General features: G+C 73.1%; 42 protein-coding genes, 1 rRNA gene, 1 other RNA gene and 1 pseudogene (1 of these 45 running past the window's edge). 32 read left to right on the forward strand and 13 right to left on the reverse strand.

What is annotated here, in order from left to right; translation table 11 throughout:
* Positions 1–81: ribosomal RNA gene (gene rrf, locus ACFU9E_RS20215) — 5S ribosomal RNA — on the forward strand; the annotation flags it as partial.
* A 63-nt stretch (positions 82–144) separates the two neighbouring features.
* Here rrf and ACFU9E_RS20220 read toward each other — a convergent pair.
* A complete protein-coding gene (locus ACFU9E_RS20220; RefSeq protein ID WP_380683077.1) occupies positions 145–279 on the reverse strand; it encodes a hypothetical protein in 135 nt (44 codons plus the stop codon).
* Here ACFU9E_RS20220 and ACFU9E_RS20225 point away from each other — a divergent pair.
* Positions 241–471: pseudogene (locus ACFU9E_RS20225) on the forward strand (TetR family transcriptional regulator); the annotation flags it as partial. The gene ACFU9E_RS20220 and the pseudogene ACFU9E_RS20225 sit on opposite strands and share 39 nt — an antisense overlap.
* 45 nt (positions 472–516) lie before the next feature.
* Here the strand turns inward: ACFU9E_RS20225 and ACFU9E_RS20230 are convergent.
* From ACFU9E_RS20230 to ACFU9E_RS20250, 5 genes are all read right to left on the reverse strand, one after another.
* Positions 517–1827 carry a DUF58 domain-containing protein gene (locus ACFU9E_RS20230; protein WP_380683076.1) on the reverse strand — a complete coding sequence of 437 codons (1311 nt, stop codon included), beginning with the start codon at positions 1825–1827 and terminating at the stop codon, positions 517–519.
* 79 nt (positions 1828–1906) lie between these two features.
* Positions 1907–2827 carry an AAA family ATPase gene (locus ACFU9E_RS20235; protein WP_380683078.1) on the reverse strand — a complete coding sequence of 307 codons (921 nt, stop codon included), beginning with the start codon at positions 2825–2827 and terminating at the stop codon, positions 1907–1909.
* 143 nt (positions 2828–2970) lie between these two features.
* Positions 2971–4236 carry a DUF4350 domain-containing protein gene (locus tag ACFU9E_RS20240; protein ID WP_380683075.1) on the reverse strand — a complete coding sequence of 422 codons (1266 nt, stop codon included), beginning with the start codon at positions 4234–4236 and terminating at the stop codon, positions 2971–2973.
* A complete protein-coding gene (locus ACFU9E_RS20245; RefSeq protein WP_380683074.1) occupies positions 4233–4904 on the reverse strand; it encodes a DUF4129 domain-containing protein in 672 nt (223 codons plus the stop codon). Before ACFU9E_RS20245 ends, ACFU9E_RS20240 begins: the two co-directional genes overlap by 4 nt.
* 5 nt (positions 4905–4909) lie before the next feature.
* A complete protein-coding gene (locus ACFU9E_RS20250) occupies positions 4910–6127 on the reverse strand; it encodes a hypothetical protein (RefSeq protein WP_380683073.1) in 1218 nt (405 codons plus the stop codon).
* Positions 6128–6413: 286 nt separating this feature from the next.
* Between ACFU9E_RS20250 and mtrA the strand changes: the two genes are divergently transcribed.
* The 3 genes from mtrA to ACFU9E_RS20265 are packed head-to-tail and all read left to right on the forward strand — an operon-like array spanning position 6414 to position 11128.
* Positions 6414–7091: an MtrAB system response regulator MtrA gene (gene mtrA / locus ACFU9E_RS20255; RefSeq protein WP_380683072.1), complete on the forward strand. Its 678-nt coding sequence runs from the start codon at positions 6414–6416 to the stop codon at positions 7089–7091.
* Position 7092: 1 nt separating this feature from the next.
* Positions 7093–9246 (forward strand): MtrAB system histidine kinase MtrB, encoded by a 2154-nt coding sequence (mtrB, locus tag ACFU9E_RS20260; protein ID WP_380683071.1) that lies wholly within the window; start codon positions 7093–7095, stop codon positions 9244–9246.
* Positions 9247–9262: 16 nt separating this feature from the next.
* Positions 9263–11128, forward strand: a complete 1866-nt coding sequence (locus ACFU9E_RS20265; RefSeq protein ID WP_380683070.1) for an LpqB family beta-propeller domain-containing protein — start codon at positions 9263–9265, stop codon at positions 11126–11128.
* 37 nt (positions 11129–11165) lie between these two features.
* On the opposite strand, the gene ACFU9E_RS20270 is transcribed toward ACFU9E_RS20265, so the two are convergent.
* A complete protein-coding gene (locus tag ACFU9E_RS20270; protein WP_380683069.1) occupies positions 11166–11933 on the reverse strand; it encodes a ComF family protein in 768 nt (255 codons plus the stop codon).
* A 366-nt stretch (positions 11934–12299) separates the two neighbouring features.
* Here ACFU9E_RS20270 and hpf point away from each other — a divergent pair, with 366 nt between their 5' ends.
* Both hpf and ACFU9E_RS20280 read left to right on the forward strand, forming a co-directional pair.
* A complete protein-coding gene (gene hpf / locus ACFU9E_RS20275) occupies positions 12300–12992 on the forward strand; it encodes a ribosome hibernation-promoting factor, HPF/YfiA family (protein WP_380683068.1) in 693 nt (230 codons plus the stop codon).
* A gap of 195 nt (positions 12993–13187) precedes the next feature.
* A complete protein-coding gene (locus ACFU9E_RS20280) occupies positions 13188–13946 on the forward strand; it encodes a response regulator (RefSeq protein WP_380683067.1) in 759 nt (252 codons plus the stop codon).
* Positions 13947–13969: 23 nt separating this feature from the next.
* Here ACFU9E_RS20280 and ACFU9E_RS20285 read toward each other — a convergent pair whose 3' ends face one another.
* Entirely contained in the window at positions 13970–15187 is a 1218-nt protein-coding gene (locus ACFU9E_RS20285; RefSeq protein WP_380683066.1) for a winged helix-turn-helix domain-containing protein, read from the reverse strand.
* A gap of 55 nt (positions 15188–15242) precedes the next feature.
* Positions 15243–15836 carry a GNAT family N-acetyltransferase gene (locus ACFU9E_RS20290; RefSeq protein WP_380683065.1) on the reverse strand — a complete coding sequence of 198 codons (594 nt, stop codon included), beginning with the start codon at positions 15834–15836 and terminating at the stop codon, positions 15243–15245.
* 251 nt (positions 15837–16087) lie between these two features.
* On the opposite strand from ACFU9E_RS20290, the gene secA reads away from it, so the two are divergent.
* Entirely contained in the window at positions 16088–18850 is a 2763-nt protein-coding gene (gene secA / locus ACFU9E_RS20295) for a preprotein translocase subunit SecA (protein ID WP_380683064.1), read from the forward strand.
* A 161-nt stretch (positions 18851–19011) separates the two neighbouring features.
* On the opposite strand, the gene ACFU9E_RS20300 is transcribed toward secA, so the two are convergent.
* On the reverse strand, positions 19012–19497 hold the full coding sequence (locus tag ACFU9E_RS20300; protein WP_380685107.1) for an Rv3235 family protein: 486 nt from the start codon (positions 19495–19497) through the stop codon (positions 19012–19014).
* A gap of 438 nt (positions 19498–19935) precedes the next feature.
* On the opposite strand from ACFU9E_RS20300, the gene ACFU9E_RS20305 reads away from it, so the two are divergent.
* The 12 genes from ACFU9E_RS20305 to ACFU9E_RS20360 all read left to right on the forward strand — a co-directional run bounded on the left by ACFU9E_RS20305 (position 19936) and on the right by ACFU9E_RS20360 (position 37422).
* Positions 19936–21060 (forward strand): patatin-like phospholipase family protein, encoded by a 1125-nt coding sequence (locus tag ACFU9E_RS20305; protein ID WP_380685108.1) that lies wholly within the window; start codon positions 19936–19938, stop codon positions 21058–21060.
* A 120-nt stretch (positions 21061–21180) separates the two neighbouring features.
* Positions 21181–21690: a DUF6912 family protein gene (locus ACFU9E_RS20310; RefSeq protein WP_380685109.1), complete on the forward strand. Its 510-nt coding sequence runs from the start codon at positions 21181–21183 to the stop codon at positions 21688–21690.
* 129 nt (positions 21691–21819) lie between these two features.
* Positions 21820–22476, forward strand: a complete 657-nt coding sequence (locus tag ACFU9E_RS20315) for an HAD family hydrolase (protein WP_380685110.1) — start codon at positions 21820–21822, stop codon at positions 22474–22476.
* 167 nt (positions 22477–22643) lie between these two features.
* Positions 22644–24269: an L-glutamate gamma-semialdehyde dehydrogenase gene (pruA, locus tag ACFU9E_RS20320; RefSeq protein WP_380685112.1), complete on the forward strand. Its 1626-nt coding sequence runs from the start codon at positions 22644–22646 to the stop codon at positions 24267–24269.
* A gap of 346 nt (positions 24270–24615) precedes the next feature.
* On the forward strand, positions 24616–29562 hold the full coding sequence (locus ACFU9E_RS20325; RefSeq protein WP_380685111.1) for an NAD-glutamate dehydrogenase: 4947 nt from the start codon (positions 24616–24618) through the stop codon (positions 29560–29562).
* A 109-nt stretch (positions 29563–29671) separates the two neighbouring features.
* Positions 29672–30301, forward strand: coding sequence for an RNA polymerase sigma factor (locus tag ACFU9E_RS20330; protein ID WP_380686744.1), 630 nt, complete (start codon positions 29672–29674; stop codon positions 30299–30301).
* Entirely contained in the window at positions 30298–31374 is a 1077-nt protein-coding gene (locus ACFU9E_RS20335; protein WP_380686746.1) for a CU044_5270 family protein, read from the forward strand. The genes ACFU9E_RS20330 and ACFU9E_RS20335 overlap by 4 nt, the downstream gene beginning before the upstream one ends.
* 187 nt (positions 31375–31561) lie before the next feature.
* Positions 31562–31735 carry a hypothetical protein gene (locus tag ACFU9E_RS20340; protein WP_380686749.1) on the forward strand — a complete coding sequence of 58 codons (174 nt, stop codon included), beginning with the start codon at positions 31562–31564 and terminating at the stop codon, positions 31733–31735.
* A 93-nt stretch (positions 31736–31828) separates the two neighbouring features.
* Positions 31829–33868 carry a B12-binding domain-containing radical SAM protein gene (locus ACFU9E_RS20345; protein WP_380686751.1) on the forward strand — a complete coding sequence of 680 codons (2040 nt, stop codon included), beginning with the start codon at positions 31829–31831 and terminating at the stop codon, positions 33866–33868.
* A 362-nt stretch (positions 33869–34230) separates the two neighbouring features.
* Complete coding sequence (locus tag ACFU9E_RS20350; RefSeq protein WP_380686753.1) at positions 34231–34701, forward strand: hypothetical protein; 471 nt, start codon at positions 34231–34233, stop codon at positions 34699–34701.
* A gap of 319 nt (positions 34702–35020) precedes the next feature.
* The gene (locus ACFU9E_RS20355) at positions 35021–36109 is read left to right on the forward strand and encodes a radical SAM protein (RefSeq protein ID WP_380686756.1); all 1089 of its coding nucleotides are present in this window, start codon (positions 35021–35023) and stop codon (positions 36107–36109) included.
* Entirely contained in the window at positions 36109–37422 is a 1314-nt protein-coding gene (locus ACFU9E_RS20360; protein WP_380686758.1) for a peptide ligase PGM1-related protein, read from the forward strand. Before ACFU9E_RS20355 ends, ACFU9E_RS20360 begins: the two co-directional genes overlap by 1 nt.
* 167 nt (positions 37423–37589) lie before the next feature.
* On the opposite strand, the gene ACFU9E_RS20365 is transcribed toward ACFU9E_RS20360, so the two are convergent.
* Entirely contained in the window at positions 37590–40415 is a 2826-nt protein-coding gene (locus ACFU9E_RS20365) for an FtsK/SpoIIIE domain-containing protein (protein WP_380688585.1), read from the reverse strand.
* 427 nt (positions 40416–40842) lie between these two features.
* Here ACFU9E_RS20365 and ACFU9E_RS20370 point away from each other — a divergent pair, with 427 nt between their 5' ends.
* The 3 genes from ACFU9E_RS20370 to prfB all read left to right on the forward strand — a co-directional run bounded on the left by ACFU9E_RS20370 (position 40843) and on the right by prfB (position 45515).
* Complete coding sequence (locus ACFU9E_RS20370) at positions 40843–42789, forward strand: protein kinase (RefSeq protein ID WP_380715227.1); 1947 nt, start codon at positions 40843–40845, stop codon at positions 42787–42789.
* 211 nt (positions 42790–43000) lie between these two features.
* Positions 43001–44260: a serine/threonine-protein kinase gene (locus ACFU9E_RS20375; RefSeq protein WP_380688298.1), complete on the forward strand. Its 1260-nt coding sequence runs from the start codon at positions 43001–43003 to the stop codon at positions 44258–44260.
* A 139-nt stretch (positions 44261–44399) separates the two neighbouring features.
* Entirely contained in the window at positions 44400–45515 is a 1116-nt protein-coding gene (gene prfB, locus ACFU9E_RS20380; RefSeq protein ID WP_380688300.1) for a peptide chain release factor 2, read from the forward strand.
* 176 nt (positions 45516–45691) lie between these two features.
* On the opposite strand, the gene ACFU9E_RS20385 is transcribed toward prfB, so the two are convergent.
* Complete coding sequence (locus tag ACFU9E_RS20385; protein WP_355372902.1) at positions 45692–45886, reverse strand: hypothetical protein; 195 nt, start codon at positions 45884–45886, stop codon at positions 45692–45694.
* 350 nt (positions 45887–46236) lie between these two features.
* On the opposite strand from ACFU9E_RS20385, the gene ftsE reads away from it, so the two are divergent.
* The 8 genes from ftsE (at position 46237) to ACFU9E_RS20425 (ending at position 55372) form a co-directional block, all read left to right on the forward strand.
* Positions 46237–46926: a cell division ATP-binding protein FtsE gene (gene ftsE, locus ACFU9E_RS20390; protein WP_350544679.1), complete on the forward strand. Its 690-nt coding sequence runs from the start codon at positions 46237–46239 to the stop codon at positions 46924–46926.
* 76 nt (positions 46927–47002) lie between these two features.
* Positions 47003–47914 (forward strand): permease-like cell division protein FtsX, encoded by a 912-nt coding sequence (ftsX, locus tag ACFU9E_RS20395; protein ID WP_355372904.1) that lies wholly within the window; start codon positions 47003–47005, stop codon positions 47912–47914.
* 143 nt (positions 47915–48057) lie between these two features.
* Entirely contained in the window at positions 48058–49206 is a 1149-nt protein-coding gene (locus ACFU9E_RS20400) for a S41 family peptidase (RefSeq protein WP_380715229.1), read from the forward strand.
* 44 nt (positions 49207–49250) lie between these two features.
* Positions 49251–49727: an SsrA-binding protein SmpB gene (gene smpB, locus ACFU9E_RS20405; protein ID WP_350544683.1), complete on the forward strand. Its 477-nt coding sequence runs from the start codon at positions 49251–49253 to the stop codon at positions 49725–49727.
* A gap of 88 nt (positions 49728–49815) precedes the next feature.
* Positions 49816–50197: a transfer-messenger RNA gene (gene ssrA / locus ACFU9E_RS20410) on the forward strand.
* Between the two features lie 128 nt (positions 50198–50325).
* Positions 50326–52641 carry a HelD family protein gene (locus tag ACFU9E_RS20415; protein ID WP_380683568.1) on the forward strand — a complete coding sequence of 772 codons (2316 nt, stop codon included), beginning with the start codon at positions 50326–50328 and terminating at the stop codon, positions 52639–52641.
* A 418-nt stretch (positions 52642–53059) separates the two neighbouring features.
* The gene (locus ACFU9E_RS20420) at positions 53060–54532 is read left to right on the forward strand and encodes an NAD-dependent malic enzyme (protein ID WP_380683569.1); all 1473 of its coding nucleotides are present in this window, start codon (positions 53060–53062) and stop codon (positions 54530–54532) included.
* A gap of 558 nt (positions 54533–55090) precedes the next feature.
* Positions 55091–55372 carry an HU family DNA-binding protein gene (locus tag ACFU9E_RS20425; protein WP_030308200.1) on the forward strand — a complete coding sequence of 94 codons (282 nt, stop codon included), beginning with the start codon at positions 55091–55093 and terminating at the stop codon, positions 55370–55372.
* 75 nt (positions 55373–55447) lie between these two features.
* Here the strand turns inward: ACFU9E_RS20425 and murA are convergent, their stop codons facing one another.
* Positions 55448–56800 (reverse strand): UDP-N-acetylglucosamine 1-carboxyvinyltransferase, encoded by a 1353-nt coding sequence (gene murA, locus ACFU9E_RS20430; protein WP_380683570.1) that lies wholly within the window; start codon positions 56798–56800, stop codon positions 55448–55450.
* A 299-nt stretch (positions 56801–57099) separates the two neighbouring features.
* Between murA and ACFU9E_RS20435 the strand changes: the two genes are divergently transcribed.
* A protein-coding gene (locus tag ACFU9E_RS20435; RefSeq protein WP_380683571.1) for a YqgE/AlgH family protein crosses the window boundary here: on the forward strand, positions 57100–57671 show its 5' portion. 13 nt of this gene lie beyond the right edge of the window; the window shows 572 of its 585 coding nt (coding positions 1–572); its start codon is at positions 57100–57102; the stop codon falls past the right edge of the window.

The following is a 57671-nucleotide window of genomic DNA, read 5'->3' on the forward strand; positions in this document are numbered from 1 at the left end:
ATTCCGAACCCGGAAGCTAAGCCTCACAGCGCCGATGGTACTGCAGGGGGGACCCTGTGGGAGAGTAGGACGCCGCCGAACAAATTTTGAGAAGAACCCCCGCCGGATTACCGGCGGGGGTTCTTTGCGTTCAGGACAGGCCGGTCACCTCCGATACCGCTCGGCCACCGCCGTGAAGGCCTCCTTGGGCTCCCAGTCCATGTCGGGGTAGGTCTCTCCCCGGCGTCCTTCGAGGAGGCGGCGGTTCTCGCCGAACGCCTGGGCGATGCCGGAGTGCACACGGCCCGCGTTCTCGCGGCGAGCGTGGCCGCGGTGGTCCGCATCGCCTTGGAGGGCTGGCTCCGGCCGATCGGGAACGCCGGCGCGGCAGGGGTGGTCGTACCGTCCGGTTCCCCGCCGGAGCAGCTCCGCGCGGCGTTGGCGCCGCTCGCGCCGGCCTTCGATGCCGCCGAGCGGCGTACCGGGCCGTGAACCGGGCTGTGAAACGGCCTCGGGGGCAGGAGCGCTGAGTCGCGGTCAGAGCCGGCCGGCGGCCTTGAGGGCGAGGTAGGTGTCGGCCAGGGCGGGGGCGACGGAGGAGGGCGGGGCGTCGATGACCGTGACGCCGGCGCGGGTGAGGCGGTCGGCGGTGAGGCGGCGGTCGGCGCGGGTCTGTTCGGCGGCCGCGGCTCCGTAGACGGCCTCGACGGTGCCGCGGCCGGCGGCGAGCTCGTCGAGGTGGGGGTCGGAGACGGAGGCGAGCACGACCTCGTGCCGCTTGGTGAGCAGGGGCAGCAGCGGGAGCAGGCCGTCCTCGACCGGGGCCGCGTCCAGGCCGGTGAGCAGGACGATCAGCGAGCGGTGCGGCGCCATCTTGAGCGCGGTGGCGACCAGCGAGCGCATGTCGGTCTCGTAGAGGGCGGGCTCCAGGACGGCCATCGCGTTGGTGAAGGCCGGGAGGATCTCGTTCGGGGAGCGGCCGGCCACCGAGACCCGGGCGCGCCGGTCGTGGGCGAGCAGGTCGACCCGGTCGCCGGCCTTGGTGGCGAGGGCGGTGAGCAGTAGTGCGGCGTCCAGGGAGGCGTCCAGGCGGGGAGCGTCGCCGACCCGGCCGGCCGAGGTGCGGCCGGTGTCGAGGACGACGAGGATGTGCCGGTCGCGCTCCGGGCGCCAGGTGCGCACGGCGACGGTGTGGCGGCGGGCGCTGGCCCGCCAGTCGATGGAGCGGACGTCGTCGCCCGGCAGGTACTCGCGCAGCGAGTCGAACTCGGTGCCCTGGCCGCGGGTCAGGACGGAGGTGCGGCCGTCGAGTTCGCGCAGCCGGGCGAGCCGGGAGGGCAGGTGCTTGCGGCTGGCGAACGGGGGCAGTGCGCGGACCGTCCAGGGGACGAGGTGCGAGCCCTGACGGCCGGCCAGGCCGAGCGGGCCCAGCGAACGGATCGTCACCTTGTGGGCGTGGTGGTCCCCGCGCCGGGTCGGGGTGAGGACGGTGGTGACGCGGCGCCGTTCGTGGCCGGGCACGGGCAGGGTGTGCCGGGAGGCGGCGGTCTCGGTGCCGGGCCGCCAGGCGGACGGGGCCCAGGCGTCGCGGATCCGGGCGCGCAGGTGGCGTCCGGACGGGTTGGTGACGGTCAGTTCGACGCCGGCGGGCTCGCCGAGCCGCACCTTGGTGTCGCCGCCCCGGACGATCCGCAGACTGCGGACGGGGGCGGCGAGCACCAGGTCGACGACGACGGCGAGCAGGACCGCACCGGTGACGGCGCCGATCCCGGCCCAGGAGGGCAGCAGCAGGCCCGTGACGAGAGCGCCGAGCGCGGCGAGCAGGGCGGTTCGCCCGGTGAGGGCCATGCGGTGCGTTCCTTCGTCGGGGCCGGGGGTGAGCCGGCCAGAGGTGCGGGCGGGCGGGGCGGGCCAGCGTGGGGTGGGCTCAGCGTGGGGCGGGCGTCTGGGCGAGCACCGCCTGGATGACGGAGTCGGCGGTGACGCCCTCCATCTCGGCCTCGGCGCGCAGGGCGACGCGGTGCCGAAGGGTGGGCAGGGCGAGGGCCTTGACGTCGTCGGGGGTGACGTAGTCGCGGCCGGCCAGCCAGGCCCAGGCGCGGGAGGCGCCGAGCAGTGCGGTGGCGCCGCGCGGGGAGACGCCGATGGAGAGCGAGGGCGACTGCCGGGTGGCCCGGCAGAGGTCGACGATGTAGGCGAGGACCTCGGGGGAGACGGTCAGCTTGGCGATCTGCGCCCGGGCGGCCGCGATGTGCTCGGGGCCGGCGACGGGGCGCACGCCCGCTGCGGAGAGGTCGCGCGGGTCGAAGCCGGCGGCGTGCCGGGCGAGGACCTGGAACTCCTGGTCGCGGTCGGGCAGCGGAAGGATCAGCTTGAGCAGGAAGCGGTCGAGCTGGGCCTCGGGCAGCGGGTAGGTGCCCTCGTACTCGACCGGGTTCTGGGTCGCGGCGACCAGGAACGGGACCGGCAGGGGGCGCGGTTCGCCGTCGACGGTGACCTGCCGCTCCTCCATGGCCTCCAGAAGGGCGGCCTGGGTCTTCGGCGGGGTGCGGTTGATCTCGTCGGCCAGCAGCAGGTTGGTGAAGACCGGGCCGGGCTGGAAGGAGAACTCGGCGGTGCGGGCGTCGTAGACCAGCGAGCCGGTGACGTCGCCCGGCATGAGGTCGGGGGTGAACTGGATGCGCTTGGTCTCCAGGCTGAGCGCGGTGGAGAGGGTGCGGATCAGCAGGGTCTTGGCGACGCCGGGGACGCCTTCGAGCAGCACGTGGCCGCCGCAGAGCAGGGCGACGACCAGGCCGGTGACGGCGGCGTCCTGGCCGACGACGGCTTTGGCGATCTCGGCGCGCAGGGCGGTGAGGGCCTCGCGCGCGTCGACGGTCGGAGCGTCGACGGGCCGGGCGTCGCCGAGGCGCGGGTCGCCGGGCGCGCCGGCGCCGGGGGTGGCGGGTGCCGTGCCGGGGGTGATGCGGAGCTGGGTGGTGGCCTTCTCGGTCACGGCTTCCGTACCTGCCTTTCGAGGGTGTCGAGGTCGTCGGCGAGCCGCAGCAGCGCGGCGTCGTCGGTCGGGGGCGGGCCGTACAGGAGGGCCCGTACGTCCCCGGCGGGCCGCTCGGGGAGGCGGTCGGCGACGGCCGCGCAGAGAGCGGTGGGGTCGGGCGCGCCGGCCACGGGCGGGACGCCCAGGGCCGGGGCGATGCGGTGCGCGGCGGCGCGGCGCAGGGCGTCGGCGGCGCGGCCGCGGGCCCTGGCACGGCGGTAGAGCCGGGCGCGGCCCTCGGTGGTCTCGGAGGCGCGGACCACCACGGGAAGGTTCTCGCTGACGACCGGGCCGAGGCGGCGGGCGCGCCAGAGCGCGGCGAGCACGACGGCGACGGCGAGCTGGTAGCCGGCCCAGGTCCAGCCCTCCGGGATGAAGTCCTGGAAGCTCTTGCGCCCGCCCTCGGCGACCGGGGCGGTGTAGTCGGGCAGGTGCCAGCCGATGTGCGGCTGGGCGCCGAGCAGGCCGAGTCCGAGGGCGGCGTTGCCGTCCTTCTTGAGCAGCTCGTTGGTGAGGAACTCGCCGCTGCCGAGGACCACGACGTCGGTGCCGCGGCCGGTGGGGACGGCGACCACGGGGTAGCCGTGGCCGCGCGGGTAGCAGCCCTCGCCACGGCTGCCGGAGGTGTAGAGCAGGCCGCCGACGTGGGCGCTGCCGGCCCGGACCGCCTCCGGCAGCGAGCAGCCCGGGTCGGTGCCGCGGACGCGGGCGTAGGGGACGCCGCCGTTCTCGTCGGACATCCGGACGCCGGGGGCGAGCGCGCTGAGCGCGGCGGGGCCGGGGGCGATCAGGACCAGTCGGCTGTGCCGGGCGGCGGCGACGGCGGCCAGCTGCTCGGGGGTGAGCAGGTCGGGTTCGGGCAGTACCAGGGTGTCGGCGCCGGTGGGGCGGCCGGTGGGGTCGGTGATGACGTCGACGGTGAGGCCCTGGCGCTCCAGCAGGGCGACCAGGGCGTGGCCGCCGGTGGCGTCGTAGGAGCGCGGGTCCAGCGGCGGGTACTGGCGTTCGTCGTTGGCGGCGGCCAGGACGACGGCGGCGAGCAGGGCGAGGACGACGGTGAGCAGGTACCAGCGGGCGCGCCGCCACAGGCCGCGGCCGGTGGGGGCGAGGCTGGTGCCGGTCGCGACGGGGTCGGTCGCGACGGGGTCGGCCGCGACGGGTCCGGGCGCGGGCCCGGTCGGGTGCGGCGGTGCCGTCGGGACGGGGGTGGCGCTGGTCATGCGGCTCCTCCGGCGGCCGGGGCGAGGACCGGGCGGGCGCGTTCGAGGGTCCGGTCGAGGTCGCGCAGCAGCTGGTAGGCGGCCTGGTCGGCGGTGCGCTCGCCGTAGGCGATGTCGTCGAAGGCCCGGGCGGCCGCGAGCAGCGCGCCGGCATGCTCGGGCAGTGCGCGGCCGGCTTCGACGGCGGCCTCGTCGGCGGTGCGGCCGGGCCGGGGGTCGAGCAGGGTGCGTTCCTCCAGTGCCCGGACCAGGGCGCGCATCTGCTCGCGGACGGCGTCCGCCCACTGGCCGGCCGCGGCGTGCCGCTCGGCGTCGGTCCGGTGCTCGGCGGCGCTGCGCGGGCCGGTGCCGCCGAAGACGCCGAGGTCGGTGCGGGCGGCCCGCTTGGGCGCGCCGAGGCGCCACCAGAGGGCGGCGCCGATCACCAGGGCGACCACCAGGAAGAGGATCAGCCCGGTGGTGCCGGTGGTACCGCCGCCGGCGAGCGCGCCGAGCGCGTCGTCGATCCGGTCCATGACCCAGTTGACGATCCGCTCCTGGATGCTCGGGTCGTGGCGGTGGTAGTCGGCCTTGACCAGCTCGTCGCGGGCCGCTTCGCGCGCCGCGTCACGCGGCGTCGTGACCGGGGCCCCGCCCGCGAGCACGACGATCTCCCCCCAGGTCGGCATCGGGCTCAGAGCCTTGCCGGGGCGGGGCCGCCCTGACCGCCCCAGCCGGTGCCGCCGTACTCGGGCAGGCCGGCGGCGCGGGCGAGCTCGATGTCGAGGGCCTCGCGCCGGATCCGCTGGTCCACGTAGAGCAGCACGCCGATGGTGGCGGTGAAGGGGAGCGTGATGGTGGACGAGAGGATGCCGCCGATGGCGAGGGTGACCAGCATCGCGGTGGGCATGGAGGTGGAGTCACCGGCGTCGAGCTGGCTGGTGAGGTCGCTCCAGCCGAGCATCATGCCGGCGACGGTGAACGGGGTGCTGATCACGCTGGAGACGACCCAGGCGATGACCGTGCTGAGCAGGGTGATGCCGAAGATCCGCCACCAGGAGCCGCGGACCAGGCGCCGGGAGCGGGAGAGGGCGGCGATGACGCCCTGCTTCTCCAGCATGAGCGCGGGCGCGGCCAGGCTGAGCTGGATGCCGAGCCAGCCGGCCACGGGGAGGCTGAGCGTGCCCACGATGATCAGCAGGGCGGTGATCGCCGGTTCGGCGGCGCCGGACAGCGCGTAGCCGATCAGCGGGGTGAAGCCCAGCAGGATGATGCCGCCGAGGATCAGGGCGTTCAGCAGGGTGAGGCCGATGAGCTGGAGCGTCCGGGGCCGGGCGTCGCGCCAGGCCTCCCCGAGCGTGACGGACTGCCCGAGGATGGCCCGGCTGACGACCATGGTCAGCAGGGCCGAGGCGATCACGCTGAGCAGCCCGGCGAGCGGCAGGCTGACCAGGGAGGTCAGCACCGGGGTGAGCTCGCCGGTGTCGCCCTGGACGGCGAGCTGGGCGCCGAGCGCGACGCCCTGCTGGACCACGGCGACGCCGAAGGACAGGCCGAGCGCGACCCGCCAGTGCTTGCGGACGGTGGAGACCGCGCCGTCGAGGATCTCGCCGAGGCCGAGCGGGCGCAGCGGGATGACACCGGGCTTGGGGCTGGGCGGGGCACTCCACCCGAACTGCCCGCCGGGCGGCCCGTACGGCGGCTGCTGGCCGTAGGGGGGCTGCTGGCCGTACGGCGGCTGCTGCCCGTACGGGGGCTGCGGTGCGCCGGGGGCGGTGCCCCAGGCGGGCGGGGCGTCGTGGGGCGGTGCCGACTGGCCGGGCACGGCGGCGGGCGCGTCGGCCGGGGGCCGGGCACCGTCGCGGGGCGGCTCGGACGAGCCGGGCGAGGCCCAGCCCGGAGTGTCGGTCATCACTGCTCCTCGGAGGGCGTCAGAGTTCGCGGCGCCGGGTGGATCTTCACATGGGCGCAGCGCCCATCGTGCCATGGTGGTCGGACGCGCCCCAGGGGGATCCGGTTGCTGAACGGCAACGGCCGCTCCGTGGACGGCCGGTGGTCCTTCCCGGGGCCTCCGGGGCCGGGTCGGGCCGGGGCTTTCGCCCGGTATGGCCGGAATTCGCCGGGCCGCCAGTTGGCCGTTCTGGAGCAATGGGACTGCTGTGCGGCAGGTCACAATCCGGTAATGAGAAGATGGACCCATGAAGGGACGCGTCCTCGTCGTTGATGACGACTCCGCACTGGCCGAGATGCTCGGCATCGTGCTGCGTGGTGAGGGTTTTGAGCCGTTTTTCGTCGCGGATGGGGACAGGGCGCTAGCCGCGTTCCGGGAGACCAAGCCCGACCTGGTCCTGCTCGACCTGATGCTGCCCGGTCGGGACGGCATCGACGTCTGCCGGCAGATCCGGGCGGAGTCCGGGATCCCGATCGTCATGCTGACCGCCAAGACCGACACGGTGGACGTCGTGGTGGGTCTGGAGTCGGGTGCCGACGACTACGTGACCAAGCCGTTCAAGCCCAAGGAACTGGTGGCCCGGGTGCGCGCCCGGCTGCGCCGTGCCGAGGAGCCGACCCCGGAGCAGCTGACCATCGGCGATCTGGTGATCGACGTGGCCGGCCACTCGGTGAAGCGGGAGGGGCGGGGCATCCCGCTGACCCCGCTGGAGTTCGACCTGCTGGTCGCGCTGGCCCGCAAGCCCTGGCAGGTGTTCACCCGCGAGGTGCTGCTGGAGCAGGTGTGGGGCTACCGGCACGCGGCGGACACCCGGCTGGTGAACGTCCATGTGCAGCGTCTGCGCTCCAAGATCGAGAAGGACCCGGAGCGCCCCGAGATCGTGGTGACCGTCCGCGGCGTCGGCTACAAGGCCGGGCCCAGCTGACGTGAGCGACCAGTCCGACGAGACCCCGGCGGCCGGCGCGACCGACGGGGGCGGCTCCGCCGTGCGCGGGGACGTGCTGAGTTCGACCGTCCGCAACCGCCGGCGGCGCGGCCTCGCGGCCCCGTTCGCGCCGGTGGTCCGTCAGCTGCGCCGCCCCGTGCACCGGGTGGCGGCGCTGTACCGGCGGTCGATCCAGCTGCGGGTGGTGGCGGCGACCTTGCTGCTGTCGGTCCTGGTGGTGCTGGTGCTGGGCGTCGTCGTGGTGGCCCAGGTGCGGACCGGGCTGCTGGACACCAAGCGGGCCGCGGCGCGCGACCAGGCGATCGCGGGCTTCCAGACCGAGCTCAAGAAGATCGACGAGGCGAAGGACCTGCGGGTGCGCACCGGCGCGGCCGCCGACCCGGCGCCCGAGGAGCCCGGGACCTGGCTGCTGCGGCAGGTCGGCGAGCTGGCGGCCAGCGGGCAGAACGTCTACTCGGTGATCGCGATGCTGCCGGCCACCGGCCAGACCGTGCCGCCGGCGAAGGACCGGCCCAGCTACGGCCCGCGCTACTCGGGCGACATCTCGCCGGACAGCGTCCCGGCCGCCCTGCGGGCCCGGGTCGCGCAGGAGGCCGGTCAGACCTTCAGCCAGCCCACCCGGATCCAGCGCTCCGCGGAGAGCGGCGGGAAGACCGAGCCGGGCCTGGTCTTCGGCCAGCAGTTCACCGGCCCGGACGGCACCAGCGACTACCAGCTGTACTACGTCTTCTCCTTCGGCCAGGAGACCAAGACCCTCAACCTGATCACCGGCACCCTGGCGACCGCCGGCGTGTTCGTGGTGATCATGATGGGCGGCATCGCCTGGCTGGTGGTGCGCCAGGTGGTGACGCCGGTCCGGATGGCCGCCGGGATCTCCGAGCGGCTGGCCGCCGGGCACCTGGAAGAACGGATGAAGGTCACCGGCACGGACGACATCGCCAGGCTCGGCGAATCGTTCAACCGGATGGCCAACGCGCTGCAGGCGCAGATCCGCCAGCTGGAGGAGCTGTCCCGGGTGCAGCGGCGCTTCGTCTCGGACGTCTCGCACGAGCTGCGCACCCCGCTGACCACCGTCCGGATGGCCGCCGACCTGATCTACGACAGCCGCGAGGACCTGGACCCGATGGCGGCCCGGTCCGCCGAGCTGCTCCAGGGGCAGCTGGACCGCTTCGAGTCGCTGCTCGCCGACCTGCTGGAGATCAGCCGGTTCGACGCGGGCGCGGCCGTGCTGGACGCCGAGCCGGTGGACCTGCGCGACATCGTCGGTCGGGTGGTCGAGGCCGCGGACCCGCTGGCGCAGGCCAAGGGCAGCGCGGTGGTGATCCGCGGCGACGGCGAGCCGGTGGTGGCCGAGGTCGACTCCCGGCGGATCGAGCGCATCCTGCGCAACCTGGTGGTCAACGCGCTGGAGCACGGCGAGGGCCGGGACGTCGTGGTCCGGCTGGGCTCGCAGGACGGCGCGGTGGCGGTCGGCGTGCGCGACTACGGCATCGGTCTCAAGCCGGGCGAGGCGTCCCGGGTGTTCCACCGGTTCTGGCGGGCCGACCCGTCCCGGGTGCGGACCACCGGCGGCACCGGCTTGGGCCTGTCCATCGCGGTCGAGGACGCGCACCTGCACGGCGGCTGGCTCCAGGCCTGGGGCGAGCCGGGTGGCGGCTCGCACTTCCGGCTCACCCTGCCGCGCACCCGCGGCGGCGAGATCAACCGGGCGCCGTTCCGGCTGGAGCCGGAGGACTCCCGCAACAACCGGGGGCTGGGCACGTACGGGACGCCGTACCGGCGGGCGATCCGCCCGGGCGGATCGACGGCGCTGAGCGCGGCGGAGGAGACGGCCGTCCCGGAGACCCCGGAGGCCTCCGGCAGCGGTTTCGGCAGCGGGCTCGGCGGCGTGCTGAGCATCGGCCCGGGTCTCGGCCGGCGCGCGCCGGACGCCCCGCGGGCCGACCCGTCGGACGTGCTGCCGGCCGGTGCCGGGTACGGTGCGACCGGCGCGCAGGTCATGGTGGACACGGCGCCGGGCCGGCCGTCGGTGGCGCAGCGCACCGCGGGGCCGGACGAGGCCGCCGGGGTGGACGGCACGGGTGGAACCGACACGGAGGGGTCGCGGGGTGCGAAGGACCAGCGGCAGGACTGAGCCTCGGCTGGCCGGGGTGGCCGGCGCCCTGCTGGGCAGCCTGCTGGCCGGCGGCTGCGCGGCGATGCCGGATTCCGGGGGCGTCACCAGGATCGAGCAGTCCAAGAGCTCGGCGGAGAAGAACCTGCAGGTGAGGGTCTTCCCGGTGGAGCCCGCCAAGGGCGCCAAGCCGCAGGAGCTGCTGACCGGGTTCCTGGACGCGCTCACCGCCGACGACAGCTACGGCACGGCCCGCAAGTACCTGACGTCGGCGGCCGCCGCGCGGTGGAACGCCGAGGCGGGCGTCAAGGTGCTCGGCGGCAAGCCGAGCCAGGCCGACGTGAGCGTGACCGACGCCGACACCGACGTCTCCATCCCGGTCAGCGGGCAGCTGGTGGCCGAGGTGGACGAGCGGCACTCGTACCGGATCAAGCCGACGACCCAGCAGCTCCAGTTCAACTTCTCCTTCGTGCGGGAGAAGGGCGAGGAGTGGCGGATCAACGAGCTCCCCGACGGTCTGATCCTCAACGAGGTCAACTTCCGCAACAGCTACCGCCAGGTCGACCGGTTCTTCTACGCCGCACCCGACCCGTCCGCGCCGACCGCCACGGCGGCGACCAACCAGGACGTGCTGATCGCCGACCCGGTCTACCTGCGGCGCCGAATAAACCCGCTGGGCTCGGCCGCCGACGCGCTGGTCAGCGGGCCGTCGAGCTGGCTGGAGCCGGTGGTGCGCTCGGCCTTCCCGGCCGGGGCGAAGGTGGAGTCGGTCACCGTGGACGACAACCACACCGGGCACGTGGGGGTCACCGGGGTCGACCTGGGCAGTGCCACCGCCTGCCGGCAGATGGCCACCCAGCTGCTCTACACCCTCGCCGACCAGGGCACCGGGCAGGTGGACAAGCTGGAGCTCAAGGGGCAGCACGGCGGCCTGGGCTGCCTGGCGACCCGCAGCGACGAGCCCGCGATCGGGCCCGGCGCGCTGGCCGGCCAGATGGCCACCCGGCAGTTCTACCAGCGGGAGGACAACGGCGTCCTGTACGAGACGCGCGCGGCCGATGACGTCTCCGATCCGGTGCGCGGTCCGCTGGGGCGCCCGCAGCAGAGCGGCCGGCGGCTGGGCGCGATCGCGGTGGCCCGGGACGGTGAGCGCGCCGCGGCGATCAGCGGGGACGGCCACCAGCTCTACACCGTGCCGTTCGCGGAGAACACGGCGGCGGGCGCGATGCCCCAGCCGGTGCTGACCACCACGGCCCGTCCGGGCGCGAAGGCCGAGGACGGGCTGACCTCGCCGACCTGGGACGGGCGGGGCGACCTCTTCGTGGTGGACCGGGACCCGCAGGGCCCGAGGGTGCTGATGGTCCGCGACAAGACGGTCGTCGACGTGCCGGTGGCGAAGCTGGACGGCCGCTCGGTGCAGGGCATCAAGGTCTCCTCGGACGGGGTCCGGGTGGCCCTGCTGCTCAAGGAGGGCAAGGACGGCAAGGAGCAGAAGCTCTGGCTGGGGCTGCTGGTCCACGGAGGCACCAAGGAGGCGCCGACCGCGCGGATCACCGGCCTGCAGGAGGCCAATCCGGCGTTCCAGGAGGTGGCCTCGGTCTCCTGGGCGGAGGCGGACCAACTGCTGGTGCTGGGCAAGGAGAAGGACAAGCTGCAGCAGCTGCACTACATCAGCACGGACGGGTCCCCGAACTCCGACGCGCGGCTGCAGAGCGGCGGCGAGCTGGTCACGGTGGCGGCGTCGGAGGCGCGGGTGAGCGGCGGGAGCGGCAGTACGCCGCTGGTGCCGCCGGTGCTGGCGCTGCAGGGCGCGGGGGGCAAGCCGTACCGGCTGGTCAACAACCAGTGGCGGGAGCTGGGGGGACTGCTCTTCGGGGTCTCCTCGTTCATCTACCCGGGCTGATCCCCGGCTGATCTTCGGGCCGGCGCCCGGGCCGCTCTCAGAGGTGGTCCCCGGCTCGGTGCTCGGGCGTGTGCGGGACGCCGCAGGGGTGCCGGTCCGCGCCGGCCGCCGCGACGGTCGCGGCCGCGCAGGGCGGCAGCCCGGCGGCCGACAGCGCCCGGGCCGCCTCGGCGAGGCTGGCGCCGGTGGTCACCAGGTCGTCCACCAGGACCGGCCGGAGCGCGGGCGGGCGGTGTGCGAGCGGCCGGACGGTGAGCGCGCCGTGCAGGTTGCGCCGGCGCTCGGCGGCCGGGAGCCCGGCCTGGTCGGCGACCGGGCGGGTGTGCCGCAACAGCGGTGCGGCGCGGGCGTCCAGGCCCTCCCGGCGCAGCACGCGGGCGGCTGCGCCCGCCATCCGCAGGGTCGGGTCGTGGCCCCGGGCGCGGACGGCCGCGCGGGCCGAGGGCACCGGGACGAGCAGCAGCGGGGCCTGCCCGGCCCGCGGGCCGAGCGCGGAGCGCACCGCGCGGGCGAGGACCTCGCCGAGCGGGCCGGCCAGCCGGAGCGCGCCGCGCTCCTTGTGCGCGAGCAGCAGCCGGCGGACCGGGCCGTCGTACGGCGCGCAGGCATGCACCCAGGGCAGGGCGGCGCAGGGTGCGGGCAGGGCGGTGGCGAGGAGACGCCGACAGTCCGGGCAGAGCTGGCCGCGTTCGGTGCCGCAGCCCGCGCAGGGCGACGGGACCAGCACGTCGAGCAGACCGGCCAGGGCGTGGGCGAACGGCCCTTGGGCGGACGGCGGTCGGGGCGGTGCGGAGGTCGGCGGCACGGCTGCTCCTCCCGGCTTGCGAACGGAGAGTGAGCAAAGAATGCGCCGTACGGGGGGTGTTGTCCAGGTATTTACCTGTGTTTCACTCGCAGGAGGGTAGACAGGGGGCTACGGCTTGACCGCCACGCCCCATTAGTCCGTCATACCCCAACTCTCCGCTGGGGAGGCGAAAACTCCGTGTGAGGTGTTCGATGAGCCCCAGGGGGTTTCAACCGTCCCTGGTGGGGAGGAAGTGAGGTGAGGGCCAGTCGTTCCCACCGTTGCCGGTGGGACGGAGGGCCGGCGGAAGGATTGGCTGGTCCGGCTGGTCTCAGTCCGGTCCGGTAGCACCCGGACCGGCGACAGAACGAGGGATCGGAGTTCTGCGTGGACATCGTTGTCAAGGGCCGCAAGACCGAGGTGCCCAAGAGGTTCCGGGATCACGTGGCCGAGAAGCTGGAGAAGGTCCAGAAGTTCGACACCAAGGCGATCAGCCTCGATGTCGAGGTGTCCAAGGAACACAACCCGCGGCAGGCCGACCGGTCCGACCGCGTGGAGATCACTCTCCGTACCCGTGGCCCGGTGATCCGGGCGGAGGCCGCCGCCGCGGACCCCTATGCGGCGCTCGACCTGGCCTCGGCGAAGCTCGACGCCCAGCTGCGCAAGTCCGCGGACCGGCGTCGGGTCCACAAGGGCGGCAACGGCCGCACCCCGATCAGCGTCGCCGAGGCGACCGCGGCCCTGGCCGCGCTGCCCGAGACGAAGCCGTCGGAGAGCAGCACCAACGGGGCCGTCCGCAAGACCATGATGGGAACCCTGGAAGTGGAGGGCGAAGGCCCGCTGGTGGTCCGGGAGAAGACGCACCCGGCCGCCCCGATGGCGCTCGACCAGGCGCTCTACGAGATGGAGCTGGTCGGCCACGACTTCTACCTCTTCGTGGAGAAGGACAGTGGCCTGCCGAGCGTGGTCTACCGCCGGCACGGCTACCACTACGGCGTGATCCACCTCAAGGCCGACGGCTCGACCGTCGAGGGTGGTGGCGCCGGCGGCGCGATCGGCGCGGGTGACGACGAGGACTGACCGTCCGAGCAGCGTGGGAGGGTGACCCCGGTGGCCGGTGCCGCCGGGGTCACCGGCGTTCCGGGGCGGGTCGGTGTGCCGTCGGGGCGGCCCGCAGGTCACCCGATGCGGGGCGATCGGCGCCGGAGGGTGACCGGAGGGGGCTCCGGCCGTGGAATGATTGGCGCACGACGACCGGCGACGGGGGAGGAGCGGATGGGGGATCACTTCGGGTTGGGGCCCGTGGCGGGGCCGGTCGCGGGGGGGCCGCCGGGCCCGGGGGAGGACCCCGGCTACGGCACCCGCCGGGGGGAGCCGATCCGCGTCCTGGTGGTGGACGACCACGCGCTGTTCCGCCGCGGCCTGGAGATCGTGCTGGCCGAGGAGGAGGACATCACCGTCGTCGGCGAGGCCGGGGACGGGGCCGAGGCGGTGCTCAAGGCCGCCGACCTGCTGCCGGACATCATCCTCATGGACGTCAGGATGCCGCGCCGCAGCGGGATCGAGGCCTGCACCGCGATCAAGGACGTCGCGCCCAGCACCAAGATCATCATGCTGACGATAAGCGACGAGGAGGCCGACCTCTACGAGGCGATCAAGGCGGGCGCCACCGGGTACCTGCTCAAGGAGATCTCCACCGACGAGGTCGCCACCGCGATCCGCGCGGTCGCCGACGGGCAGTCCCAGATCAGCCCCTCGATGGCGTCCAAGCTGCTCACCGAGTTCAAGTCGATGATCCAGCGCCGGTCCGACGAGCGCGAGTTGGTGCCCGCGCCGCGGCTGACCGACCGGGAGCTGGAGGTGCTGAAGCTGGTGGCCACCGGGATGAACAACCGGGAGATCGCCAAGGAGCTGTTCATCAGCGAGAACACCGTGAAGAACCACGTGCGCAACATCCTGGAGAAGCTGCAGCTGCACTCCCGGATGGAGGCCGTGGTCTACGCGATGCGCGAGAAGATCCTCGAAATAGGGTGAGTGGCGGGCCCCTCGGGGTGCGCTCAGCCGAGCAGCTTCTCCAGTGCCGGGCGGAGCGCCTCGTCGTGCAGGGTCTCGATCCGGACGCTGTCGCAGCCCACCCAGGAGGCCGCCTCGCGCAGCGCACCGGCCAGCGCCTCCAGGTGCTTGGGGGAGTCCAGCGAGATCTGACGGGCCACCAGGGTCCGTCCCTCGCGGGCCGGATCGACCCGGCCGACCAGCTGTCCGCCGGTCAGCAGCGGCATCGCGAAGTAGCCGTGCACCCGCTTGTGCTTGGGCGTGTAGGCCTCCAGCCGGTGGGACATGCCGAAGATCCGCTCGGTGCGCGGGCGGTCCCAGACGAGCGAGTCGAACGGCGAGAGCAGCGTGGTGCGGTGGCGCCCGCGCGGCGCCGCGGCGAGCGCCGCCGGGTCGGCCCAGGCCGCGCCGGGCGAGCCGTCCGGGCCCCAGCCGGCCACCTGGACCGGGACCAGGCCGGATTCGGGCAGCGCCGCGTCCAACTGGTCGGCGCGCAGCCGGTGGTAGTCCAGCAGGTCGGCCCGGGTCGCCACGCCGAGCGCCGCGCCGGACTGCGCGACCAGGGTGCGCAGGCACTCCGCGTCGTCGGGCTCGGCAGCGAACAGCTCGGCGGGGACGGCCTGTTCGGCCAGCGCGTAGACGCGCTTCCAGCTCCGGCGGTCGGTGCAGACCACATCGCCGAAGGCCAGCGCCCGCTCCACCGCGATCTTGGTGTCCGACCAGTCCCACCAGTCGGCGGTCCGCTTGGCGCCGCCCAGCTCGGTGGAGGTGAGCGGGCCTTCGGCGCGCAGCTTGTCGAGCACGGTGCGGTACGTCGCCGCGTCGACCTGCTTGCCCCAGACGTGGGCCTTGGCGCGGTAGCGCCGGCGCCGGAAGGCGAACAGCGGCCACTCCTCGACGGGGAGCACGCAGGCCGCGTGCGACCAGTACTCGAAGCTCGCGCCGGAGCCCCAGAACGCCGTCTCGACCGCCGGGCGGCCGACCGCGCCGAGCCGGGCGTACGGGACCAGTTCGTGCGAGCGGGCCAGCACCGAGATGGTGTCGAGCTGGACGGAGCCGAGCCGGCGCAGCACCCCGCGCACCCCGCCGCGGCGGTCCGGGGCGCCGAGCAGTCCCTGGGCGCGCAGGGCGATCCGGCGGGCGTCGTCGGCACCGAGGACGGTCACCGGGGCGGGGGTCGCGGGGGCGGGGCCGGCAGCCCGGCGCGGGGTCAAGGCGGTCATGCCGGCGAGCCTAGACCGGGGCACCGACAACCGGCCCGGGCCGCGGCCCGCGCGGTCAGTCGGGGAGGTCCTCGGCGAGCAGCGAGGCGATCCAGCAGTCACGGAACAGCCCGCGCTGCTCGGCGTAGGAGCGCAGCAGGCCCTCGCTGCGGAAGCCGACCTTCCGGGCCACCCCGCGCGAGCCCTCGTTGCCCACGTAGGCGAGCCACTCCAGGCGGCGCAGGCCCAGCTCGCGCAGCCCGTAGCGGGCCACCGCGGCGGCGGCCTCGGTGGTGTACCCGCGGCCGCGGGACTCCTTGGTCGCCCACCAGCCGACCTCGGCGGTGCCCGGCCGGCCGGGGCAGGCCATCAGCCCCTGGCTGCCGACCAGCGCGCCGGTCTCGCGCTCGAACACGCACCAGACCAGGTTCTCGCCGCTCTGCCAGCCGTTGGCGGCGAGGTCGTGGACGAAGTACTCGGCGTCCTCGCGGCGGTACGGCGACGGGACGACCGTCCAGCGCTGGATCTCCTCGTCCTGGCAGGCGGCGAAGACCGCGTCGACGTCGCCCTCGGCGGGAGCGCGCAGGACCAGGCGGTCGGTGGTGAGGGCGACGGGCGCCGTGGGGCGCGGGCCGGTCTGCTGCTGCGACTGCTTCGGCTGCTCATCCATGGACGGATTATTCCGTGCAGAGATAAAACGGAGCATCCGATTAACGGACCGGCACGTTCAATCAGCCGGACAACCGCCCGGTTTGCCCCGGTGCGAGGGACTATCGTCGGATGTGCTCGCGCGGGTGACACGGGAATACCGTGCTGACGCACCTCCCGGGGCATTGGGCTCCTCGCATACGATGGCCCGTGCGGTGGGGTGGATCCACCGTGCAGTCGTCCAGTGCCAATACAGGCAAGGAGCCCGCTCACGTGTCCGTCTTCGACAAGATCCTGCGCGCCGGCGAAGGCAAGATCCTTCGCAAGCTGCAGCGGATTGCCGCCCAGGTCAACTCCATCGAAGAGGACTTCGTCAACCTCACCGACGCCGAGCTGCGCGCACTGACCGACGAGTACAAGCAGCGGATCGCCGACGGCGAGAGCCTGGACGACATCCTCCCCGAGGCGTTCGCCACCGTCCGCGAGGCCGCCAAGCGCGTGCTGGGCCAGCGGCACTACGACGTCCAGCTCATGGGCGGCGCCGCGCTGCACTTCGGCTACGTCGCCGAGATGCGCACCGGTGAGGGCAAGACCCTGGTCGGCACGCTGCCCGCGTACCTCAACGCGCTCACCGGCAAGGGCGTGCACCTCATCACGGTCAACGACTACCTCGCCGAGCGCGACTCGGAGTGGATGGGCCGGGTGCACCGCTTCCTCGGCCTCGAGGTCGGCGTGATCCTCGGCAACATGACGCCCGCCGAGCGCAAGCGCCAGTACGGGATGGACATCACGTACGGCACCAACAACGAGTTCGGCTTCGACTACCTGCGCGACAACATGGCCTGGTCGAAGGACGAACTCGTCCAGCGCGGCCACTACTTCGCGGTGGTCGACGAGGTCGACTCGATCCTCATCGACGAGGCCCGTACCCCGCTGATCATCTCCGGCCCGGCGGACCAGGCGACCAAGTGGTACGCCGACTTCGCCAAGCTGGTGCTGCGCCTGAAGATCGACCGCGACTACGAGGTCGACGAGAAGAAGCGCACCGTCGGCATCCTGGAGGAGGGCGTCACCCGGGTCGAGGACTACCTCGGCATCGACAACCTCTACGAGTCGGTGAACACCCCGCTGGTCGGCTTCCTGAACAACGCCATCAAGGCGAAGGAGCTCTACAAGGCGGACAAGGACTACGTCGTCATGAACGGCGAAGTCATGATCGTCGACGAGCACACCGGCCGCATCCTGGCCGGCCGCCGCTACAACGAGGGCATGCACCAGGCGATCGAGGCCAAGGAAGGGGTGGAGGTCCAGAACGAGAACCAGACGCTGGCCACCATCACCCTCCAGAACTTCTTCCGCCTGTACGACAAGCTGGCCGGCATGACCGGTACCGGCACCACCGAGGCGGCCGAGTTCCACCAGATCTACAAGCTCGGCGTGGTGCCGATCCCGACCAACAAGACGCCGCTGCGCATCGACCAGCCCGACCTGATCTACAAGTCGGAGCCGGCCAAGTTCGCCGCCGTGGTCGAGGACATCGCCGAGAAGCACGAGAAGGGCCAGCCGGTGCTGGTCGGCACCGTGTCGGTCGAGAAGTCCGAGTACCTGTCGCAGGAGCTGCGCAAGCGCGGCATCCCGCACGAGGTGCTGAACGCCAAGCACCACGAGCGCGAGGCGCAGATCGTCGCCCAGGCCGGCCGCAAGGGCGCCGTCACCGTCGCCACCAACATGGCCGGCCGCGGTACCGACATCATGCTCGGTGGCAACGCCGACCACCTCGCGGCCGCCGAGCTGGCCCAGCGCGGGCTCTCCGCGGTGGACACCCCGGAGGAGTACGAGGCCGCGTTCCCGGCCGCGCTGGAGAAGGCCAAGGCCGCGGTCAAGGCGGAGCAGGACGAGGTCAAGGAGGCCGGTGGCCTCTACGTCCTCGGCACCGAGCGCCACGAGTCCCGCCGGATCGACAACCAGCTGCGCGGCCGTTCCGGCCGTCAGGGCGACCCGGGCGAGTCCCGCTTCTACCTGTCGCTGGGCGACGACCTGATGCGCCTGTTCAAGGCCGGCATGGTCGAGCGCGTGCTCTCGATGGCCAACGTGCCCGAGGACGTGCCGATCGAGTCGAAGATGGTCACCCGGGCCATCGCCTCCGCGCAGACCCAGGTCGAGCAGCAGAACTTCGAGATCCGCAAGAACGTCCTCAAGTACGACGAGGTGCTGAACCGCCAGCGCGAGGTCATCTACGGCGAGCGCCGCCGGGTCCTGGAGGGCGAGGACCTGCAGGAGCAGGTCGGCCACTTCATGGACGACACCGTCGAGGCGTACGTCCGGGCCGCCACCGGCGAGGGCTTCGAGGACGACTGGGACCTCGAGAAGCTCTGGACCGCGCTCAAGCAGCTCTACCCGATCACCCTGGACCTGGAGGAGCTGGAGGAGGAGGCCGGCGGCACCGCGGGCCTCACCCCAGAGTTCCTCACCAAGGTCGTCCAGGAGGACGTCCAGGCGCAGTACGGCGCCCGCGAGGACCAGCTCGGCACCGAGATCATGCGCGAGCTGGAGCGCCGCGTCGTGCTGTCGGTGCTGGACCGCCGCTGGCGCGAGCACCTCTACGAGATGGACTACCTCCAGGAGGGCATCGGCCTGCGGGCCATGGCGCAGCGCGACCCGCTGGTCGAGTACCAGCGCGAGGGCTTCGACATGTTCACCGCGATGATGGAGGGCATCAAGGAGGAGTCCGTCGGCTACCTGTTCAACCTGGAGGTCCAGGTCGAGCAGCAGGTCGAGGAGGTCCCGGTCGAGGACGCCCAGGTCGTGCTCGACAAGCTGGAGAAGGACGCCGCCCGTCCGGAGATCAAGGCCAAGGGCCTGGAGGCCCCCAAGCCGCAGCGGCTGCACTACACGGCCCCCTCGGACGAGGTCGGCGGCGGTGTGGTCGAGGGCGACTTCGAGGACCTCGGTGCGGAGGACGAGGGCGACGGGCTGACCCGCGCCGAGCGCCGCAAGGCCGCCAAGTCGGCCAAGGGCCGCCGCCGCAAGGGCTGAGACGAGGCCGGGGGCCGGTCCGCGCGTCGGACCGGCCCGGCGCAGGGCAGGGCGCCGCTCCCGTACGGGGGCGGCGCCCCGCGCCGTTTCCGGGGGCGTGCCGAGCGGACCGCGGGTCGGCGGCGCGGCGGCGGGCGGCGGCGCGGGGCGGGCGACGGCGGTCACCGGGCCTCCACGGCGGTGCACTGCCACTGGCCGGAGGGGCCGCGCGGCTCCAGCCGGAACGCCACCATGTGGTGCCGGGCGCCGAGGTCGACCCGGACGCAGGCCTCGACGGCGCCCGGCGAGGGGGAGCGGTCGTGCACCGGGCCGAGCCGGGGCCGCTCGCCGGCCCGCGTCCGGCGCAGGGTGCCGGCCCGGACCAGGGCGGAGAGCTGGCCGTAGCAGTCCAGCGTGGTGTGGCGCAGCAGCTGGCCGGACGGCCGGGCGCCGGTGAGCACCTCCACCAGCCGGTGGGCGAACCGGGTGCTGAGGCCGTCGAGCGGCTCGCGGTCCGCACCGCCGGTGCACGCGGTCCGGGGGTGACGGGGCCGGCGCGGGGGCGCCGGGTGGTGGTCCCGGGCGGTGCCGCGCGAGCGGTAGGGGCGCGCGGAGAGCACGGCGGGCGGGGTGAGCGGCGGTGCGGCGCGGTTCGGGCACGTGGTCATGGGCCTTCCTCGGGGGCGGTCGGCGCGGGGCCTGGGCGGGGCTGGACAGGGCTGGACGGGGCTGCCGGCGAGGCTGCCGGCGAGGCTGCCGGCGGGGCCGGGAAGCGGCTGGTGCGGGTACGGACGGGTCCTTGCTAGTGGCCCCCGTGCGGGGCGGCAACGGGTTTCCCGCGGCCTCCCCGACGGCCTCGAAGTTCACCTATCCGGGTGAGTCGGCCCGTGCGGTGGCAGGCTTCCGGGCACCCCCGTCGGCCCGGGGTTGACGCGCCGGGGAGGCCGGGAGGGCCCGAAAGGGGACGGTCCGTTCGCCAGGACGGACGTTGCGCCCCCGGCCGGTCGGCGCGCAGGATCGAAGGCCGGGCCGTACGCCTCGCGAACCTCGTGCGGCGTCCGCCCGGCAGCGCACCAGCACCGCCCCGACGAGGACAGGCGGCCGGTATGACGACATGGGTATCGGGGACGCGTCCGGCACCCCCGGGGGCCGGGGGCGCTCCCCGGCGCGGCCTGGTGCTGGGCGGCGGGGGCATGCTCGGCGCGGCGTGGACCGTCGGTGCGCTGCGCGCCGTCGAGGAGACGACCGGGCGGCCGCCGGGCGATGCGGAGGTGCTGCTCGGCACCTCGGCGGGCGCCATCCTCGGTGCGCTGCTGGCGGCTGGGGCGGACACCGGCCAGCTCCGCGACCACCAGCGCGGCCTGCCGATCGGCTCCGGGCCGCTGGCCGGGATCGAGTTCGACTACGACACGGCGGTCGGCGGCGCGCTGCCGCCGCGGCCCCGGGTCGGCATCGGCTCGCCGGGCCTGCTGCGGGACGCCGTCCGGCACCCGCGCACCTACCCCTGGCTCACCATGGTCTCGGCGATGGCGCCGCACGGCCGGGGCTCGCTGGCGTCGGTCGGCGCGCTGGTCGGCGGCCTGTTCGAAGGGGCGGACGGCACGGACGGCACGGGCAACGTGGGCGGCGCGGACGGCTGGCCGGCGGGCTCGGCGCTGCGCGTCGTCGCGGTGGACTACCGCACCGGCCGCCGGGTGGTCTTCGGCGACCCCGGCGCGCCCCCCGCCCGGGTCGACGAGGCGGTGATGGCCTCCTGCGCGATCCCCGGCTGGTTCGCGTCCGTCCCGGTCGGCGGCACCGAGTACGTGGACGGCGGCTGCTGGTCGGCCACCAACGCCGACCTGCTGCTGGACCGGGGCCTCGACGAGGTCTACGTGCTCGCCCCGATGGCGCTGCGCCCCGATCCGCCCGGGCGCCCGGAGCCCGACGACGGCGCGTCCGCCGCCACGCGCGCCCGGCGCGTGCGGGACCGGCTGCACGCCCCGCGCGAGCGGGACCGTCCGAGCGGGGTGCTCGCCCAGCTGGTCGCCCGCTACCGCCGGACGGTGACCCGCCAGCTGCTGCGGGAGGCCGGACTGCTGCGGGCGGGCGGCGTGCGCGTGCACCTGCTCGCTCCCACCCCCGCCGACCTGGCGGTGATGGGCCCGAACATGATGGACCCGGCCCGTCGCGGACCCGTCCTGGAGAGCGCGCTGGACACCTGCCGCCGCACCCTGGAGGCCGCCCGCTGACCGCCTCCGGAGGGGCCGGGGCCCGGGCCGACGGCGTGCGGGTGATCACGGCCCGCCGTCCGGCGCTTATTCTTGGGGCGCTGGAAGCTGTGCCGCTGGACGAACCGGAGAGTGCCACCGATGCGCGTGTACGTGCCCACCACCCTGACCGGCCTGGCGGCGGCGCACTCGGGCGGCGCGCTGGAGCAGTCCGCGGCGTACGCCGTGACGCCCGCGCTGCGCGAGTGGTACGTCAGCGACGACCTGGAGGAGCTGGAGTACGCGGCGCTGAACCGGGCCGCCCAGTCCTCGCTGCGCCTGCTGGCCGCCGAGCCGGACGCCCCGCGCCGCCGCGTCGTCGTGGCGCTCGACGTCGCCGACTCGGCGGTGAAGCCGTTCCCCGGCGACGAGTACCAGGACCAGGCCTCGCTCGGCCGGGTGGTGCTGGCCGGCCCGGTGAAGCTCGCCAAGGCGGCCTCGGTGCACGCGGACGTCGCCGACGTGGACGTGGTGGCCGACGTGGCGGCGGCCGTCGAGGCGGTGACGGCGGCGGACACGGGCGACCAGGACGCCCAGTTCACCGTGGACGGCGCCGAGGACCACGACCTGCTCTGGTTCGCCACCCAGGAGATCGCCGCCCTGCTGGCCTGAGGCCCCGCCGGTCCGAGGGGCCGCTCGGCCGAGGCCCTGCTCACCGGTCCGTGCGCGGAGGTCCGCGCGCGGACCGGGGGTGAGCCCCGTCCTACCGGTCCGGCACCGCCCGGCGCTACCGTTCAACACGTGCGCACTCATATCGTCTGGGACTGGAACGGAACGCTCTTCCACGACATGGAAGCGGTGCTCGGCGCGAGCAACGCCGCCTTCGCGACCATCGGCGTCGGCCCGATGACGCTGGAGGAGTACCGCGAGCAGTACGAGATCCCGATCCCCCGGTTCTACCAGCGGCTGCTCGGCCGGCTGCCCTCCGACGCCGAGTGGCTGCGCCTGGACGACGCGTTCCACGACAGCTACCGCGAGCTGAGCACCGCCTGCGGCCTCACCGAGGGCGCCCGCGAGCTGCTGGACGGCTGGCGGGCGGCCGGGCGCAGCCAGTCGCTGCTCTCCATGTACGAGCACGACCGGCTGCTGCCGGTGGTCGAGGGCTTCGGCCTGACCCCCCAGTTCCTGCGGGTGGACGGGCGCAGCGGCCCGGCCGGCGGGCAGAAGGCCGAGCACCTGGTCCGGCACCTGGCCGCCCTCGGCGAGCAGGTGGACCCGGCCCGTACGGTGCTGATCGGCGACGCGGCGGACGACGCGCTGGCGGCCCTGAACGCGGGCGCGCACGCGGTGCTGTACACCGGCGGCTCGCACACCAGGGAGAAGCTGGAGCCGGTCGGTGTGCCGGTGGTGGACAGCCTGGCGGAAGCGGTGGAGCTGGCCGGCCGGCTGGCCGGCTGACACGCCCGCCGGGCCCGCACGCGGCGCCGGGCGTGTCGCGGACCACGTCCACCGTTGGCGTGTCCGGGCGGGCGAAGGGGCCCGCCGCTGGTCAGGCTGGACGGGTGCCGGGTCCGTCGTCGGAACGGGCCGGCCGCCGTGACGAGGAAGCGGAGCCAGCCATGCCCATCGACGCAGTCACCCAGGTCCCGGTCCCGGGCAACGAGCCGGTGCTCGGCTACGCGCCCGGCAGCCCGGAGCGGGAGCGTCTGGTGCGCCGGCTGGACGAGCTGGCGGCCGAGCAGATCCCGCTGCCGATGACCATCGGCGGCGAGCAGCGCTTCGGCGGCGGCGAGCGGATCGACGTCGTCCAGCCGCACCACCACGCGGCCAAGCTGGGTGTGCTCGGCAACGCCACCCGGGAGGACGCCCGGGCCGCGGTGGACGCCGCGCTGGCGGCCGGGAGGGAGTGGCGGGCGCTGTCCTTCGACGACCGGGCGGCGGTGTTCCTGCGCGCCGCCGACCTGCTGGCCGGGCCGTGGCGGGAGACGCTGAACGCGGCGACCATGCTCGGGCAGTCCAAGACGGCGCAGCAGGCCGAGATCGACTCGGCCTGCGAGCTGATCGACTTCTGGCGCTGGAACGTGCACTTCGCCCGGCAGATCCTGGCCGACCAGCCGGTCTCCTCGCCGGGGGTGTGGAACCGTACCGACCACCGCCCGCTGGAAGGTTTCGTCTACGCGATCACCCCGTTCAACTTCACCGCCATCGCCGGCAACCTGCCGACCGCGCCCGCGCTGATGGGCAACACGGTGGTGTGGAAGCCCGCGCCGACGCAGACGCTGGCCGCGCACCACCTGATGCGGCTGCTGGAGGCGGCCGGGCTGCCGCCCGGCGTGGTCAACCTGGTCACCGGCGACGGTCAGCAGCTGTCCGCGGTGGCGCTGGCCGATCCCGCGCTGGCCGGACTGCACTTCACCGGCTCCACCAAGACCTTCCGCTCGCTCTGGCAGACCGTCGGCGCCAACATCGGCGGCTACCGCACGTACCCGCGGATCGTCGGCGAGACCGGCGGCAAGGACTTCCTGCTGGCGCACCGCTCGGCGGACCCGGAGATCCTCAAGGCCGCCCTGATCCGCGGCGCCTTCGAGTACCAGGGCCAGAAGTGCTCGGCGCTCTCCCGCGCCTACCTGCCGCGCAGCCTCTGGCAGCGGATCAAGGACGACTTCCTGGCCGAGGTGGACGCGCTGGCCGTCGGTGACGTCACCGACCTGTCGAACTTCATGGGCGCGCTGATCGACCGGCGCGCGTTCGAGAAGAACCGGGACGCCATCGAGCGGGCCAAGGCCGACCCGACGGTGGAGCTGGCGGCCGGCGGCCAGTACGACGACGCGATCGGCTGGTTCGTCCGCCCGACCGTGCTGGTCTCCTCGGACTTCCGCAACGAGATGTTCCGCACCGAGTACTTCGGCCCGATCCTGGCCGTGCACGTCTACGAGGACTCCCGCTGGGACGACGTGCTCGGCCGGGTCGACGCGGGAGCGCCGTACGGGCTGACCGGCTCGGTGGTGGCCCAGGACCGCTACGCCATCGCGCAGGCGGTGGAGGCGCTGCGGTTCGCCGCCGGGAACTTCTACATCAACGACAAGCCGACCGGCGCGGTGGTCGGCCAGCAGCCCTTCGGCGGCGGCCGGGCGTCGGGCACCAACGACAAGGCGGGCGCCGCGCAGAACCTGCTGCGGTGGACCTCCGCGAGGTCGATCAAGGAGACGTTCGTCCCGCCGACCTCGCACGTTCACCCGCACATGGGCTGAGCGTCCACGCTCCGCACACGGATCCCGCACGCCACTCCGTACGAAGTTTCGGCTTTCGGCGCAAACCGGCAGGCTGATTGGACAAGCTGTCCAGGACGGCTTCATCTTCCTGCAGGTTTGCGCCTGGTTGTCCCCTGACACCTTCGATTGATCCCGTTAGGCTGGCTGGCGTCGTCGGGTGACTCCGCAGGCCGAACGTCTCGTCCTACCCGCTGCAGAGGTGTTCCATGCGTGCCATGGAGCCCTTTCAGCAGGACGGTGCGGCAGTATTTTGCGGGAGACCCGGCGGTGTGAAGCGAGACCACCACCGAGTCACGCAACGGCGCGCGACAGGAGCCAAGAAGTCATGCAGACCAAGCTGGACGCAGCCAAGGCCGAACTGCTCAGGAAGGCAGCAGCAGCCGCTGAGAACAGCCAGGTGGGGGGAGCGGCGCCGGGGGAGGGACTGAGCAACGGCGCTCTGTCCGCGTACCTGCACCACTACTACCTCCACACCGCGCCCGAGGACCTGGTCGACCGCGACCCGGTCGACGTCTACGGCGCGGCCGCCTCGCACTACCGCCTGGGCCTCAAGCGGCCGCAGGGCACCGCCGAGGTGCGGGTGCACACCCCCTCGGTCGAGGAGAACGGCTGGTCCTGCGGCCACACCGTGGTCGAGGTCGTCACCGACGACATGCCGTTCCTGGTCGACTCGGTCACCAACGAGCTGTCCCGCCAGGACCGCGCGATCCACATCGTCATCCACCCCCAGCTGGTCGTCCGCCGTGACATCACCGGCAAGCTGCTGGAGATCCTCGACGTCGACGCCTGCGCCCGCAGCCAGGCCGCCGGCACCGAGCTGCCGGCCGACGCGACCGTCGAGTCGTGGATGCACATCGAGGTCGACCGCGAGACCGACCGCGACGACCTGCGCGAGATCGAGACCAACCTGCGCCGCGTGCTCGGCGACGTCCGCGAGGTCGTCGAGGACTGGACCAAGATGCGCGACTCCGCGCTGCGCCTGGCCGACGAGCTGGCCGAGCAGCCGCCCGTCGGGCTGCCCGAGCAGGAGGTCGGCGAGGCCTGGGAGCTGATGCGCTGGCTCGCCGACGACCACTTCACCTTCCTCGGCTACCGCGAGTACGACCTCGTCGAGCACGAGGGCGAGGAGGTCCTGCGGGCCGTCGCCGGCACCGGCCTCGGTATCCTGCGCTCCGACCCGGTCACCCGCGACGAGCAGCACCACGCCGTCAGCGAGGCCTTCGGCCGGCTCTCCGCGCCGGTGCGCGCCAAGGCGCACGAGAAGAAGCTGCTGGTCCTCACCAAGGCCAACAGCCGGGCCACCGTGCACCGCCCCTCCTACCTCGACTACGTCGGCGTGAAGAAGTTCGACGCCAACGGTGAGGTCATCGGCGAGCGCCGCTTCCTCGGCCTGTTCTCGGCCGCCGCCTACACCGAGTCGGTCAGCCGCATCCCGGTGGTCCGCCGCAAGGTCCAGGACGTCATCGCCGACTCCGGCTTCTCCACCGAGAGCCACGACGGCCGCGACCTGCTGCAGATCCTGGAGACCTTCCCCCGGGACGAGATCTTCCAGACCCAGGCCGACGAGCTGCTCCAGATCGCCACCAGCGTCCTCTACCTGCAGGAGCGCCGCCGGCTGCGGCTGTTCCTGCGCCAGGACGAGTACGGGCGCTACTTCTCCGCGCTGGTCTACCTGCCGCGCGACCGCTACACCACCCGCATCCGGCTGCGCCTCATGGACATCCTGATGCAGGAGCTCAACGGCGCCTCGATCGACTACACGGTCTGGTCGACGGAGTCGGTGCTGACCCGTCTGCACTTCGTCGTCCGGGTCACCCCCGGCAGCGAGTTGCCGCACCTGACCGAGGCCGAGGTCGAGCGGATCGAGGCCAAGCTGGCCGAGGCCGCCCGGTTCTGGATGGACGGCTTCAACGACCAGCTGCACGTCGAGCTGGGCGAGGAGAAGGCGGCCGAGCTCTCCCGCAAGTACGCCAACGCCTTCCCCGACGGCTACCGCGCGGACTTCACCGCACGCACCGCCGTGGCCGACCTCAAGCAGATCGAGTCGCTGCACGGCGAGGGCGACTTCCGGCTCAACCTGTACCAGCCGGTCGGCGCGGGCGACGACGAGCGCCGCTTCAAGATCTACCGGGTGGGCGGCCCGATCTCGCTCACCGAGGTGCTGCCGGTCCTCCAGCGCCTGGGCGTCGAGGTGCTCGACGAGCACCCGTACGCGCTGACCCGCTCCGACCAGACCACCGCCTGGGTCTACGACTTCGGCCTGCGGCTGCGCGAGGCCGTCGAGCTGACCGACGAGGCCCGCGACCGCTTCCAGGAGACCTTCGCCGCCACCTGGACCGGCAAGGCCGAGAACGACGGCTTCAACGAGCTGGTCCTGACCGCCGGGCTCACCTGGCGCCAGGCGATGATGCTGCGCGCGTACGCCAAGTACCTGCGCCAGGCGGGCTCCACGTTCTCCCAGGACTACATGGAGGACGCGCTCCGCAACAACACCCACACCACCCGCCTGCTGGTGAACCTCTTCGAGGCCCGGCTGAGCCCCAGCCACCAGCAGGGCGCGCTGGAGCTGACCGAGGGCATCCTGGAGGAGCTGTCCGGCGCGCTGGACGAGGTCGTCTCGCTGGACGAGGACCGCATCCTGCGTTCCTTCCTGCACCTCATCAAGGCCACCCTGCGGACCAACTTCTTCCAGCACGACGGCTCGGGCGTGTGGCACTCCTACGTGTCGATGAAGTTCGACCCGAAGGCCATCCCGGACCTGCCGGCCCCGCGCCCGGCGTTCGAGATCTGGGTCTACTCGCCGCAGGTCGAGGGCGTGCACCTGCGCTTCGGCAAGGTCGCCCGCGGTGGTCTGCGCTGGTCCGACCGGCGTGAGGACTTCCGCACCGAGATCCTCGGCCTGGTCAAGGCGCAGATGGTGAAGAACACCGTCATCGTGCCGGTCGGCTCCAAGGGCGGCTTCGTCGCCAAGCAGCTGCCGGACCCGTCGGTCGACCGCAACGCCTGGCTGGCCGAGGGCATCTCGTCCTACAAGACGTTCATCTCGGCGCTGCTGGACATCACCGACAACCTGGTCGGCGGCGAGGTCGTGCACCCGGCCGACGTGGTCCGCCACGACGAGGACGACACCTACCTCGTCGTCGCCGCCGACAAGGGCACCGCGACGTTCTCCGACATCGCCAACGGTGTCGCCGAGTCCTACGGCTTCTGGCTGGGCGACGCGTTCGCCTCCGGCGGCTCGGCCGGCTACGACCACAAGGGCATGGGCATCACCGCCCGGGGCGCCTGGGAGTCGGTCAAGCGCAACTTCCGCGAGCTGGGCCACGACACCCAGACCGAGGACTTCACCGTCGTCGGCATCGGCGACATGTCCGGTGACGTCTTCGGCAACGGCATGCTGCTCAGCGAGCACATCCGCCTGGTGGCCGCCTTCGACCACCGGCACATCTTCCTCGACCCCAACCCGGACGCGGCCGTCTCCTACGCCGAGCGCCGCCGCCTCTTCGAGCTGCCCCGCAGCTCCTGGGACGACTACGACAAGTCGCTGATCTCGGCGGGCGGCGGCGTCTTCCCGCGCAGCGCCAAGTCGATCCAGCTGTCGCCGCAGGTCCGGGCCGTGCTGGGGGTCTCCGACACCCGGCTCACCCCCGCCGAGCTGATGAAGGCGGTGCTGCAGGCGCCGGTCGACCTGTTCTGGAACGGCGGCATCGGCACCTACGTCAAGGCCTCCTCGGAGACCAACGCCGAGGTGGGCGACAAGGCCAACGACGCCATCCGCGTCAACGGCGACCAGGTCCGCGCCCGCGTCGTCGGCGAGGGCGGCAACCTCGGCTGCACCCAGCTCGGCCGCATCGAGTACGCGTCCAACGGCGGCCCCGAGGGTGTCGGCGGCTGGATCAACACCGACGCCATCGACAACTCGGCCGGCGTGGACACCTCGGACCACGAGGTCAACATCAAGATCCTGCTCAACCAGGTGGTCGTCGACGGCGACATGACGGTCAAGCAGCGCAACACCCTGCTCGCCGAGATGACCGACGAGGTCGGCCACCTCGTGCTGCGCAACAACTACGCGCAGAACGTGGTGCTGGCCAACGCGGTCGCCCAGGCGCACAGCATGGTCAACGTCCACTCCCGGATGATCAACCGCCTGGAGTCGGACGGGCAGCTCGACCGGGCCCTGGAGTTCCTGCCCACCGAGCGGCAGATCCGCGACCGCCAGCAGAACGGCCGGGGCCTGTCCCAGCCCGAGATGTCGGTGCTGCTCGCCTACACCAAGATCACCCTGGCCGACGAGCTGCTCGCCACCGATCTGCCCGACGACCCGTTCTTCCGCACCGCGCTGCACGAGTACTTCCCGAGCGCGCTGCGGGCCCGGTTCGCCGAGCAGATCGACCGGCACCCGCTGCGCCGCGAGATCATCACCACGCTGATCGTCAACGACACGATCAACCGCGGTGGCTGCACCTTCGCCTTCCGCCTGAAGGAGGAGACCGGCGCGACCTACGAAGAGGTCGCCCGCACCCACACCGCCGCCCGGGCCGTCTTCGGCCTGGAGGAGATCTGGTCGGAGATCGAGGGCCTGGACAACCGGGTCCCGGCCCGCGCCCAGACCAAGATGCGCCTGCACGCCCGCCGGCTCGTCGAGCGCGCCACCCGGTGGATGCTCAACAACCGGCGCCAGCCTCTCGACATCGCCGGCACCATCGAGTTCTTCCACGACCGGGTCAACCAGGTCTGGGGCTCGCTGCCCAAGCCGCTGCGCGGCGACGACCTCGTCTGGTTCGAGAAGGTCTACAACGAGCTCACCGAGGCCGGCGTGCCGGAGGAGCTCGCCACCCGGATCGCGGGCCTGTCGTCGACCTTCCCGACCCTGGACATCACCGAGGTCGCGGACCGCTCGGGCAAGGACGTCGCCCAGGTCGCCGAGCTCTACTACGACCTGGCCGACCGCCTGCAGATCACCCACCTGCTCGACCGCATCATCGAGCTGCCGCGCACCGACCGCTGGTCGTCGATGGCCCGCGCCGCCATCCGCGAGGACCTCTTCGCGGCCCACGCGGCGCTGACCGCCGACATCCTCGCCTGCGGTCCCGAGGCCGCCGCCCCCGAGGAGCGCTACACGGCCTGGGCGGACCTCAACTCCACCCTGCTGAACCGCGCCAAGAGCACCCTCGACGACATAAGGGGTTCGGACAACTACGAGCTGTCCAGCCTCTCCGTCGCGATGCGCGTCATCCGCACCCTGCTCCGCACGGGCTCGATGCGCTGACCCCCGGCTGACGCTGTGAACGGCGGGCCCGCGTCCCTGGTGGACGCGGGCCCGCCGTCTTACGCCGTCCGGCTCCGGAACTCCTCCGGGCCCGCGGACAGGTGGAGGTGTGGAACTGTCGCAGCGGGGACGGATACGGGATGGCGATCAGTGGGCGTTCGGGGAGCTGTTCGACGAGGCGGCGGGTGACCTGTACCGCTACGCCGTGCGGGCCACCGGGGACTGGGCGGTGGCCGAGGACGTCGTCCAGCTGACCTTCCTGGAGGCGTGGCGGCTGCGGCACAAGCTGCGCGAGGACGGCGGGGCGGTACGGCCCTGGCTGTTCGGGATCGCCGCCAACGTGCTGCGGAACACCGCCCGGGCGGCGCGTCGGCACCGGGCGGCGATGGAGCGGCTGCCGGCCCGGGACGTGGTGCCGGACTTCGCCGACGAGCTGGTGGGCCGGCTGGACGACAGCGCCCAGTTGGCCGCCGCCCGGCGGGCGCTGGGGCGGCTGCGGAAGGCCGAGCGGGAGGTGTTCGGGCTCTGCGTCTGGGGCGGGCTGGACTACGCGGGCGCGGCCGAGGCCCTGGGGGTGCCGATCGGCACGGTGCGTTCACGGCTCTCGCGCGCCCGGACCAAGCTGCGCGCGCTCGCCGACGAGGAACTGCGCAACGGCCGGGAACCGCGCCCGGCCCCCGGACAGGTACGGGGTGGCCGCGTCGACGCGGCCCGGTCGATACGGGAGACGAACCGATGAACGAGGACGAACGTGCCGAGCTGGACCGGCTGGTGCCGGGTCCGGCGAGGCCCGAGCTCTCCGCCGACCGCCACCGGTTGTTGAGGGGACATCTGATGAGCGAGATCCGGGAGACGAAGCCCGCGCGGGCCCGGCGCGGCCGGCTCGGCTGGGTGGCGGTGCCCGCCCTGGCGGGCGGACTGGCGCTGGCGCTGGTGCTGAGCAACGGCGGCACCGACGGCACGCCGGCGCCGCAGCAGCAGGCCCAGCAGGCGCCGCAGCAGGCGCAGCAGCAGGCCGGCGGCACGCTGAACGCCGCCCCCGTGGGCGCCGTCCAGCTGCTCACCCAGGCGGCCGACACCGCCGCCGGCAAGCCCGACCCCAAGCCGGGCAAGCAGCAGTTCGTGTACGTGGACAGTCTGGTGGCCTTCTCCAGCCTCAACATGAGCACCGGGGAGTCGAAGGTCGACCCCGCGCACCGCCGCCAGATCTGGCTCTCGGTGGACGGCAGCCAGTGGGGCGTCCTCAAGGAGGGGCGGGAGCAGGACGGCAAGCCCAACGCCCCGGAGAAGGCGAAGCCCGGGGAACCGGCTCCGCGCGCCGACGGCGGCATGTGGCTCGACCCGAACCCCAAGCCGGGCCTCAACGCCCCGACGTACGCGTACCTGGCCGCGCTGCCGACCGACCCGGAGGCGCTGCTGAAGAAGATCTACGCCGAGACCAAGGGCATGGGCCCGGGCCCCGACCAGGAGGCCTTCGTGACGATCGGCGACCTGCTGCGCGAGCAGATCGCCCCGCCGGCCGTCAGTGCCGCGCTCTACCGGGCCGCCGCGAAGATCCCCGGCGTCACCGTCGTGGACGACTCCGTGGACGCCTCGGGCCGGCACGGCATGGCCGTGGCACGCGTGGACGGCGGAATCCGCACCGAGTGGATCTTCGACCCGAAGACCCACGAGTTCCTGGGCGAGCGCACCGTCGTCGCCGCCGAGGGCAACGAGTTCGGCAAGCCGGGCACCGTCACCGGCCACTCCGCCATCCTCGCCCGCACCGTCGTCGACCAGCCCGGGGAGGAGCCCCAGCAGAAGAACGCCTGAGCCGGAAGGGCTCGTACGAGAGACAGGTGACGCTGTGGGGCCCGGTACGAGCGGGCCCCACAGCCGTTTCCGGGCGCCTCGATGCCAGGGGCGTGTCCCGGGGGGGGCGCGCAACCCGAACGCTACGTTGAGTGGCGGACCGCATGCGAACAGTTAGGATGGGCCTCACCTCGAAAGGAGGCCCGCCATGACGAGTCCCGTCAGTGAGATGAATCTGAAGATCGCGCAACTCCTCAAGGAAGCGCAACCCAGTGACATCGTTGACATCCTGACGAATCCCGATGAGCAAGGACTGCTCAAGGCCGACAACAACCACAACAACGGAACCAACAACAACAACCCCAAGAAGTTGGCGCAGTAACCTCCGGAATGCCCGGGCGTGTCTGCCCCGAAGTGCCGATGGCTCCTGTGCGGTATTCGCGCAGGGGCCGCTCTCGTGAAGGGATCGAAATACGTGCTGGACACGCTCCTCGTCTTCCCGCCGCAGTGGAGTGCCTTTCAGCCCTCCCTTTCCCTGCCGTCGCTCTCCGCCTGGCTGAGGCGCGCGGGCTACGGCGTCCACTCCCTCGACCTGAACGTCCTCTTCTACGACTGGCTGCTCTCCGAGCGGTGCGCCGACCTGCTCGCCAGGGAGGTTGCCGGGCTGGACCAGCCGTCCGACATCAAGGACGCCTACCTGGCGGTGTTCGCCAGTTCCGCGGACTTCCGCGCCGACCTCGCGAGGTTGAGGGGCGCCGACGCCGGCGCCGACGGGGAGGGGGGAGACGAGTACTTCGACCGCCACTACCTGGCAGTGAGGTCCCTGGGGACCTACCTGTACGCGGTCTCCCAGGTCTGCGAGCAGTTCGCGGTCGGGCCGTACAGTTTCCAGCTCGCCGAGGGGAACCTGTCGTCGGCGGCACTGGAGCGGATGGTGGAATCCCCTCCGCCACTGCTCCTGGAATTCGCCCGCGAGATGGTCGAGGAGCACATCCTCACCCGGCCGGCCCGTTCCATCGGACTTTCCTGTATCGGGCAGGAACAGCTCTACTTCACGCTGCTCCTCGGATCCGTCCTGAAACAGCGGACGGACGTGCCGATCCTCGTCGGCGGCACGATCTTCTCCCGGATCTTCGAGCGTGGCGTCCTCAAGCCGGAGTGGTTCGAGCGGTTCTTCGACGTGGTCGTCCGCAACGAGGGTGAGCGGCCGGCGGAGCACATCCTGCGCAACCTGCGCGACGGACTGCCGCTGACCGAGGGCGTGCCGGGCGTGGTGTACCGCAGCAGCGACGGGCGCGTCGTCTCCGCGAAGCCGAGCGCTCCGCTCCGGCCGCAGGAGATCCCGGTGCCGGACTTCGACGACCTGCCGCTCACCCGGTACCTGTCGGCGGAGACCACCCTGCCGCTGCTCTCCTCGCGCGGCTGCTACTGGGGGAAGTGCGAGTTCTGCCATCACGGGATGGTCTACGGCGAGAAGTACGCCGGTTACCAGGTCGACACGGTCATCGATACCCTCAGGAGCCTCTCCGACCGGTACGGCGTGCGGCACTTCTCGTTCAACGACGAGGCGGTCCCGCCGAAGCTCGCCCGCCTCCTCGGGGAGCGGACCCCGGCCCGGGACACCACCGGATGGCACTTTACCGGGCTCATGAAGTTCGAGGACTTCTTCCAGCGGGAGGACTTCGCCAACCTCCACCGGATGGGCTTCCGGTCGCTCTACGTCGGGCTGGAGTCCGCGTCCGAGCGGGTGCTGGCGCTGATGCGCAAGAACACCCGCCGGGAGGTGATGGTCCGCAACCTCTCCGACGCCACCCTCGCCGGGATCTGGATGCACTGCTTCCTGTTCTTCGGCTTCCCCGGGGAGACCGAGGCGGAGGCCAAGGAGACCTTCGACTTCGTCCTGGAGAACCCGGAGATCATCGGCTCCTTCGGGGCCGGCACCTTCTCCCTGGAGCACAACGCGCCGATCTTCCGCCATCTGGAGGACTTCGGTCTGAGTCTCAAGCGGGCCGCCGGAGAGGACATCGACGTCTACTACGACTACGAGGTCGCCGAGGGGCTGACCCCGGAACGTGCGGCGGATTGGGCCCAGGAGTTGAACGACGCGGCGGCCGACATCCCCGGGTACTACAGCGCGGGCTGGGTGCCGCGGGAACTGCTGCTCGGCCTGCTGTCCCGGATGAGTCCGGCCGAACTCGTCGAACGGGGGACGAAGCTCCGCCGCGACTCCGGCTTCCCCGCCGCCGTCCCGCTGCGCCACGTGGTCAGCCGCTCCCCGCATCCCGACCGGCCCGACCAGTCGATCGTCATCAACCGGGTCAACGGCAACGTCCTCCTCGTCGGCGGTGGGGCCCGCCTCCTCCTGGACGCCTGCCTGGAGTCCGACCTCGACCTCGGAACCCTGCGGACGCTGGCCCCGGTCCTCCTCGACCGCCTCTGCCCGCCGAAGCCCCCGGCGGCCGATGCGGACATCGACGTGAACGTCCGCGAGCCCGTCCCTGTCGGGGCCGGTTAGCCGCGCCGGGCAGGGCCGGGTCCCGGGTGAAAGCGGTTCACCCCTCACGACACGCGCTGAATCGGTCTCTTCGGTGGGCCCGCGCCTCTGGGTGCGGGCCCGCTGCTTTCCTGCGGCAGCGCGGTGGAAGATCCCGGCGGCTTCGCCACGGCCGGGTGGCTCCGATCGGGGCGCCTGGTGTCAAGCAGCGGTGATCGCGCCATCGAAGGCCGGTTTCCGGTCTGATGATCGATCCCCAGGCTGATCGACTGCGGGGCCTTCGCTATGCGTGCCAGAGTAGCCGCCATGGCATAGATGAAATGTCATATGTGGCATGTCCATACCGTGGGATTCCGAAGACGGAGCAGAGGAGGAGTAGGACGATGCGAACGAACCGACTCGGCCTGACGCTGGCCGGTGCCGCCGGTGCGGTGGCGATGCTGGCGGCGCCCACCCAGGCGGGTGCCGCCCAGACCGGCGCCGCGAACACGACCGCCACCGCGGAGATCTGCAGCGCGACCAAGCTGCAGGCCGGGCTGGCGACCTGGCTGTGCGCCGAGGTGAACGGCAGCGACGTGCAGTTGGTGGGCTGGATCTACCTGGCCGGCCCGCCGAGCCCGGGCGGCCCGTACCCGCAGCCCGAGGACCTGGTGACCGTGCTGTCCGGTGAGGTGGTGGGCGGCAACTCGCTCGGCTCGCTCAACCGGTGGACGCGTTTCGATCTCAGCAGGACCGCCGTGCGCGGCGTCGGCGGGACCGTGGCGTGCGGCTCCACCGTGCACGGCAGCTTCAGCGTCACCAAGCCCGGCTGGGGATCGACGCCGGTCACCCTCGACGCCGTGGTGCCCTGTTGATCTGACCGGCGGGTCACCGGGGTAGGGGCGGGCCCGGGGGTCGGGGGACTCCGGGCCCGGTCCGGCGGCAGCCCTGTCCGGGCCGGGGTCGCCCGGTCACTCGAACGCCCCTGGCGGATGGCACGTACCGCAGTCCTGCTGTTGACTCGTTCGTACCGGACCCACCTGTCCCGGTGCGGAGGCGACTGCCCCCACCGCACCCGGTCCCTTGGTACCTGCGCGTCATCGGGGCGTTCCTCCCCGCAGCCCGAGGCGGCGGTCTCACCTGCCTGGTCACTCCTCCTGCCCAGGCGACCCTGGAAGGAACGGTCGTACCGCTATGGCCGGAGCCAAGAACGGCGTCTTCGCCGAGAAGATCTCCCCGTACCTGCGCAGGAAGCGCGAGGAGGCCGGTGAACCGCTCCCCTTCCTCGATCTGCAGTACGTCATCGATCCGGCGGAGACGGCCGGGCGCACCTTCGAGGTCGCACGTCATTACGAGTCCGAGATGCACCCCGTCTTCGAGGGGCGCCGGCTGCGCGGCGTCGAGAAGCTGTACCGGCGGACGCTGTTGGTCGAACCCACCACGATCTGTGCCGCGCACTGCCGCTGGTGCATCCGCGGGCAGTACGACACCTTGACGCTCTCCCGCGAGGACCTGGAACTGATCGCCCGCTACTGCGGTACGGCCCCGGAGAACCGGGACGTCCGTGAGGTGCTCGTCACCGGCGGCGACCCGCTGGTCCTGGTCGACCGGATCGAATGGCTGCTGGACGCGCTGGAGGAGCACGCGCCCCAGGTCGAGACCGTGCGCATCGCCACCCGGGTGCCGCTCCAGGACCCGCGCCGGGTCGACGCGCGCATGCGGCGTGCGTTACGGCGCCGCTCGGCGTTCCGGATCGAGATCGCCACCCACATCAACCACAAGGGCGAGCTGTTTCCCGAGGTCAGGGACGCGTACGCGGCACTCCGGGAAACCGGCGCACGCCTCTACGACCAGACGGTGCTGCTGCGAGGACTCAACGACACCCTCGACACCCTCGTCGAACTCTTCGACGAGCTGCGCTCCATGGACATCGAGGCGCACTACCTGTTCCACTGCGTCCCGATCCGCGGCATGAACCACCACCGCACGTCCGTCGCGGAGGGCCTCGAACTGCACCGCCGACTGGGCGCCTCGGGCCTGGTGTCCGGCCGCGTGCGCCCGCACTTCACCCTGATGACGGACGTGGGCAAGGTGCCGCTGTACGAGGGCTCGATCATCGGCCGCGACGAGAACGACCGCCTCCTGATCCGGACCGGCTACCGGTACGCGGAGCGGGCGGCCTGGGTGCCCGGCTGGCGGCTGCCCGACACCGCCCACGTCGATGACGACGGGTTCCTGCGGGTCTGGTACCTGGACGCCGCCGGCGGGAAGGCCGGGTCCTGATGCCGCGCCTCTGGCTCCACAACGCCTGGACCGAGCACATGGTCGACCGCATGGACCTGCTCACACGGGACGACATCGACGACCACCTGTTCGGGACGAAGCGCCTGGTGTGGCTGGCGCGGGACGGGGACGCCCTCGTCCTGCCGGGGCCCGTCCCCGGCGCCTTCCTCGCACACGTCGCGCGGCACACCGGCATCCGCCCGGACCGCGTCCACGTGGTCGCGCCGGACGCGGACATCCTCACCCAGGGGGTGCTGCACTCGGCGCACGTCCTGGGCCGTCTGCGCGAACTGGTGACCCCCGACTGGGAGTTCCGCCCCTACATCCACGACCGGGGCGCCGAGATCCTCGCACAGGAACTGGGTCTCGTCACCGGGTCGCGGTTCATGGCGGAAGGCGGCGCGGAACTCCTCAACAGCAAGGTCGTCTTCCGTGCCCTGGCGGCGGGGGCCGGGTTCGCCGTTCCGGACGGCATCGCGTGCCGCACCAGCGAGGACCTGGTCCGCACCCTGCGCCGGCTCCTCGCCACGCACAAGTCCGTCATCCTCAAACGCGACCGCGCGGTCGGCGGCCACGGCAACACCGTGATCACCACCGAGCCGGGCCTGGAGGGCACCGGGGCCCTGCGCACCATCGTCCTCGATGACGCGGCCGACCACGGTCAGGTCCTCGAGGAGACCGGACTGACCGCCACCCACGCCCCGCTGGGAGAGGTCGTCCTGGAGGTGTTCCACCCCGGCTGCACGTCCGTGTACGTCGAGGTGGACTGCCCGGAGCGCGGCGAGCCCGTCGTCCTCAACGGGGGACGCCTCCGCATCGACCGGCACCCGCCGGTCTTCGCCGGACTCGTACTGCCGCCCGGGAGCGTGCCGGGGCCGGCCTGGGAGCGGTTCACCGCCGAGGCCCTGCGGCTGGCCCGCCTCGTCCGGGACCTCGGCTATCGCGGCCCGGCCAGCATCGACGCCGTGATCGACCAGGCCGGGGACGTGTGGTTCAACGAGGTCAACGCGCGGATGGGCGCCAGCACCCATCTGCACCACATCGCCGAGACCCTGGTGGGCCCGCGCTGGACGGACAGCCATGTCCTGGTCAGCAGGGTCAACGTCCGGGCGCCCGCGCTCGACCGGCTGCTGCCGGCCCTGGGGGAGCGCGGACTCGCCTGGGATCCACGGCGCCGGCGTGGCATCGTCATCGCCTCCGACGCCACGGCCTCCGCCGGGACTCTCGAATACGTCGTGCTCGCCCACGACCACGAGGAAGCCGAACTCCTGGAGGACCGGCTGACCGCCGTCCTGCCCCACCACGACCGGTGACGACCACCGCAGGTTCTTTCCCGGCGGGCCCGGGTCCGTGGACGCGGGCCCGCCGGTGCTGATCCCCTCCTCGACTGCCTCCGCCCCCGCCGTGGTCGCGGCGGGCCGGTCGATGGCTTCTCCCCGATGTCCCTGCGGTCGCCCGGAGAGGAACCGCCCCCGACGCGTCAGCGGGCGGCGGCGCGTTGGAGGGCGCTGGCGAGGAGGGCGAGGTCGGTGGGGCCGTTGCCGAGTTCGCGGACGGGGCGGCGGGCGGGTGGGGCGCCGAGGGCGTGGGGGTCTATGGCGACGACGGTGGGGCGCAGGGTGGCGGTGCGGGGGATGCGGCCGCTGATGCGGGCGGCCTGGAAGGCGGTGACGCCACCGTCGGGTAGGCGGAGGTAGCCGCGGCCGGGGGTGGTGTCGGGGAGGGCGGCGGCGTCGCCGAGGTGGATGAGGAGGTCGGAGTCGGCCGGGTCGTCGGTGCGCAGGGCGATCCGCAGCAGGGCGGCGTCGTCGACCTCGGTGCCGGTGGTCTCGTCGGGGCGCCCGGTGGTGACGGCGAGGTGGATGCCGAGCGGGCCGCCACGGCGGGCGACGGCGGCGAGGGCGCGGGCGAGGGGGCGGCCGGCCGGGGAGGTGGGGGAGAGCAGGGCGTCGTAGTCGTCGACCACGACGACGAGCCGGGGCGGGCACGGCCCGGCGGCGGGTGCGGCCACCGGGGCGGCGGGGGACTCGGGGCTGCGCGGGTGGATGACGCGGGGCGTGGCCGGGGCAGCCGGGGCGGTCGGGGCGCCGACCACGGCGGGGACCGGGACGGCCTCCCCGTCGAGGATCCGGGCGGCGTGCCAGGAGGCGAAGTCCAGCCCGTCGAACAGCCGCTCGCGCAGCGTCAGCTCGTCCTCCAGCGCCTCGGCGGCGAGCAGCGCGGCCCGCGGGTCGGTGGCGGCGTTGACCCGGCCGGTGACGTGCGGCAGTTCGCTGCACCCGGCGAGCCCGTCCTCGGCGGCCCGCCCCTCGACGATGGTGACGGCGAGGCGTTCGGGCCGCTCGGAGGCGGCCAGCGAGGCGACCAGGGTGCGCAGCAGCTCGGTCTTTCCGGAGCCGCGCGCGCCGCCGATCAGCAGGTGCGGCCCGCCCGGGTCGGGGGACGGCAGGGTGAGTTCGGGGTCGGCGAGGTCGAGGACGCACAGCTCGTCGCGGGTGGTGCCGAGCAGCGCGGTGGCGGCGCCGATGCCGCCGGCGTGGGCGGCCCAGCGGGCGGAGAGCTTGGCCGGGGTGACGGTGTCCAGCTGGAGCAGGTCGAGCAGGCGCAGCGCGTCCGGCAGCGGTCCGCGGTTGGCCGGGGTGGCCTCGCGCAGCGGGGCGAGGACCCGGGCGAGCCGCTCGGCCCAGGCGTCCGAGACGGCGTCCAGCGACACCTCGTGCAGGGTCTCCCGGCCGCGGGCGACCGGGCCCGGGCGGTCGATCGAGAGCTGGGTGCCGACCTCGCCGGTGATCAGCGCGGTGGCGCCGAGGCCGCGCGGCAGCAGTTCGGGCTGTTCGGCGAGGCAGACCGGGAAGATCCCGACCGCCGGGCCCTGGCGCAGCAGTAGGTCGAGCGCGAGCCGGGCGGACTCGGTGCCGGGGCGGCCGTCGACCACGACGACGGTGGCGGGGTGGCCGCCGAGCCCGACCGGGCCGCTGAGCCGGGCGGTGAGCTCGGTGAGCCGGGCGGTGGCCTGCTCGTCGTCGAGGCCGAGCAGCAGCCGGCAGTCCTGGCCCTCGGTGGGGCGCAGGTGGGGCAGCCACAGGGCCCAGGCCCAGGTGTCGGCGCGGTCCTGCGGGGTGCGGAGCGGGTCGGCGTCGACCACCACCAGGCTGAGCCCGGTCGGCGGGTGCAGGGCGGCGAGCTGGGCGACGACGGCGCGGGTGAGCGCGTCGAGGCGCTCGCGCGGGCCGCTGAGGCCGAGGCTGCCGGCGGTCTGCAGGTCGACGGTGACCGGGACGGCGGGCAGCACGGTGCCGGGGGACGTGCCGGGGCCGCCGGGCCGGTCGGCGGTGCCGAGCCGCAGGGTGAGCGCGTCGGGGTGGCCGGGGCCGCGCTCCCAGAGCCGGGGGCCCGGGCCGAGGGCGTTGAGCAGCAGGGTGGCGAGGTCGGGCCAGCGTTCGCGCTGGGCGGCGGCCTGCCGGGTACGGACGGCGGCGTGGTGGCGCTCGGCGCTCTCCTCGGGCGGTTCGGCGGCGGAGCGGCCGAGGCGCAGCGAGAGCAGGCCGCGCCCGCGCCCGGCGGGCGGCTCGGGGGCGGCCGGCGGTTCCTCGGCGGGCGGGGCGGGACGGACCGGGGCGGGGGCGGCGAGCTGGAGGTGGCCGTGGCCGTCGGGCAGCGCCGCGCGGGCGGGTGCGCCGGAGCCGTCGCGGGGGTCCGGGGCGACGATCCGCAGCGTGGTCTCGCCGATCCGCAGCAGGCCGGTGCCGTCCAGCGGGACGGCCTCCTCGGGCGGGCCGGGCGGGACGATCCGGCCGTCGACCGTGGTGCCGTTGGTGGAGCCGAGGTCGCGGACGGTCACCGTGCCGTCGTCGGCGAGGTGCAGGGCGAGGTGGAGCCGGGAGACGTCGGGGTCGTCGACCGGTACGTCGGCCTCGCCGGAGCGGCCGACCCGGATCTCCCGGCCGTGCAGGCGGTGCACGCCGCCGGCGTCGGGGCCGCCGACGACGCGCAGCTCGGCGGCGGCCGGGGTGTCGTCGGGGTCGTCGGCCGTCGGGTCGGGCTCGTTGAGCGAGAGCACGGCGCCGTCGAGCAGCGGTGGGTGGCCGAGCAGCGTGTGCTCGTCGACCCGGTGCGCCCCGGCGTAGAGGTGCACATGGGTCGCGGCCCGTGGTCCGCGCACGCCCACGGCGCCGGCGAGGGCACCCGCCAGGGAGCCGAGCGCGGTGCCGACGGGGGCGGTGACCAGCACGTCCACGTAGGGGATGGCGGAGCCGGCGGCTGCCGGGCCGCTGCGCGGTCGGAGGACGGTCAGCCGGATCTGCATCTCGCCCGCGGTCCCTTCTGCTGGTGTGACGCCTTGTGCCGTTGTCCGGGGCCGCCGCGGGGTGCGGAGGGTGGCCGCGACACCGCTTGGGCCACAGGAGTGGCGAGTGTCATCCTGCCATCCGTCACGGACAGTCCGCGCACCGTACCGGATTTGACGATCTTGCGATCATCGCCATGGTGGAGGCGACGGGGAATCAGGTCAACCGGCGCCCGTAAGGGCAGACCCCGAGGCTCCCGCGGAACCGTCCGCGAACGCTCCGGGTCTTCCCGTAGGGGATGTCCCCCAACCCGGGCGAAAGCCCCTGCCGGTCGCCCCGAAAACGTCGACGGACCCCGTTAGAGTGGCCCGAATACACGGGCCCGGCAGGCTCACCGCACCGGCGGAGGAGCGCCCCGCGCGGGCGGCACGACGAGGAGTGCGACAGGTGCGGCCAGTCGGCAGCAAGTATCTGCTGGAGGAGAACCCCCTCGGACGGGGCGCCACCGGCACCGTGTGGCGCGGCCGGGTCCGCGCCGACGTCGAGGTTCCCGGCAGCGCGCCCGGGCAGCTGGTGGCGATCAAGATCCTGCGCGAGGAGCTCGCCGCCGACCCGGACGTGGTGATGCGCTTCCTGCGGGAGCGCTCGGTGCTGCTGCGGCTGACCCACCCGAACATCGTCAAGGTCCGCGACCTGGTCGTCGAGGGCGAGCTGTTGGCCCTGGTGATGGACCTGGTGGACGGCCCGGACCTGGCCCGCTACCTGCGCGGCAACGGCCCGTTCAGCCCGATCGCCGGCGCGCTGCTGATGGCCCAGGTCGCCGACGCGCTGGCCGCCAGCCACGTCGACGGCGTCGTGCACCGCGATCTCAAGCCGGCCAACGTGCTGCTCGCCACCGCCGTCGTCGACGGCACCGAGCAGATGCACCCGATGCTGACCGACTTCGGCATCGCCCGGCTCGCCGACTCCCCGGGGATCACCCGCAGCCACGAGTTCGTCGGCACCCCCGCGTACGTCGCGCCGGAGTCCGCCGAGGGCCGGCCGCAGACCTCCGCGGTGGACGTCTACGGCGCCGGGATCATGCTGTACGAGCTGGTCACCGGCCGCCAGCCGTTCCAGGGCGACAACCCGCTGGCGATCCTGCAGGCGCACCTCGCCCAGGAGCCGCAGCGGCCGTCCACCATGCCGGAGCCGCTCTGGACGGTGATCGAGCGCTGCCTGCGCAAGGACCCGGCGCAGCGGCCGAGCGCGGTGTCGCTGGCGGGCGCCCTGCGGGTGGTCGCGGCCGGGGTGGGCGTGCACGCCTCCCCGGCGGCGGTGGACGCGGCGCTGGCCGTCGGCGCGCTGCTGGTGCCGGACCCGCAGCCGGCCGCGGTGCCGGGCGGGCCGGTGGGCGTGCCCGGGCTGTCGGCGGACGCGCCGTTCGGCGCCGAGGACCGCACCCAGGTGCTCCCGGCCGGCCAGCAGCCCGGTCAGCCGGGCCAGTACGACCCGGCGGCGGCGACCCGGGTGATGGGCACCCAGCCGCCCCCGTTCGACCCGGCGGCCGCGACCCGGGTGATGCCGCCCGCCGCCGTACCGCCGCCGCCCCCGTCCGGCCCGCCGCAGCCCGAGGCCCCGCACCCGTGGCAGACCCAGCTCCGGGCGGCCCGGGACCGCAACCAGCAGACCGAGATCGCGTACTACGGGCCCGAGGACTTCGAGGAACCGCCGGTCGCCCCGCCGCCCTACCAGGCGGGCGGCCGTCCGCCCCAGGGCGCTCCGCAGGGCTACCAGCAGCCGGGGCAGCAGCCCCCGGGCGGCTACCGGCAGGCCCCGCCGCCCGGCTACGCCCAGCGTCCGCCGGTCGCCCCGCCGCCCTACCAGTCCGGCCCGGGCGGCCAGGGCGGCCACGGTGGCGGACCCGGCCAGGCCGGTGGACGCCCGCAGCCGCCCGGCGGCTACAACCAGCCCCCGCAGCCGGCCCCGCCGTACGGCCGCCCGCAGCGGGCGCAGCAGCAGCCCCCGGCCGCCCCGCCCGGCGGCCACCGGCCCGCGCCCGCGCCCGTCCCGCAGCACCCGGCCCCCCGGCAGGCGGCCCCGGCCGCCCCGCCGCGCCGGGCCGAGCCGCCCGCGCCGCAGCACCGCGAGTCCCCGCAGCGCCGCGCCGAGCCGCCGCGCGAGGCACCCCGGGAGGCTCCGCGCCGCGAGCCGCGTCCGCGCAGCCGCAACCGGATGTACATCCCGGGCCTGGGCTGCCTGAAGGGCTGTCTCATGGTGCTGCTGGTACTGGCGGTGGCCGTGCTGGCGCTGTGGAACTTCACCCCGCTGCCGGACTACTGGGCCAACGTCCAGGACTGGTTCTCCACCGCGAAGGACTGGGTGACGGAGCTGTTCGGCAGCACGAAGAACTGACGCGACGGATGCCGGGGGCGTCCGTCGTCGCCCCGCTCGGCAGGATTGACGCTTTGTCGACAATCCACGAGAATTCCCGCCGCCCGGTACCCGTCGAGCGCCCTCAGGCGGCCCGCGGAGGGCGTTCGGGCGCGTAGGTTGGTCGCTGTTGTCCCGCCCCACCGAGCGCTCCGGAGCCTCCCGGAGCGCTCCCGCCGCCCACGGAGCAGCATTGGCACGCAAGATCGGCAGCCGCTACACCGTCCACCAGGTGATCGGCCGCGGCTCGGCCGGGACGGTCTGGCTCGGCGAGGGTCCGGACGGTCCGGTCGCGGTCAAGCTGCTGCGCGAGGACCTGGCCGCCGACCAGGTGCTGGTCGGGCGCTTCGTCCAGGAGCGCGCCGCGCTGACGAGCCTCGACCACCCCCGGGTGGTCGGCGTGCGCGACATGGTCGTGGACGGCAGCGACCTCGCCCTGGTGATGGAGCTGGTCCAGGGCACCGACCTGCGCTCCCGGCTGGAGCGCGACGGCGCGCTGCCCCCGCAGATCGCCGCCTCGGTGATCGCGGACGTCGCCGACGGCCTAGCCGCCGCGCACGCGGCCGGCATCGTGCACCGGGACGTCAAGCCGGAGAACGTGCTGCTCGACCTCACCGCCGCCCCCGGCCCGGGCGGCGCCCCGCGCGCCAAGCTGACCGACTTCGGCGTGGCCCGGCTGGTCGACGCCCCGCGCCGCACCCGGGCCACCCGGATCATCGGCACCCCCGACTACCTCGCCCCCGAGATCATCGAGGGCCTGGAGCCGCGCGCCGCCGTCGACATCTACGCCCTCGCCACCGTGCTGTACGAGCTGCTGGCCGGCTTCACCCCGTTCGGCGGCGGCCACACCGGCGCGGTGCTGCGCCGGCACGTCACCGAGCAGGTGCCGCCGATCCCCGGGCTGCCCGACGGCCTGTGGCGGATCATCGCCGAGTGCCTGGCCAAGGCCCCGGCCTCCCGGCTGCGCGCCGCCGAGCTGGCCGCCCGGCTGCGCGAGCAGCTGCCGGCCCTGGCCGGGCTGCCGGTGCTGGCCGTCCCGCAGCAGGGCCGGGCGCCCGTCGAGGAGCAGCTGACCCCGGGCGAGGCGGTGTACGCCGAGGTGGACGCCGCCCCCGGCACCCACAAGCGCCGCCGCGGCCCGGCCGTCCCGCTGGTGCCCGGTGTCGCCCCGGACTCCACCCGGGACACCCACACCAGCCTGCGCCGCCCCTCGGCGAACGAGCTGGCCTCCTACGCGGCCGAGTCGCGGGCCCAGCGGACCGCCCCGGGGGCGGCCCACCGCCGGGACCGCCAGGCGCTGCTGCGCCGTCGCCGGGTGCTGGCGGTGCTGGTCGCGGTGGTGCTGCTGCTGGCCGGCGCGGCCGCGGCCTGGACCGCCTTCGCCGCCACCGCCCCGGACGCCGGCCCCGGGCCGCGTCCGGCCACCGCCTCCACGGCGCCGCGGGCCCCGTAGCGGGGGCGGTTTCCAGGGGCCGCCCGGGGCCCGCCGAGTCGGTCGTGGACGGGTCATCGGCCGGTCGTGGACGGGTCATGGGCGGGCCGGACGCACCCGCGGTCGTCAGAAGCCTCCCGGGAACCATTACCCTGGGGGCGTGGCAGCCGTCGATCCTTCCGAAGAGCTCAAGAACCTCGAAACGACCATGGGGTCGATCGAGGCCGTCCTCGACCTGGACAAGATCCGGGCCGACATCGCGCGTCTGGAGGAGGAGGCAGCCGCCCCCGACCTGTGGGACGACCTGGCGAACGCGCAGAAGGTGACCAGCAGGCTCTCCTTCCTCCAGGGCGAACTGCGCAGGGTCGAGGGCCTCCGCGGCCGCATCGACGACCTGGGCGTCCTGTTCGAGCTGGCCGAGGCCGAGGACGACGCGGACACCCGCGCCGAGGCCGAGGCCGAGCTGGCGGCCGTCGCCAAGGCGGTCGAGGAGCTGGAGGTCCGCACCCTCCTGTCGGGCGAGTACGACGCCCGCGAGGCGCTGATCAACATCCGCGCCGAGGCCGGTGGCGTGGACGCCGCCGACTTCGCCGAGCAGCTGATGCGCATGTACCTGCGCTGGGCCGAGCGGCACGGGTACCCCACCGAGGTGTACGACACCTCGTACGCGGAGGAGGCCGGCATCAAGTCCGCGACCTTCACCGTCAAGGCCCCGTACGCCTACGGCACCCTCTCGGTCGAGCAGGGCACGCACCGCCTGGTCCGCATCTCCCCGTTCGACAACCAGGGCCGCCGGCAGACCTCGTTCGCCGGTGTCGAGGTGCTCCCGGTCGTCGAGCAGTCCGACCACGTCGACATCGACGAGTCGGAGCTGCGCATCGACGTCTACCGCGCCTCCGGCCCCGGCGGCCAGGGCGTCAACACCACCGACTCGGCGGTGCGCATCACGCACATCCCGACCGGCGTGGTGGTCTCCTGCCAGAACGAGCGCTCGCAGATCCAGAACAAGGCGTCCGCGATGAACGTCCTCCAGGCCAAGCTGCTGGAGCGGCGCCGCCAGGAGGAGCGCGCGGCGATGGACGCGCTCAAGGACAGCGGCAGCTCCTGGGGCAACCAGATGCGCTCCTACGTGCTGCACCCGTACCAGATGGTCAAGGACGTCCGCACCGAGTTCGAGGTCGGCAACCCGCAGGGCGTGCTGGACGGCGACATCGACGGCTTCATCGAGGCCGGCATCCGGTGGAGGAAGCAGCGGGAAACCGCGAGCCAGGCGTGAGGAGGGCGGCCTCGATGAACATGGAGCACAGCATCGAGGCCGGCGTCCGCCGGCGCAAGCGGCGCGAGACCGCCGCGCGGTGAGCGGTCACGCGGGGTAGCCCCGGTATCCCTGTACGACAGAACGAGCGAAGGCCCCCGACCGATTCACCGGTCGGGGGCCTTCGCTCTCGTCTCTCAGGCCAGCGCCTGCCGCGCGATCAGCGCCACCGCGAGCAGTCCGGCCAGTACGGCCAGCAGCATCGCGGGCGTGAGCGCGGCGAACGGACCCTGCTGCTCCTGCAGCCGGGCCCGGGTGGCACGGCACGCGGGGCAGCGGCCCTCGCTGACGCGGCCGTTGCAGTGGGCGCACACCAGATGGTCGCAGGTCATGCGATCTCCTCCTCGCTGCTACTGCAAACGCACCGGACCGGGCCTTGGTTCCTTGTCGTGCCCTGTGCGGCGGAGCGGTCGGGCCCGACCGCACCCTCCACTGTGCCAGGTTCCCGGCGTTCCGGCCCCCGGGCTGTGAGATGGCTCCCAATTTTCGGGGCATATCCGGTCATTCTCCCCCACTCCCGTGGCGCCGTCGCGGTCCGAACCTGCGGGCCGGGCGCCCGTTCGCGTATGGTCCCAAGCCGGGAGCGGCCGTACCGCTCCCCTCGCCCGCCCCGGGCCGGGCATGCCGAGGGGCGGACCGACCCAGGACTGGCGCCGCCTAGGATGGCCTCCGTGATGCAGCCGTGATCAGATTCGACAACGTCTCCAAGACCTATCCCAAGCAGAACCGTCCCGCCCTGGACAACGTCTCGCTGGAGATCGAGAAGGGTGAGTTCGTCTTCCTGGTCGGCTCGTCCGGCTCGGGCAAGTCCACCTTCCTGCGCCTGTGCCTGCGCGAGGAGCGCCCCAGCAGCGGTGAGGTGCACGTGCTGGGCAAGGACCTGGGCAAGCTGTCCAACTGGAAGGTGCCGCACATGCGCCGCCAGCTGGGCACCGTCTTCCAGGACTTCCGCCTGCTGCCCAACAAGACGGTCGCGCAGAACGTCGCGTTCGCGCTGGAGGTCATCGGCAAGCCGAAGAGCGCCATCAACAAGGTGGTGCCCGAGGTGCTCGACCTGGTCGGCCTCGGCGGCAAGGAGGACCGCATGCCGGGCGAGCTGTCCGGTGGTGAGCAGCAGCGCGTGGCGATCGCCCGGGCGTTCGTCAACCGCCCGATGCTGCTGATCGCGGACGAGCCCACCGGCAACCTCGACCCGCAGAACTCGGTCGGCATCATGAAGCTGCTCGACCGGATCAACCGCACCGGCACCACCGTGCTGATGGCCACCCACGACCAGGCCATCGTCGACCAGATGCGCAAGCGCGTCATCGAACTCGACAAGGGGCTGCTGGTCCGCGACCAGGCCCGCGGCGTCTACGGGTACCAGCACTGACCTTTCGGCGCTGACCCCGTGGGCCGCCCGCCCGCCTCGCCCGACCAGCAGTACCGACCCTGGAGTTGTTGAACGCATGCGCGCCCAGTTCGTCCTGTCGGAGATCGGTGTGGGTCTCCGCCGCAACCTGACGATGACCATCGCGGTCGTCGTCAGCGTCGCGCTCTCCCTCGCCCTCGCCGGTGCCTCCCTCCTGGTCCGCGACCAGGTCAACTCGATGAAGGGGTACTGGTACGACAAGGTCGAGGTGAGCATCTACTTCTGCACCAAGGCCGACGCCCGGAACTCGCCCCAGTGCGACAAGGGCGCGGCCACCGACCAGCAGATCGCCGACATCAAGACCCAGCTGGACAAGATGGACTCGGTGGTCCAGACCTCGACCTTCGAGAACTCCGCCGAGGCGTACAAGCACTGGAAGGAGATGAACCCGGACAACCCGCTCATCTCCGTCCTCGGCCCGGAGGCCATCCCGCAGTCCTGGCGGGTCAAGCTCAAGGACCCGACCAAGTACGACGTCATCCAGAGTGCCTTCGCCGGCAAACCCGGCGTCAAGTCGGTCGAGGACCAGCGGAAGATCCTGGAGAACCTCTTCGGCCTGCTGAACGGCCTCCAGACGGCGGCCTTCGTCATCATGGTGCTGATGCTCTTCGTCGCCCTGCTGCTGATCGTCAACACCGTCCGGGTGTCGGCGTACAGCAGGCGGCGCGAGACCGGCATCATGCGCCTGGTCGGTGCCTCGAACTTCTACGTGCAGATGCCGTTCATCGCGGAGGCGGCGTTCTCCGCGCTGCTCGGCGCGGTGATGGCCTCCGGGCTGCTGCTCGGCGGTCACTTCTTCGTGCAGAACTGGCTCGCCGAGCGGGTGCAGTTCATCCACTTCATCGGGCTCTCCTCGGTGCTGGCGGTGATACCGCTGCTGGTCGTGGTGGGTATGGGCATGGCCGGCATCGCGGCCTTCTTCACCCTCCGCAAGTACCTCAAGGTCTAGGCCCCGACGGCCCGGACGGCCTCGAACGGCCTCGAACGGTCCCGAACGGCCCCGGACGGCACTGCGCCGTCCGGGGCCGTCGGCGTTCCGTCGGCGCCGCTTCGCGGGCCGGGGCGTTTCCGTGAGGTCCTAGACTCCGGACCATGCCAGTCACTCCCCGCGCGGCGCGTCAGGTGGCCACCCTCAGCCTGGTGTTCGGCGTGGTCCTGCTGGCCGGGGCCGCCACCGGCGCCTGGGGCGAACCGGGTACGACGGCGCGTCCGCCGTCCGCCGACACCGCGCAGGCCGCCGCCGCGACCGTCGGCGCCGGCCAGGACCCGGCCGGCGCCGACCTCTCCGAGCAGCAGGCCGAGCGCCTGATCGGGGCCACCGGCGACCGCTGGGGCGCGTACTACAGCGCCCAGGAGTACGCCGAGTTCAGCCAGGGCCTGGACGGCCGCTACCTGGGCGTGGGGCTGTCCGTGGGCCGCGGCGAGGACGGCGTCACCACCGTCTCCCAGGTGCGCGCGGCGGGGCCGGCGGCCGCCGCCGGGATCGCGGTCGGCGACCGGCTGCTGCGGATCGGCGAGGACGAGGCCGACCGGCTGCCGGTCACCGAGGTGGTCGCCCGGCTGCGCGGACGCGAGGGCGCCGAGCGGCAGCCCGGCTCGGAGGTCGTCCTGGCCGTGCGGCGCGACGACGGCGAGGAGCGCGAGGTCCGGCTGCGCCGGGCGCTGCTGGACAGCCAGCAGGTGACCGTCGAGCACCTGGCGGGCGGCGTGGTGCGGATCGCCGTGCGCGCCTTCACCTCCGGCGTGGCCGAGCAGGTGCGCGCCGCCGTGCGCGGCGCGCGGGCCGGCGTGGTGCTCGACCTGCGCGGCAACTCCGGCGGGCTGGTCGACGAGGCCGCCGACACCGCCGGGGTGTTCCTGGACGGCGGCCCGGTCGGCTCGTACCAGGACCGCGGCGGCACCCGGGAGCTGGCCGCCCCGCCCGGCGGCGACCAGCACACCCCGCTGGTGGTGCTGGTCGACGGCGGCACGATGAGCGCCGCCGAACTGCTCACCGGCGCCCTGCAGGACCGCGGCCGGGCCGTGGTGGTGGGCGGGCGCACCTTCGGCAAGGGCACCGTCCAGCAGCCCAGCCGGCTCGCCGACGGCGCGGTGCTGGAACTGACCGTCGGCCGCTACTTCACCCCGGCCGGCCGCTCCCCGGAGGGCACCGGACTGGCCCCGGACGTCCCGGCGGGCGCCACCGAGGACGCCGCCGCGCTCGCCCTGCGGGTGCTGGCCGGTCTCGGCAGCCGCGCGTAAAGGGGCTGCTCGGAACCGGGCCGAGGTGCGAGAATGACCGCGCTATGGCAAAGGAAACCGGACACAAGCTGATCGCGCAGAACAAGAAGGCGCGACACGAGTACACCATCCTCGACACCTATGAGTGCGGTCTCGTGCTCACCGGCACGGAGGTGAAGTCACTGCGCGAGGGGCGGGCCAACCTGGTCGACGGCTACGCCTACATCCAGAACCACGAGGCGTGGATCGACAACGTCTTCATCCCCGAGTACACCCAGGGGACGTGGACCAACCACGCGGCCCGGCGCAAGCGCAAGCTGCTGCTGCACAAGCTGGAGATCCGCAAGATCGAGACGAAGGTCCGGGACGCCGGCCACACCCTCGTCCCGCTCTCGCTGTACTTCAAGGACGGCCGGGTGAAGCTCGAACTGGCCCTCGCGGTCGGCAAGAAGCTGTACGACAAGCGGCAGACCCTGCGGGAGAAGCAGGACACCCGCGAGACCGCGCGCGCGGTGGCGGCGGCGCGGCGACGTCAGCGTTAATCGGCTGGACCCTCGCTGGTCGCCTCGCGTACCATGGGGCCCAGCACCACGGACGGGCTTCCGTCCGCGTTGTTTCTCAACAAAACATGGGGATGATCGGTTTCGACAGGGGATGTTGAAACAGGGGAAGCGAGCCGAGGAACGCGGCAATGATCTCGTTAACCACGTGTCGCAAAAAAATAATCGCCAACTCTAAGCGCGATTCCCAGCAGTTCGCTCTCGCTGCCTAATAAGCACCGATAGCGCTTGGGTGTCAGACCGGGGAGTTCCCGACCCGGACCCTGGCATAATCTAGGGAACTCAACCGTCCACCCGGGCTGCGGGGGTGGAGGGGAAATCAAACAGCAGCTGGGCCTGTTGGCGGCTTGTCCGTGTGACCGCCAGGGCCGAGAAAAGCACAGCGGACTGCGCTCGGAGAAGCCCTGAATTAACTCCACTGGACCCGGGTTCGATTCCCGGCATCTCCACCACCCCATGTTGACAGTGAAGGCCGTCCACCGCGTTGCGGAGGGCGGCCTTCACGTTTGCCCGGGCCGGGGCGTAGGATCGTCCGTCCGCTCGTTTCCCGGAGCCGGATTCCGCCGCAACCACCGAGGCCATGCAGAGCAACACGGACACCAGCACCACGGACACCACCGCCACCGACCACGAGACCGTGCGCGCGCGCGAGATCGCCGGTGAGCAGCGCCACCTCGACACGGTCTACCACCGGCTGGAGGAGAAGCTCGCCGAGGCCGAGTACATCCTGGAGGACGCCGCCAAGCGCGTGCACGTCGGCACCCCCGGCGCGCTCGCCGAGCGCGACGCCCAGGTGTACCGGGCCGGCGCCCACCTCCAGCGGCTCAACAACGAGTTCGAGGACTTCCTGTTCGGCCGCATCGACCTGCAGCGGCCCGACGCCCCGGAGGAGCACGGCATCCCCTCCGACACCCCGCTCGACCCGGCCGACCCGGCCGTCGCCGAGACCCTGCACATCGGCCGGCTCGGGGTGCTGGACGCGGAGTACGGCCCGCTGGTGATCGACTGGCGGGCCCCCGCCGCGGCGCCGTTCTACCGTTCCACCCCGCTGGAGCCCGGCCGGGTCATCCGGCGCCGGGTGATCCGCTCCAAGGGCCGCAAGGTGATCGGCGTCGAGGACGACCTGCTGCGTCCCGACCTCACCCCCACCCTGGACGGCGAGGAGCTGGCGGTGGTCGGCGACGGCGCGCTGATGGCCTCGCTGGGCCGCGCCCGCAGCCACTCGATGCGCGACATCGTCTCCTCCATCCAGAAGGAGCAGGACGAGGTGATCCGCGCCGCCGCGGCCGGCGCCACCCTGGTCACCGGCGGCCCCGGCACCGGCAAGACCGCCGTCGCGCTGCACCGGGCGGCCTTCCTGCTCTACCAGGACCGCCGCCGGTACGCCGGGGGCATCCTGGTGGTCTCACCGACCCCGCTGCTGGTCTCCTACACCGAGGGCGTGCTGCCCTCGCTCGGCGAGGAGGGCCAGGTCGCCATCCGCGCGGTCGGCTCGCTGGTCGACGGCATCGAGGCCGGCACCTACGACACCCCGGAGACGGCCCGGATCAAGGGCTCGGCCCGGATGGTCCAGCTGCTGCGCCGGGCCGCCCGGGGCGCGCTGGAGCAGGGCGCGCCGCAGGAGCTGAAGGTGGTCGCCCGCGGCGAGGTGCTCAGGCTGGACGCGGGCCGGCTGAAGGCGGTGCGCGGCAACGTCATCGGCTCCGGCGGCACCCCGCTCAACCTGCTGCGACCGCGCGCCCGCCGGCTGCTGCTGGACGCGCTCTGGCAGCAGGCCGTCCGCCACCTGCCCAAGCCCGCCGACCACTACGCCCGCGAGCAGCGCCAGGAGGAGAAGGAGGCCTTCGACGACTACGTGTCGGACGAGGCGCCGTTCCTGGACTTCCTGGACGCCTGGTGGCCCGCGGTCACCCCGCGCCGGGTGCTCGGCACGCTGAAGCAGTCCCGGCACATCAACCGGATCGCCCGCCGCGCGGTCACCCCCGAGGAGGCGCGGCTGCTGGCGGCGTCCTGGCGGCACCTGTCGGAGCGCGGCGAGGGCGCCCTGTCGGCGCACGACGTGGCGCTGGTGGACGAGCTGCAGGTGCTGCTCGGCGAGCCGGCCCGGGTGAAGGTGCGCGAGGTGGACGCGGTGGACCTGCTGAGCGGCCTGGAGGAGGTCACCACCTTCGCCGACCGGTCCGCCCGGCAGCGCGAGCGGGTGCCCGTCGAGCGCGTCGAGTACGCGCACGTGATCGTCGACGAGGCGCAGGACCTCACCCCGATGCAGTGGCGGATGATCGGCCGCCGGGCCCGGATGGCCACCTGGACCATCGTCGGCGACCCCGCGCAGTCCTCCTGGCCGTTCCCCGAGGAGGCGCAGGCCGCGCTGGACGACGTGCTGTCCGGCAAGCCCCGCCGCCGCTTCACGCTGACCGTGAACTACCGCAACCCCGCCGAGATCGCCGAGGTGGCGGCCAAGGTGCTGGCGCTGGCCGCGCCGGGCACGCCGTCGCCGAGCGCGGTGCGGCACGTGGGCGTCGAGCCGCGCTTCGCGGCCGTCACCGACCCGTCGCCGGAGGCCTTCGGCGCGGGCGTCCGGGCCGAGCTGGAGCGGCTGCTGGGCGAGGTGGACGGCACGGTGGCCGTGGTGGTGCCGATGGACCGGCGGGCCGAGGCCGCGGGCTGGGCCGAGGGGCTGGGCGAGCGGGTGGTGGCGCTGGGCAGTCTGGAGGCCAAGGGCCTGGAGTACGACGCGACCGTGGTGGCCGACCCGACCGGGATCGCCGGCGAGTCGGAGGCGGGCCTGCGGGTGCTGTACGTGGCGCTGACCCGGGCGACCCAGCGGCTGACCGTGCTGTCCGGCCCGGACGACCTGCCGGACGCGGCCGGGGTGCCCGCGCTGCTGCGCGACTGATCCACGCCGGTGACCCGCGCGGCCGGCCCGCGCCGGTGACCCGCGCCACTGACGGTTCGTACGGCCGGCCCGCCCCGGGCCGGCCGTACGCCGTGACGCACCGCGACCACGGCGAAGGCCCCCCACCCGGCGGGTGAGGGGCCTTCAGAAGCTACGACACCGACCCGCCATGCTCGCCTCGCGGCAAGTGGTCCCTCGAAGGGACGAAGGTTGGGCCCGGGGGCTTGGATCGAGCCGGTGTCCCGTCCAATGTAACGCATCGGGCGGTGGAGGCAAGAAGTTGTCGGGTCCGCACACTCAATGAACGTTATTTCTGACTACGCCCGGATTGGTGCGACCATCGACGTCTAGCAGGCGCACGCGAGAGCTTCAACGGACTGTTGAACTCGCGCACGGACGGACGGAAGAAGGAACGTCGATGGCGACGGTGCCCAGTGTCTCGAACTCGATCACGGTGCGACTGGAGGTGCCGGCCAGCGGCAACGCCGTCAGCGCGATCACCACGGCGGTGGAGTCCTCCGGCGGCTCGGTGACCGGCCTCGACGTGACCTCCTCCGGCCTGGAGGCGCTGCGGATCGACGTCACCGTCGCCGCCGCCTCGGTGGCGCACGGTGAGGAGATCGTCGAGAAGCTCCGGGCGATCGACGGCGTCACCATCGGCAAGGTCTCGGACCGCACCTTCCTGATGCACCTCGGCGGCAAGATCGAGATGTCCTCGAAGCTGCCGATCCGCAACCGTGACGACCTCTCGATGATCTACACCCCGGGTGTCGCCCGGGTCTGCATGGCGATCGCCGAGAACCCCGAGGACGCCCGCCGCCTCACCATCAAGCGCAACAGTGTCGCCGTGGTCACCGACGGCTCCGCCGTGCTGGGCCTGGGCAACATCGGCCCGGCCGCCGCGCTGCCGGTCATGGAGGGCAAGGCGGCCCTGTTCAAGCGCTTCGCCGGGATCGACGCCTGGCCGATCTGCCTGGACACCCAGGACACCGACGAGATCGTGGCCATCGTCAAGGCGATCGCCCCGGGCTTCGCCGGCATCAACCTGGAGGACATCTCCGCGCCGCGCTGCTTCGAGATCGAGGCCCGGCTGCGCGAGGCCCTGGACATCCCGGTCTTCCACGACGACCAGCACGGCACCGCCATCGTGGTGCTGGCGGCGCTGACGAACGCGCTCAAGGTGGTCGGCAAGGAGATCGGCGACATCCGGGTGGTGATGTCGGGCGCCGGCGCCGCCGGTACCGCGATCCTCAAGCTGCTGATGGCGGCCGGTGTCGAGCACGCCACCGTGGCGGACGTGAAGGGCGTGGTCCACGAGGGCCGCGACGACCTCAACGACAGCCTGCGCTGGATCGCCGAGCACACCAACCGCTCGGGCCGCACCGGCAGCCTCAAGGAGGCCGTGGCCGACGCCGACGTCTTCATCGGCGTCTCCGCCCCGAACGTGCTGGACGGCGACGACCTGGCCACCATGGCGCAGGACGCGATCGTCTTCGCGCTGGCCAACCCGGACCCGGAGGTCGACCCGGCGGTGGCCCGGCAGACCGCCGCGGTGGTCGCCACCGGCCGCAGCGACTTCCCCAACCAGATCAACAACGTGCTGGTCTTCCCGGGTGTCTTCCGCGGCCTGCTGGACGCCCAGAGCCGCACGGTCAACACCGAGATGATGATCGCCGCCGCCCGGGCCCTGGCCGCCACCGTCGGTGACGACGAGCGCAACCCGAACTACATCATCCCCAGCGTGTTCCACAAGGACGTCGCCAAGACCGTCGCCGCCGCCGTCCGCGAGGCGGCCCTGGCCGCCGCCTCGGAGGCGCCCGTGCCGTCCCGGCCGACCCCGGGCATCGTCGGCACGCTCGACACCGCCTCCTTCCCCGCCGTGCAGCTCTGACGCCGGACGGCACCGCCGGGCCCCTGCGCCGGGCCCGGCGTCGAGCTTCCACGACGACCGGTGGCAATGTGTCACGTATCGGTCAAATGGCCGATTAGCGGTCGTACCCGCCCCTTCCCGCCCCGAACCCTTGCGACACAAGGGCGAGGGGCGTGTTTGGGCTTGTCGGACCTAGGGCGTACGGTAGCCCTGCACGGGGCAGGCGTGTCCGACAAGTACGGAACGTCCCCCTGGTCTTCCGGCGCGTCCTCCCGACCGCCGCCCGCGCCCGGTCCGCCGGAGCCGACGGAGCGTCACACCTCCGGCGGGCGGGCGCTGTTCGGGTCGTGCCGCCGGGGCCCGATTGGCATTCTCGGGGCCGGTCGGGGCAGGATTCGTATCCGGGCAGGCAGGCGGGCCTTCGAAGGCACGGCGCGCGGCACTGGGTGCGGACCCGGCTCGCGACCACGCATTGCCTGCATGAGCACAGTGTGCGGACCTGCGGCCCATCCGGGTGCTCCCGGTGGGAGCACCGATGGGCCCCCGCACACCGCAAGCGAACAGACCACAGGAGTACACATGAACCGCAGTGAGCTGGTGGCCGCGCTGTCCGAGCGCGCCGAGGTGACCCGCAAGGACGCCGACGCCGTTCTGGCCGCCTTCGCCGAGATCGTCGGCGAGGTCGTCGCCAAGGGCGACGAGAAGGTCACCATCCCCGGTTTCCTGACCTTCGAGCGCACCCACCGTGCCGCTCGCACCGCCCGCAACCCGCAGACCGGCGAGCCGATCCAGATCCCCGAGGGCTACAGCGCCAAGGTCAGCGCCGGCTCCAAGCTGAAGGAAGCCGCCAAGGGCGCCTGAACCACCCCTTGAACGCCCGAGAGGCCGGGTCCCCGTCGCGGGGGCCCGGCCTCTCGCCGTGGGCGGGGGCGCCGGTCAGACGCCGACCAGCTCCTCGCCGGCCCGCTCGCTCGGCAGCTCGACGTGGGCGCCGAGGTCGCGCAGCTTGTCCATGAAGTTCTCGTAGCCGCGGTTGATCAGGTCGATGCCGTGCACGGTCGAGGTGCCCTCGGCCGCCAGCGCCGCGATCAGGTACGAGAAGCCGCCGCGCAGGTCCGGGATGACCAGCTCGGAGCCCATCAGCTTGGACGGGCCGGAGACCACCGCGGAGTGCAGGAAGTTGCGGGCGCCGAAGCGGCACGGCGTGGCGCCCAGGCACTCGCGGTAGAGCTGGATGTGCGCGCCCATCTGGTTGAGCGCGCCGGTGAAGCCCAGCCGGGACTCGTACACCGTCTCGTGCACGATCGACAGGCCGGTCGCCTGGGTCAGCGCGACCACCAGCGGCTGCTGCCAGTCGGTCTGGAAGCCGGGGTGCACGTCGGTCTCCAGGGCGATCGCGGTGAGCTCGCCGCCCGGGTGCCAGAACCGGATGCCCTCGTCGTCCACCTCGAAGGCGCCGCCGACCTTCCGGAAGGTGTTGAGGAAGGTCATCATCTCCAGCTGGCGGGCGCCGCGGACGTAGATGTCGCCCTTGGTGGCCAGCGCCGCGCAGGCCCAGGAGGCCGACTCCAGGCGGTCCGGCAGCGCCCGGTGGGTGTAGCCGTCCAGCTCGTCGACACCGGTGATCAGAATGGTGCGGTCGGTGCCCAGGGTGATGATCGCGCCCATCTTCTGCAGCACGCAGATGAGGTCGACGATCTCCGGCTCGATGGCGGCGTTGCGCAGCTCGGTGACGCCCTCGGCGAGCACCGCGGTGAGCAGCACCTGCTCGGTCGCGCCGACCGAGGGGTAGGGCAGCTCGATCCTGGTGCCGCGCAGCCGCTGCTGGGCGACCAGGTAGGTGCCCTGCGGGTGCTTCTCGATGGTGGCGCCGAACTGGCGCAGCACCTCGAAGTGGAAGTCGACCGGACGGCCGCCGATGTCGCAGCCGCCCAGGCCGGGGATGAAGGCGTGGCCGAGGCGGTGCAGCAGCGGGCCGCAGAACAGGATCGGGATGCGCGAGGAGCCGGCGTGCGCGTCGATGTCGGCGACGTTGGCGCTCTCCACGTGGGAGGGGTCGAGGATCAGCTCGCCGTCCTCGTCGCCGGTGCGCACGGTCACACCGTGCAGCTGGAGCAGGCCGCGGACCACCTTGACGTCGCGGATGTCCGGGACGTTGCGCAGTCTGCTGGGGCCCTGCCCGAGCAGGGCGGCGACCATGGCCTTGGGAACCAGGTTCTTCGCACCGCGGACGCGGATCTCGCCTTCGAGCGGGTTTCCGCCGTGGACCAGCAGGACGTCGTCGGTCATCGTTCTCGCAATCCGGGGTGCCAGAGGAGTGGGTGCGGCTCGGCGACGAGCCATGCGGTGGAACGGTTGCACGGGCGCGTCGGGCCCCCGGCGTGACCGAATCGGCACCGTGGACGGGCGTCCACCATCAGTAGATGGTAGTGGTCGTGCCGACGGTTCCCGTGAGCCTCTCCCGTGATGGTGCTCTCCCCGGGCCCCGCGGCGCGCGTCGGCGCGTCCGTACGGGTGTTCGTGGCGCGTTCCCCGGCCCGCCGGTCCTCGGGTGTCCGTCGCGGGGGGTTCTGCGGGATCATGTGGGCATGACGGCGGCCCATTCGCACGCAGGCCGGTCCCACACCGGCCGTCTGATCGTCGCGACGCCCGTGCTCACCGACCCGAACTTCGCCCGGGCGGTGGTGCTCCTCCTCGACCACGACGCCGAGGGGGCGCTCGGCGTGGTGCTGAACCGGCCGACCCCGGTCGAGGTCGGCAGCGTGCTGGACGGCTGGGGCGTGCTGGTCGGCCGTCCGGCGGTGGTGTTCCAGGGCGGGCCGGTGGCCCTGGACTCGGCGCTCGGCCTGGCGGTGGCGCCGGGGGAGCCCGGCACCGGGGAGCCGCTCGGCTGGCGGCGGGTGCACGGCGCGATCGGCCTGGTGGACCTGGAGGCGCCGCCCGAGGTGCTGGCCGGCGAGCTCGGCGCGCTGCGGATCTTCGCCGGGTACGCGGGCTGGGCGCCGGGGCAGCTGGAGACGGAGATCTCCACCGGGGCCTGGTACCTGGTGGACTGCGAGCCGGGGGACATCTCCAGCCCCGAGCCGGAGCGGCTCTGGCGCGCGGTGCTGCGCCGCCAGCGCGGCCCGCTGGCCCTGCTGGCGAGCTATCCGGACGATCC

It is taken from the genome of Kitasatospora sp. NPDC057595 (genome assembly GCF_042800875.1).
Taxonomy (GTDB): domain Bacteria; phylum Actinomycetota; class Actinomycetes; order Streptomycetales; family Streptomycetaceae; genus Kitasatospora.

What these genes read in the sequence shown, in the direction of transcription:
- ACFU9E_RS20230 (WP_380683076.1), bottom strand. Translation starts at nt 1,827, where the DNA reads ATGGCCCTCACCGGGCGAACCGCCCTGCTCGCCGCGCTCGGCGCTCTC.
- ACFU9E_RS20240 (WP_380683075.1), bottom strand. Translation starts at nt 4,236, where the DNA reads ATGACCAGCGCCACCCCCGTCCCGACGGCACCGCCGCACCCGACCGGG.
- ACFU9E_RS20245 (WP_380683074.1), bottom strand. Translation starts at nt 4,904, where the DNA reads ATGCCGACCTGGGGGGAGATCGTCGTGCTCGCGGGCGGGGCCCCGGTC.
- ACFU9E_RS20250 (WP_380683073.1), bottom strand. Translation starts at nt 6,127, where the DNA reads ATGACCGACACTCCGGGCTGGGCCTCGCCCGGCTCGTCCGAGCCGCCC.
- mtrA (WP_380683072.1), top strand. Translation starts at nt 6,414, where the DNA reads ATGAAGGGACGCGTCCTCGTCGTTGATGACGACTCCGCACTGGCCGAG.
- ACFU9E_RS20280 (WP_380683067.1), top strand. Translation starts at nt 13,188, where the DNA reads ATGGGGGATCACTTCGGGTTGGGGCCCGTGGCGGGGCCGGTCGCGGGG.
- ACFU9E_RS20285 (WP_380683066.1), bottom strand. Translation starts at nt 15,187, where the DNA reads ATGACCGCCTTGACCCCGCGCCGGGCTGCCGGCCCCGCCCCCGCGACC.
- ACFU9E_RS20290 (WP_380683065.1), bottom strand. Translation starts at nt 15,836, where the DNA reads ATGGATGAGCAGCCGAAGCAGTCGCAGCAGCAGACCGGCCCGCGCCCC.
- ACFU9E_RS20300 (WP_380685107.1), bottom strand. Translation starts at nt 19,497, where the DNA reads ATGACCACGTGCCCGAACCGCGCCGCACCGCCGCTCACCCCGCCCGCC.
- ACFU9E_RS20305 (WP_380685108.1), top strand. Translation starts at nt 19,936, where the DNA reads ATGACGACATGGGTATCGGGGACGCGTCCGGCACCCCCGGGGGCCGGG.
- ACFU9E_RS20310 (WP_380685109.1), top strand. Translation starts at nt 21,181, where the DNA reads ATGCGCGTGTACGTGCCCACCACCCTGACCGGCCTGGCGGCGGCGCAC.
- ACFU9E_RS20325 (WP_380685111.1), top strand. Translation starts at nt 24,616, where the DNA reads ATGCAGACCAAGCTGGACGCAGCCAAGGCCGAACTGCTCAGGAAGGCA.
- ACFU9E_RS20335 (WP_380686746.1), top strand. Translation starts at nt 30,298, where the DNA reads ATGAACGAGGACGAACGTGCCGAGCTGGACCGGCTGGTGCCGGGTCCG.
- ACFU9E_RS20340 (WP_380686749.1), top strand. Translation starts at nt 31,562, where the DNA reads ATGACGAGTCCCGTCAGTGAGATGAATCTGAAGATCGCGCAACTCCTC.
- ACFU9E_RS20350 (WP_380686753.1), top strand. Translation starts at nt 34,231, where the DNA reads ATGCGAACGAACCGACTCGGCCTGACGCTGGCCGGTGCCGCCGGTGCG.
- ACFU9E_RS20355 (WP_380686756.1), top strand. Translation starts at nt 35,021, where the DNA reads ATGGCCGGAGCCAAGAACGGCGTCTTCGCCGAGAAGATCTCCCCGTAC.
- ACFU9E_RS20360 (WP_380686758.1), top strand. Translation starts at nt 36,109, where the DNA reads ATGCCGCGCCTCTGGCTCCACAACGCCTGGACCGAGCACATGGTCGAC.
- ACFU9E_RS20365 (WP_380688585.1), bottom strand. Translation starts at nt 40,415, where the DNA reads ATGCAGATCCGGCTGACCGTCCTCCGACCGCGCAGCGGCCCGGCAGCC.
- ACFU9E_RS20385 (WP_355372902.1), bottom strand. Translation starts at nt 45,886, where the DNA reads ATGACCTGCGACCATCTGGTGTGCGCCCACTGCAACGGCCGCGTCAGC.
- ftsX (WP_355372904.1), top strand. Translation starts at nt 47,003, where the DNA reads ATGCGCGCCCAGTTCGTCCTGTCGGAGATCGGTGTGGGTCTCCGCCGC.
- ACFU9E_RS20400 (WP_380715229.1), top strand. Translation starts at nt 48,058, where the DNA reads ATGCCAGTCACTCCCCGCGCGGCGCGTCAGGTGGCCACCCTCAGCCTG.
- smpB (WP_350544683.1), top strand. Translation starts at nt 49,251, where the DNA reads ATGGCAAAGGAAACCGGACACAAGCTGATCGCGCAGAACAAGAAGGCG.
- ACFU9E_RS20415 (WP_380683568.1), top strand. Translation starts at nt 50,326, where the DNA reads ATGCAGAGCAACACGGACACCAGCACCACGGACACCACCGCCACCGAC.
- ACFU9E_RS20420 (WP_380683569.1), top strand. Translation starts at nt 53,060, where the DNA reads ATGGCGACGGTGCCCAGTGTCTCGAACTCGATCACGGTGCGACTGGAG.
- ACFU9E_RS20425 (WP_030308200.1), top strand. Translation starts at nt 55,091, where the DNA reads ATGAACCGCAGTGAGCTGGTGGCCGCGCTGTCCGAGCGCGCCGAGGTG.
- murA (WP_380683570.1), bottom strand. Translation starts at nt 56,800, where the DNA reads ATGACCGACGACGTCCTGCTGGTCCACGGCGGAAACCCGCTCGAAGGC.